This is a genomic window from Lactiplantibacillus sp. DA1 (genome assembly GCF_032681335.1).
In the GTDB taxonomy this organism is placed as follows: Bacteria; Bacillota; Bacilli; order Lactobacillales; family Lactobacillaceae; genus Lactiplantibacillus.
Window position 1 is genome coordinate 57,672 of sequence record NZ_JAWHTQ010000009.1, and the last position, 57,671, is coordinate 115,342.

The window sequence follows — 57,671 nt, forward strand, 5'->3', positions numbered from 1 at the left end:
CTAATGCTGAATCTAACCAAGCGTTTGTGGATCAGGTTCTAGCCGATACCGGCCGTATCGACGTCTTGATCAACAATGCTGGTTACGGATCGTTCGGTGCGTTAGAAGATGTAACTTCTGCTGAGGCTAAACGCCAATTTGAAGTTAATGTATTCGGTGCTCTTAATTTAATTCAACTCGTTTTACCTACTATGCGCAAACAACATTACGGTAAAATCATCAATAACTCATCAACAGGCGGTCAATTATACTCCCCGCTTGGCGGTTGGTACTACGCTTCAAAACATGCGTTAGAAGCCTTAAGTGATTCATTACGATTGGAGGTAAAATCTTTTGGAATTGATGTTATTATTATTGAGCCCGGTGGCACTGACACGAATTGGCAACAAATCACCAATGAACACTTACTAAAAGCGACACCAAAATCTTCTCCTTACCGTTCAATGGCAGAACGTGTGGCTAAAACTACCATTAAAGGCATGTCAACCGCCGATGAATTGGGGCAATTAATGTTAAAAGTTAGCACCATTAAACGACCAAAGTCACGCTATCAAGCTAAATTTATTGATAAACTAATGGTAGTTGCCGCTCGTAAACTCTCCTACCGCATAATGGATCAAATCATTGGGATTTCACAACGAATCCTCACAAATTAAAATCAGGTGAAATTACTCCGTTTAACCGATTTTATATCAAGATATTTAGTCATCTATTTAGCTGTTAACAGTGCTTCACTTATGATACGGACTTCCCACATTAATCATAAACGCCCGATAAACCTGCTCCGACAGCACCAACCGCATTAATTGGTGGGGCAACGTAAAACGCCCAAACGAAATCTGAGTATCCGCACGCTTCAGCACTTCCGGTGATAACCCCAGCGAACCGCCAATCACGAAATCAATATCGCTATGACCATACGTCGTTAACTTATCAATTTCTGCGGCAAATTCTTCACTCGAGCGTTCCTTACCCAAAATCGCTAGTGCGTACACGTAATCGCGATCCTTAATTTTTTCCAGGATCCGTTGACCCTCTTTGGCCTTCACATTTTCCATCTCCGCGTTACTTAATGACTCCGGTGCCTTTTCATCCGGCACCTCGATAATCTGAAATTTGGCGAATTTACTCATTCTTTTCGCATATTCCGCAATCCCTTGTTTGAAGTATTTCTCTTTTAACTTCCCGACACAGATAATTTTGATGTTCATAATTGACCGCCTTTACACAAGTTATTAACACAGTTATCCACAGGTGCATAACTCAATAATCAATATATTGTGTTGAACACCAGTTCGCCACAATATTTATTTAGCCTTATTTTGTCAAGCCCTTTCCGACTTATCCACAGTTTTACACAGCAACACTTGTTCGTGGATTCCGGTTACAAATCCTATTATATCAAGAACCGAAGCCTATTAAAATAACTTTTTAAAATTAAATCCACAGGCCGCCGCGGTGCCTGTGGATAACTTTTGAACAAGCTTCAACCCCGTGGTTCTGGGTGTTCATAAATTTCAACTAACGCGCTTAAAATTTATCACCAAAGTTGTCCACAATTTTGCCCACCTTCAAATCTTACAATAAATACTTTTCGATATTTCACTCAGTTTGTTCGGTTTTTTTCGTAACTACTGCCAACTTTCGCAAATTTCCGCCATTATTGAAAATTGATTCTTCGTTTTTTCATAATTTTGCCCATAAGCCTAAAAAATGTCCCTGACCGCTACTCGCAGTCAGGGACGCTTATGAAATTCTCATTTATTAGTTGCTTTGCTTAGTTAACGTTTTGGTAGTTTCGGTTAACTTCATGTTGGCCGTCTTCAGCTTGCCATCATGATAATACTTAACGGTGACCGTATCATTAACTGAATGGGCATATAAGGCACTCCGCAACGTTGCCAGGCTAGTTACCTTCTTGCCACCCAGTTCCGTAATGACATCGTACTTCGTCAATCCAGCAGCCTTGGCTGGTGACCCTGAGTACGTCTTCATGATGACGACACCCTTCATAACACTCGTTGGTAACTTCAGAACGGACTTCTGATCACTAGCGGAAATATTAGCTAGATCGTAAGTTGCCACCCCTAAGGCTGGTCGAACCACTTCACCCTTTTGAACCAGTTCATTGATAATCTTCACAACTTCATTACTTGGAATCGCAAAGCCCATCCCTTCAACACTCGTCCCAGAGTTATCTGATGCTAACTTCATGGAGTTGATCCCAATCACTTGGCCAGCAATGTTAAATAGTGGTCCACCAGAGTTTCCAGAGTTAATTGCGGCATCTGTCTGAATAACTGTCGCATACCCAGTCGTTTGCCCCGACGTATTAGTCGTTGCAACCGTCCGCTTCTTCGCCGAAATAATCCCTTGCGTCAAAGTCGTTGCGTAATTAGATCCCATTGGTGACCCAATGGCTAAGGCCGTTTCACCAACTTTGATACTATCTGAATTCCCAAAGCTGGCTGTCTTCGTTACCTTAGAAGAATTAATCTTCAGAACGGCCAGGTCGGTAACAGAGTCGGTTCCGACGATTTTAGCTGATAATTTTGTTCCGTCACTCATAATCACTCGAATCGCGTTTGAGCCGCTAACCACGTGATTATTGGTCACAATATAAGCTGCGTCGCCACTCTTCTTATAGATGAGCCCAGAACCTTCACTATATTCTTCTAACTTGCTTGAACTCGAGTCCGAACTCGAAGAACTATCGCTGCCAGACGAATCATCGCCGCCCAAAATACCGCTCCAACTACTTGAAGAGCTCTTCTTTTGGAGATTAATGACAGACACCACGGCCGCCTTGTTATTTTCAAACACCTTGGTCGCCTGTGAACTGACATTGACCTTAACGTTCGTCGTTGACGTTGACCCCGATTTATTAGAACCGGTTGGCACACTGGTCGATGACGTAGCGATGTTATTATCCTGAAAATAGTTAATTCCACCGTAAGCGACACCACCACCGATTAGTCCGGCTACCAGTGCGGTTACTGCAACCTTGATTAATGATTTATTAGCCATAATTGCGCGTCGAAACGCGATCCCTCCCTACTAATGCTGATTTTAAGTTTATTTTAGCGAAAAAGTGTGATTTTTTTATGACTGAAGCATTGCGAAACATTAAAGCTAGCCTATAACGTGATTAACTTAGTCGCTTGTTCAGGCTCCGTATCATATAGTTGAAAATCATGTTCCACACCAAAATCATGTTCAGTCATCATAGATGCCACCGTCAAGTGTGCCAAGGACTTCAGATTATTATCCTGGCTACGATGCCCCAGATAAATCCGCTTAGTATGGCGGCCGATAACATCCATCAACGCGTTGGCACCATCCTCATTGGACAGGTGGCCTTCATCACCAATGATCCGCTGCTTAAGTGGCCATGGATAACGGCCCATCCGCAACATCTCTAAGTCATGATTACATTCAAATAAGTAGCCGTCAGCATCGCGAATCACCCCTTCAACGTGCTCCGAAACGTAGCCCGTATCTGTGATAATCACGAACGACTTGCCCGCATGATGTAGTTCATAAAACTGCGGTTCCGCCGCATCGTGCGATACACTAAACGATTCCACATCAAGATCGCCTAAGCCCAAGGTCGTATCTGGATCAAAAACGTGGCACAGCTCGGCCGGCACATTTCCAATTTTATGGGCCATCGCATCCCAGGTTCCCTGATTAGCATAAACATCTAAGCCATATTTCCGCGCCAAGATCCCCGCAGAATGACAATGATCAGTATGTTCATGACTAATAAACAAACTATCGACTTCATTAATGTCACGGCCAATCGATGTCATCAGGTTAGCAATTTTTTTACCACTTAGCCCTGCATCGACCAATACCTTGTGCTCTGGCGTTTCAATATACGTGACATTACCTGTACTTCCCGATGCCAGTATGCTTACTTTCATATCATCCGTTGCTAATTTTAATACCATTATTTAGGCTCTTCCCATCTCTGAAATCCATTACTATCTTTACATGATACACGCTTTTAGCAGGGTTGAAAAGTAAGCAACCCACAACATCAAGTATCCCCTCGCTTCAACGACTAATGATCATCGAGGACCAGCCGTGTTAAAACGCCATCGCACACAACAAGTGCTGACTAGATTTTTTAGTCAGCACAAAATTAAAGACCTAGCGCCAACCTGACTGACAGGCCATCGCACAATTAATCATCAACCGATCCAACGCAAGATACTAAAAAGTGGACCCCATCACAAGTCCTGATGGAGCCCACACACTACCAAACAACCATTAGCGTTAATAACCGACTAATCGAACGTATTCCATACCATGCCGACCGTCGTATCCAAACTACCCGTTGTGGTTGCATTACTATTCTTCATTGAAGCACTCGTAAAGGCATTGATACGGTGCAAACTAATGTTAGAACTATTCTTGCCACGAACGGCAAAAATCCAAGTTGGCACATAAACACTACTATCTTTCAGCTTCAATAACCGTGAATAGCCAAGTTTGGCCCACACGACCCGCGAGCTACTCGATACTTGATTGTATTGATACAAGGCCACCAATGCTTTTTTTTCACTGATAGTTACCGCTTTTTCACGTAACGTTTTAACATTAGCAACGTATGTTTGCGTATAACTCGTTAACTGCTTATCCTTATTGACAAATAAGTGCACTTGTCCGGCACCAGTAAGAATTTCGCCATCCGCAACTTTTTGAACAAAGACATAGTCCCCGCTTGTCGACAAATCGGCATCATATACATACTCGGTACCATGAATCACGTTAGTTCGTTGACTCATAAATGTCGTTAGATCCGCTTTCGGACTCTGGGTATCAATCGTTGTCGTCGCTCGCAACGTACTGACTAACTTACCACTACTTTGAACCCGCGCTGACTGTTCAGTTAACTGACTTAATTGTTGTTTCAAACCACTTTCATTGCTCCCGGCAATGTAGTAACCCGTACCTTCATGAGTATCTGGATTCTTAAAACTAATATTATCGGCCCGCATTTCACGAATTACCGTCGTTGCCGTGTCACCGGTCGTTTTCGTTGATTTAGAACTCGTCTGGACGAACATAAAGCCCAAGAAGATATCCAAAACAACAAATGCTAGTAAGAAAATCCACTCAATTCTCCGAAAATTCATGCGGCCACCTCCTAAGATCCACTTAACATCGACGTATACGTCCGCCAAGTTCCGTTATAGTAGACATAATACGTTGGCGTCAGGTCAATCACGAGTTTGGACGACTTATTTTGCGACCATTCGTAGCCCAGTTCGATACTGCCAATCTTATCATCCTTATAACCAGCAGCCTTCAAACGTTTTAGCACACTCGTCGAACTTGGTAAGGTCACCGCCTGTTTTTGGCCAGTGGTTGGGACTGGTACTTGTAAGCTGTATAACGAGAAGTAGTACCGGTCTAACCCATTCGAAGTTAACTGGATACGCACATCACCGTTTTCTGTTTGATTAAAGATAGGAAATCCTTCAACGTAGCTTCGATAAATCACACTGTTACTAGTTGCATCAAAGCCGTAGTACCGAATATTATCCATGGGTACGCCGAGACTCGTCAGTTGATTAAAACTCTTCTTTAACTGACTCGTTAGCGATAGATTTCGCGTCGTGCCTGAATCACTATAATCTTCGAAATAAACTGTTCCCAGCTTAGAGTCGACCGTCATCCGTTTATAACTCCCAGTCGTATACTCTTGCTTCCCACTCCGATTATGCACCGATACCGTTGAGTTCCCATCCGCATCTAACAATCGATTGGCAATTTCACTGGCCGCCGCCTTACTCATGAGGTAGCTATAGTGTTGCATGGTCACCTGCTTAGGATAATCAATATAAGTCGTATTATCCTCGTAAGTCATCTTAACAGCAATTTGTTTAACTTTATCCGCTGCCAAAACGCGTTTTAGTGAAGTTAGTGACTTTTTCTTTAACCTGACACTATAAATCTCATGGTGGTTATCATTTAAAAAGTACATGTGATTAGTATCATTGACTGGAATCACAATGCGACTAAACTCGGAAGAACGGAAACTATTGAGCTGTTGCTTAAAAATGGTGTTAAACAGGCTGACTGTAATACTATCAGGAAAGTTTAAAACATAACTATCTTCCCCATTCAACAGCGCCTGATAACTCTTAGCCGACGTAATTCGCACCTTAGAGATACTACGGGCATCCCACTTACGCAACTGTTCACTAAATTGACTGACTAAGCTAACATTCTTATTGATCAACAGGGACTGATTGCCCTGGCTATTCGTATAAATCAACTGGGTCGGCAAATAAATGTCATCAATCGTCCGGGTCGTTAACGAGGAATTTGATGACGTGGTACTAACCTTACTTTCATGTTCATACCGCGATGGGTTTAACCAAATATACATCGACAGTACCACACTCAATAGAATCAGTATGGTCAACAATATGGGTAAGATAAAGCGTCTAAGCTTGTGAGTCGTCATCCCAAAGGTCCTCCTCCTCATAAGGTTCATATGGCAAGGAAATATAGAACGTGGACCCCTTACCTTCAACACTATCAACCCAAATTCGACCGCCTAGCATCTGGACAACTTCTTTTGAAATCGCCAGACCAAGTCCGGTACCGCCTTGGGCCCGTGAACGCGCCTTATCGACCCGGAAAAAGCGGTCAAAAACATGCGCTAAATCAGCTCGTGGAATTCCTAAACCTTGGTCACTAATACTGATAATGACCTGATTATGCGTTTCTAATAGTCGACAAGTGACCACCCCACCATCTGGGGAATACTTAATCGCATTATTCATAATATTATCGAGCACTTGCGTAAACTTGTCAGTGTCAATTTCAACCCATAAGTCGCGCTTAGTAAACTCGCGCTTAATCGTATAGTACTTAGCCGGATTATCATCTTTTTTCAGAATCATGTCGAACCGATCCAGCACATAATTAAACATTTCGTTAATATTCACTAGCTCCATATCAACGCGGGTCGTTCCTGAATCCATCCGAGATAAACTTAACAGCTCATTAATCATCCGAATCATCCGGTCAGTTTCTTCCTGAGTGACCTTTAAAAAGCCTGGTGCCACTTCTGGATCTTTCCAAGCACCATCGCTCAATGCTTCAATGTAACTCCGCAAACTCGTTAACGGTGTCCGTAATTCGTGCGACACGTTAGAAACGAATTGCTTACGGTCATTATCAATCTTCTGTTGTTCCGTAACATCATGTAACACACAGACTAAACCACTAATAAATCCAGATTCACGTTGAATAAGTGAAAAGTAAGCATTTAAGATCAAGTCACGTTCATTAGATGAGAAATCGAGCATCAATTCATCCTGATTCTCGATTAAGTCACGTAATGAATAGTCATCACGGATCTTCAAAATATCCAGAATCGAATTACCAATGGCTTTTTCCGCCGTCACATCCATAAAATCCGACGCCGTTTCATTAATAATCGTAATATTGCCGCGCCGATCGGTGGCAATCACACCGTCACTCATATGTGAGAGCACACTGTCTAACCGCCGCCGTTCTGCTTCCGTCGACTCTTGCGATTCTTCAACGCGAATGGACAAGTTATTAATCGCCTTAGCCAGTTGACCCAACTCATCATCACTATAGACCCGGACTTGACCAGCATAGTCGCCGCGTGCAATCCGCTGTGTTTGTTGCTTCATTTCCTCAATCGGACGCGTTATTGCCCGGGCAATAATAATGGCAATTCCCAAGCCCAAGACCATGGCGACCAGTGACGCAATCACAAAAATCCCCATAATATTGTTGATGGTACTATATACCGACTTCATATTCGCCCGTACATACAGTACCCCAACTAACTGACTGCTATTACCAGTTGAGTTGGAACTGTACAATGGCACAATTGAGATATAATAACGACCATTATTTTGCGTATCATAGGTACTCTTCGTGTAAGTTCGATTATTATAAATCGCATTTTTAACATTCCGGTCCGTTGTCTTTTGACCAACCACAGATTGATCATTAACGTCACTAGTCCCCCGAATGGTTCCCTTACTATCGACTACTCGGATTTCATCAATATTGGTATTGTTATAATTTGATAAAATCGTTTTGATCTGGCCATTGGCTTTACGGGTACTACTTACAGTCAGTTGCTCAGCCAACGAATTATCAATATAAGTTGGAATTTGAACGGTTTGCTTAAAATCTTGGATGTTCTTCGATTCCAACTGCTTAACAAAAATCGCGCCAACAATTTCCAACGTAATCAATAATAACAACGCAAATACTAGTGCAATTTTAAAATTAATCGTTTTAAAAAAATTTTTCCGTTTAAATCTCAACACGGTCTAGCAACCTCTACTCATTTTCAGGATTGCGGAGGTAGTAACCCACGCCCCGCCGCGTCACCAACCACTTTGGATGACTCGGATTATCTTCAACTTTTTCACGTAAACGACGCACCGTGACATCAACGGTCCGAACATCACCAAAGTAGTCGTAGCCCCAGACCGTCTGTAGTAAATGTTCCCGCGTCATTACCTGCCCAATGTGTTGTGCCAAGTAGTGTAATAGCTCAAATTCCCGGTGCGTTAATTCAATATTGTTCCCACGCTTTGAGACCATATAGGCTTCTGGATGAATTACTAAATCGCCGATCTCAATATCAGAGTTCTCTTCAACTTCTGCTGGTTGAGCACTTGGAGTCCCTTGACGACGCAAGTTTGCTTTGACTCGTGCAACAAGTTCCCGGTTAGAAAACGGCTTCGTGACATAATCATCAGCACCGAGTTCCAAGCCCAAAACTTTATCTAATTCAGAGTCCTTGGCCGTAACCATGATAATCGGCATGTCATAGTTCTTCCGAACTTGCCGCGCAACTTCCAGGCCATCCATTTTCGGTAGCATTAAATCTAATAAAATCAAATCAGGGTGAACTTCGTCAACTTTTTGTAAGGCTTCCTCACCATCAGCCGCCACGTGAACTTCATAACCCTCTTTGGTCAAATTAAATTTCATAATATCGGAGATTGGTTTTTCATCATCAACTACTAAGATTTTTTTCATAACGATTCTTCCTCCTTAGGGGAAAACAGGTTTACATTTCAATTTTAAGGTGATACGCGATAAATTACGAGAAAAGCAGTTATTTTCTCGTGTCAGGTGGGTTGATATTAAATTCAACACTGGTTTTAGTATATCACAAATGTAGTTGGCTTTCTTTGATTGCTAATCCGCGTGGCCGTAGTATTTCCCGGGAAATCATTTGTCCGTTTTAGCAATCGCTTTCATCAACAAATCACTAAAAAAGAACACTTTTTTTGAAAAAACTTGCGAAATAGTATTGTCAGAACCTAAAATTCATGATATTATATTTTTTGTTGAGTTATGGGCAGTTAGCTCAGCTGGCAGAGCAACGGACTCTTAATCCGTGGGTCCAGGGTTCGATCCCCTGACTGCCCATCATATAACCACACTAATCAGTTTTCACGCCGTGTTAATCCACCGTGAAAACTGATTTTTTCATATTCTCAATTTAATAATTCAAAGGCGCGCTGCAAGAAGGAATGGCTTCTTGCAGCGCGCCTTTGTCGTCAATCTTCATAAAGCAACAAGACGGCCTTATCCCCCAAAACAGTATCCTGAGAAATTAACGACAACTCTCGTCCCTACCCATGATTGATCAATCAGCCTGGTCAATATGAAAGTAGCCTTCAGGGGCTGCACTTGGCTGTGCCTGATGCCAATGCTGACTACTACTTCCATACTTAGTCGGTTGCGGGTCTGGTCCCATAGCAACAAAGCGGCGGCCCACCGCATCCATGAAAATAACAACACGCTGATATTCACGTGCTGGGGCAACTAATGTACAATTCTCATGCTTAATACCGTAAACATCTACAAAATCCATCTTGACCACTTGGCTTTCTTATTGTCTGACAGACCGTCACCTAAATAAAAACCGAACCAGTCGGCAACAACGGTTCGGCATAAAATCAACTATTGAGGTTTAACATTCGTAGCTTGTGGCCCACGATCACCTTGTTCTTCATCATAGGTTACTTTTTGACCTTCATCTAAAGTCTTGAATCCATCAGTCTGAATCGCTGAGAAATGAACAAAGACATCCGTACCGTCTTCACCCGTAATAAAACCAAAACCTTTATCCGCATTGAACCATTTTACTGTACCATTTTTCATTAATATAATTCCTCTCAGAACTGACTGTAGTAACGACAACGTTAACCTTAGGAACGTGTCATTAATTAAAACCGTCCCACTTGCTAAGTGTTCTAAGTATAACATATTCTCGTATTTTAATCGCTAATAACGCTATGCATAACACATGACTTTCTACTACCATTCCGGCATACTGATAGGAAAAGGGAGTGCTAAATATGCAGCATACGACACGACAGGCAGCCCTAAATATGATTCAGACTGCCCCCGTTTTCACGTTGGCAACTGTTGATGCGGATGGCTATCCGACCATGGTCGCATTAAGTCCTTTACCTATAAGACGTAGCCTTGAAACGCTGTATTTCTACACCAGTCGGCAGACATCCACGACACAGAATATCCAAAATTGGCGTCAAGCCAGTTTATTTTATTATCAATTATCCGACTATGCTTCCATCATGCTACGTGGCACATTAACGTTGGTCGGTAATAACGTCTTTGATCAAGATTGGCGTGCCGAACTAACCGAATTTCAGCAACAGCTAAATTATAAGGACCCCGTCATCCTCCGCTTTCAAACGAGTTCTATCAAAATACGTCAAATGATGACAATCGACCACCTTGAGCTTGTGGATCATCCGACCAATGACCACCTAACCTAGACTCACCATCATAATTAAATCTTCAGCAAGAGAGTGGGACAAAAGGTGATCTGCTTGCGAACATTAACGTAAATTCGGCGATTATTCCTGGGATTGGACTAGTCACCAAATTTGGGTTAAGCGGAACAAGCAACCTTTTGGCGCACGTTTCGACAATATTGACAGAAAAATTGTGTTCGGTTTCTTGAGAAAAAGTCCTTTCTTAAGAGATTGAACACTTTTAGTTTTGTCCAAATCTTGGTCTGCCTACATGCCAATCAAACAGTCACAACGTTATCATCGACCACACATCGATAAACAGCATTCTCTATAAAACATTTCATACAGTAACGCTAATCATTGTGAATAACCGCAAGCATTTGCCTTTAGTTCATTCACTTTTAAAAGCAACCTACCGTTTAATCCCATAGTTAACAGGCTCCGGCAACAATATTTGCGAGCTTATCAAAAAGAGACTAGGCTATATATGTAAGTAGTATATTTAATATTTATCACTTTTATTGCAATTTTTAATGACCGAACTAAGGAGTGTGAACTAATGAAACTTATTAGATTGCGAATTGAAAATGACACGATGGCGATTGCCTATCATCCGGTATCGGGACAAGCAGCAACCGCCAACTACCTTATTGCCTATAATCCCAACCAAGCAATTAGTGAAAACCTGGAAAACATTAAGATCCGCCTAGCTGGTCTCCAGTTTGATGCTGCTATTCTTGAAAATGGATTGTCTTACCCATTTTCCGACACCATCGTAGGGGTCAACTATGACCGAATCGACGTGGGTTTGGCTTTGACTAACCTACTCAACATCCCAGTCGTTAGCCAAGCAGCTGTTGACCAACTCGGGTTGACCGCAGCGATTAAAGCGAAAAGTGCTTATTTGAAGTGGCATCTTGATTATTATGGCCAATATCATGGTGTGCGCAATAACGGTCAAGAGGCAATGCTGACTATTGGTAATGGTTACTTGGGATTGCGCGGCGCATTTCTAGAAAGCCACGCCGACAAAGACAATTACCCTGGAACCTACGTTGCCGGTGTCTTTGATCAGGAGACGACCACACTTCACAATCACCAAGTTACTAACGAAGATTTAGTCAATTTGCCAAATGCTCAATTCATTACATTCGGTATTGATCAGCAACCACCATTTCAGCTTAATGAACACGATCTTCAAGACGTCTATCGCAGCCTTGATTTACGAACTGGCATGTTAACGACTACCAAGCTAATTCAGTTAGCCTCCGGACACCAGTTAAGAATTCGTTCGCAAAAAGTCGCTAATATGCATGATTGGCATCGTTACAGTATTCGTTACCAAGTCACACCACTTAACTTTACGGGTAGCTTACAGATTTATACTGAGATCGACGGCAGTGTCGTTAATGGGAACGTCAGTCGGTATAATGTCTTCGATCAGCACCATTTAAACACCATGGGGATCGAAACAGCTGCTAACACCGTCTATCTTTCTGGCCAAACTAAATCTTCCCGGATCAATTACACGATTGGGGCCAAACTAACTAGTCCTGATGTTCCAGTAATCAAGAATTTCAATAGTACGCAACAGCCACAAGGTGTCCAGCAAACCGTTTCGTTAGCAGTTGAAGCTGGTAAAACTTACACATTTGATAAAGATGTGGTCATCGCGACTAGCAATGCCCACGATGATCCGCAATTAACACATGTCCAAGCTGAGCTCAGCCAGTCCAGTTTCGACAACACGGCTAGTGTCAGCAAGGACTACTGGGAACATACCTGGCGCACCACGGATATTAAAGTTCGCGGCGATATTACGAGCCAACGATTGCTCCGTGTCAATCTCTATCATAGCTTTGTTTCAGCAGCTGCTCTCGAAAGCGGTCAATTGGACGCCTCGGTGGGGGCCCGCGGGTTACATGGTGAAGCCTACCGGGGCCACGTTTTTTGGGATGAAATGTTTATTCTACCCTTCTACACCATGCACCGTCCGGAGTTAGCCAAGCAACTTTTGCTTTATCGTTACCGGCGACTACCCGCAGCTAGAAAAAACGCCCAAGCAGAAGGCTATGCCGGCGCCATGTATCCGTGGCAATCAGCTTCAAAAGGGGATGAACAGGCCCAATTTACGCACTTAAACCCAATAACCAAAACGTGGGATCCCGATAATAGTCGACTGCAACGGCACGTTTCTTTAGACATTGCTTATAATGTCTGGTTCTACTACCACGTGACGCAAGACCGTGATTTTCTCAACAAATACGGAATGGAAATGTTGCTTTCAATTGCTGCCTTCTGGATCAGTAAGGCAACCTATGACCAACAGACTGGTCGCTACAACATCAGTGGCGTTATGGGACCAGATGAATTTCATGAAAATTATCCCAATAGTACTAAAGCTGGCTTGAAAAATAATGCATACACCAATATCATGGTTGCTTGGCTCTTCGATATTATTACAACCTTCAAAGCACAAATGCCACAAGCCGTGTTTCAGAAAGCGGCCCAAGCAGCCCACTTTGATGCCGATACTAGTCACAAAATGACCACTATTGGTCATAAGCTGACACTTGAAATCAATCGCCGGGGAATTATTGCCCAGTTTGAAGGTTACTTCAACTTACCGACCCTCGATTTTCAAGCTTACCGGCAGAAATACGGCGACATTTCCCGAATGGATCGCATCTTAAAGGCCGAAGATAAAACGCCAGATGCCTATCAGGTGGCCAAACAAGCCGATGCTTTGATGGCTTTTTATAATTTTGATGTTCCCACCGTCCAAGCCATTATTGAAAAAATGGGTTATCAACTTCCGAGTGAGTATTTGACGCACAACATTCAATATTATTTGGCCCGGACAACTCACGGTTCGACCCTATCACGAATTGTCTATGCAGTTTTAAACCAACTAGACGACAATGATGATGATGCCTGGAAGCTCTTTTCAGAGGCGCTAGCATCAGACTACTATGATATTCAAGGTGGCACGACCGCCGAAGGTATTCATTTAGGCGTCATGGGAGCCACACTCAATCTAGTGACCCGCAACTTTGGTGGCGTTAGTCCACTAGGGACCCATTTGCAAGTGAACCCCCAATTACCGGATCATTGGCAAACATTGAAATTCAAACAACTCTTTCGCGGTGTTCACTATGTCTTTGTGATTGACCATCACCGGGTGACCGTCACGGCAGATCAACCAAGTACTGTTCAAATTGGCAATCAACAATATCAACTGCAGGCTAAAAAGCCTCGTACTATCACTTATACCGATTAACTAGGAGGTCCTTACGATGGTTAAATTTGCAACAATCAAAGGCTTTATTTTTGATCTTGACGGCGTTATTACAGATACCGCTATTTTTCACAGTCAGGCTTGGCACCAAATTGCAGATAAAGTCGGTGTCACTTGGGATGAGCAACTCGCTGATGCGCTCAAAGGGATTAGTCGGATGGACTCGCTCAATTTGATTCTTGCCCACGGGCACCGTGAACATGACTTTACGGATGCACAAAAACAAGCTTTAGCGACGGAGAAAAATACGAACTATCTAAAGTTAGTCAATCAAATGTCACCGGCAAATATCTTACCGGGTATCAAAGATTTCTTAGCCGAACTACAGGCAGCTGGCTACGCACTATCACTCGCTTCTGCTTCCAAGAACGCACCACTGGTACTTAGCAAGCTCGGTCTTAATACCTACTTCACAAAAACGGTTGATCCAGCCACCTTAGCCCACGGGAAGCCTGATCCTGAGATTTTTCGGCGAGGTGCTGAAATTTTAGACTTAGCACCGGCCGCATGTATTGGCGTCGAAGATGCTGCCGCCGGCGTTCAATCCATTAATGGTGCGGGTGAAACATCGATCGGCATTGGCGAGCCAACCGTACTCGCAGCCGCTGACATCAACTTTACGGATACGACACAGCTCACACTTGCCAACATTAAAGCCCAACTAACCGGTGTTACTAGTAACTAATTCTCATACTATGCTAGCGAGAGTGAGACAAAGGGAGACTGTTTGCAAACAACCTTTTGGCGCACGTTTCGACAATATTGATAGAAAAATTGTGCTCAGTTGCTTGAGATTTTTCCTTAAGCAACTGAGCACATTTAGTTTTGGTCTGAACTCTTATTATCTAGACAACCACCAAAGTATCAACGTCTGGTTGAGCCACTCAATGCAACAGTGACTCGGCTTTCAAGCTCCATGTGTACCAATAATTAGTTCTAAATTAAGTCATAGTGCTTCAAGCCTTGCGCAATACCGTTATGCATATTATCAGCCGTGACGTAAGCTGCGAGTTGTTTGACCCGGGGATGCCCATTCCCCATAGCAATTGGCGTCTTGACCATCTGAAACATTTCAATGTCATTCAGTTGATCACCAAAAGCATAGGTCGGAACAGTCGTTAACTGCGCCTTCGTTAAAATATCCTGAATTCCAACAGCCTTAGTCACGCCCCACTGCATGGTATCCAATGCCCGGGGATTATTACGGACAAAGTGCAAGTGGCCGCGATAACGGCGCCGATATTGAGCTGCATCTAACGGATCGAATGTCAGTAAGAAGTTAACGTGTTGATGCTGATAAAATTGTGGCTTAACATTGGCTAGTTGTTTTAGCTCCTGATAATTACTAGTCGTCAATGCATCACGGTGACTCAACGCAAAACCGGCGTTATTATAATAGGCCAGTGCATGGTGGTGACGATTAGCAAAGTGCGTAATATCCGTTAAAACAGCCTTATCAAGCTCATGAGCGCTCAAAAACTGGCCCTGGTAAGCAACATAACTTCCGTTAGCACTGACGATTGAATCAATGCCGGTCGCTTGCATAATATCACGGACTTCAAACACATTACGCCCCGTTGCAATCACCGGCAAAACGTGGTTCACCTTTAAACGTTGTATCGCTTCAATACTACTAGATGCAACCGTCTTGTCATTTTGCATCAACGTTCCATCTAAATCAAAAAAGACAACCGCTTGGTACAACTAATTACCCCCTATAATTAGAATTTACCGTGGGACTGCATCGTCCCGTCAGCTTCTCACACTACTTAGTGTTCATTTCTATTATAGGCGTCGTTTTCACTTACCGCAGAAATTCTGCTCACACTTGCGAGCATCAAAAAGTGGGCGACCTCATCAAGGAAGGGCGCCCACTCGCTACTCACGTCTTCAGAAGGATTGACGGAGTACCTCTTAGCACTGTACCAATAGCGGGGTGCTATTAAAAAGTACTTTCATAATATACCGCATGCATATCAGCGCAACCATCAAGTTCCTGTAAAATTCAGGTAAAGTTTTCAATAAGCCACAGTTGCTCACCACTGAAAGTCTGCCCCACCAGACACTGTTGGATCGCTTGTGCCAACCTGAGAGGTACTCCACTTAACTTCAAATCATGTACCGTCACCATCCGTGACTCAGGTGTGATATTAACGACTACCAGAACGGTCTGCGCAGCTCGCCAGTATAGATAACCGATCCCATAATCTGCCACATAGAACGGCACAAAGTTAGCCTGATTTAGCCAAACATGCCGCTGCCGCCACAGCGACCACTTCGCCACAAACTGAATCTGTGCTTGATCAGCAGTTGCCCACGGATAAAAAGCCCGATTATCAGGATCCTTACCACCTAACATTATCGCTTCATCGCCATAATATAAGCATGGCACACCGGGCAAAGTCAGTAACAACTGTACCGCCAGCCGTAACCGCTGTTGATTTTCTTCCAACATGGTTAAGATCCGGGGGGTGTCATGGCTACCAATATTATTGAAGTTAAATTGAAAGGTTGATGCCGGGTAATTTTCCTTCAATGTCATTAGCTCACGCCACCACTCTGCTGGCGTCAAAGTTCCATTCAAGATGTGGATGATCAACCGCCGTAGCGGATAATTCATCACTGCTTGTAAGCCACCACCTTCTAAGTAATGCCGCCGCATGCCATAAGCCAGTTTGTGTGATGCATCCTCCCAGACTTCTCCAATCAAAACCTTATCTGGATAACGATCAAGTGTCCGTCGAATGCCAGCAATAAAATCATCAGGAAGTTCATCCGCAACATCTAGTCGCCAACCATCCACACCGCGCTGGGTCCAATAATCAATTACCGAATCGGGTTTGCCAAAGATAAAGTCGCGATAAGTGGGTGCTTCTTTATCCACTGTTGGTAAATCATGAATGCCCCACCAGCTGTCATAATCATTGGGATAATGAATAAAGGTAAACCACGGATAATACGGACTGGTAGTCGATTGAGCCGCGCCTAGCGTTTTATAGTGCCCTGCTTGATTAAAATACTTGGAGTCAACACCGACGTGATTAAAGACCCCATCCAGAATCAAGTGCATGCCTGCTTGATGTAGGGCGGTCACCAAGTTATCAAAATCAGCCAGTGTTCCTACGACCGGGTCAATTTTCAAATAGTCGCCTGTATCGTAACGATGATTACTGCTAGCTTCAAAAATAGGGGTCAAATACACAATTGTCACACCCAGTCGTTGTAGATACGGGATTTTTGCCATAATGCCGCGCAAATTGCCCCCATAAAAATCCCAACGTGATATCGCATGCTGAGCATCACGAACATACAATGGTCGGTCTTCCAGCTGACCGTAAATAAAACTGTTCGCTTTGGGCGCATTAACATGACCATCCGCATTTCCATTATTAAACCGATCAACAAAGATTTGATAGGCTATCCCGTCACGGTACCATTGCGGCAGTGTCTCAATTGATTTTAAAATCGTCAATTGATACATCTGAACGTGTTCACGCATTACATACTGGGTTCCTGGACCACCGTAACCACCATCAACACAACCATAATATACCGTTGCGGTCATCGTTTGAATACGAAAATAATAAAAGTACAGACCGACTTGAGTGGGGACAAAGGTCACCGTATATGTCGTTGGACTAACCGATCGCAGCGGTAGCGACTGTTCCTCATCCCATTGACCATCATGGGCCACACACAGCTCAATCTGTTTGACTGGCGTAACAGTCTGGACACCCACCGTGAATTGTACGGGCGTTTGCCGTGTCACCGCCCCAAAAGGGGTCTTATATGTCGGTAAAAATGAGTTATACGTTACCTGCATTCATTCCCCCTCCTTTCACTAATTCAACCGATCATGCGGCACCTGCCAAATATCGTCAGCGTAACGTGCCACTGCTAAATCAGCGGCAAAATGCCCGGATGCAGCGATATTAGCTAACGCCCGTTGTTGCCAAGTTGGCTGGTCTTGAAAATCCTGACTGATTTGTTGCTGTTGCTTGACGTACGCCTGATAATCGGCCAGTACAAAGAACTCATCATTATAGCGAATCAATGAATCATAGATTTCACGACCGACCGTCGGAATTCCAGGGATCGTACCATCAATTAAACTATCTAAGATGCGTTTCAACTCCGGATTATCATTATAAAACGCCGCGGCACGATAATTACCACGCTGATAATAATCGTAAACTTCATGTACTCTGAGCCCAAACGGATACTCGTTTTCAGCACCCGCGGCCTGAATAATATCAATGTTTGCACCATCATACGTTGCGAGTGATAACGCTCCGTTGGCCATTAACTTCATATTGCTCGTTCCAGAAGCTTCTTTCGAGGCCGTTGAAATCTGCTCACTAACATCAGCCGCTGGAATAATTAACTCTGCAATTGAGACACCATAATTAGGAATAAACACCACTTTTAGGCGATCTCCAATCACTGGATCTTGATTGACCATGTCGGCCACCACGTTGATCAACTTAATAATTGCCTTTGCGTAGTGGTAACTGGGCGCGGCTTTCGCACCAAAAATATGGACGCGTGGTACTATTGGCTGATCTGGATGATTTTTAATGACAAGGTATTCCCGTAAAATTTCAAAAACATGTAGTAATTGGCGCTTATAAGCATGTAGCCGTTTGATCTGGACATCATAGATGGCATCCGTACGCAACTTAATTCCCATCGTTCGCTGCACATACGCAGCCAAGGCCCGCTTATTGGTCAACTTGACTTGCGCCAATTGGTGTAGAAAGTGGTCATCCTGCTGATATGGAAGTAACGTCTGCAATAAGTCTGGTTGTCGTCGCCAACTCGACCCGATCGTCTGATCAATGAGTTGGGACAAAGGCTGGTTTGCTAGTTGCACCCAGCGACGCGTCGCGATACCATTCGTCTTATTATTAAAACGTTCCGGATAAACTTGATACAAACCGCGTAACACATCTGTTTTCAACAATTCGGTGTGTAAGGGTGCGACACCATTTACACTGTGACTGCCAATCACCGCTAAGTGAGCCATTCGAACTTGTCCATTACCTAGGGGCGCCGTCAGATCTACCAGCGCTTTACCAAAGATCGGCGTTTGCTGGACCCGATAACGTCGGTCGATTTCGACAATAATTTGATAGATTCGGGGTAACAGGCCTTGAAACATCTCAATCGGCCAAGTCTCCAGCGCTTCTTGTAAAATAGTGTGGTTCGTATAACTCATCACCTGAGTCGTTAGCGTCCAGGCAACATCCCACGCACAATGGTGTTCATCCATTAATAGACGCATCATTTCAGGAATCACTAGTGTCGGATGAGTGTCATTAATATGAATGGCAATCTTTTTGCCTAAGGAACGCATGCCATGATGCGTAGCACAAAAATCACGGACAATGCTTTGAACACCAGCGGATGAAAAGAAATATTCTTGGCGTAGCCGCAATTGTTGACCGGCCGAGTTAGAATCATCTGGGTAAAGGACCTTGCTAATCTCGCTGATGCGATCGCGTTGTGCCTGTGAATAGTACGTCTGGGTGACACTAGGTGGTAATTCAGCTGACCACAAGCGTAGTGTATTCGTAATATCGTTATGATAGCCCACGATACCAACATCGTAAGGAACTGCTAATACATCATCCGTATTTTCATATTGGGCCTGTAGACTACCATCAGGTTGAGGTTGTAACCAAACATTACCCCCAAAACGCACTAAACAACTCTTATTATCTCGGCGGGTCTCCCAGACATTCCCGTGATGTAGCCAATCATCTGGTAATTCCACTTGGTACCCATCCATAAAGACTTGTTTAAATAACCCGTAGCGATACCGGATTCCATTACCATTACCCGCAATTTTCAAACTAGCCATCGCGTCCATGTAACAGGCTGCTAATCGACCTAGTCCACCGTTACCAAGGGCTGGATCAGGCTCAGCCCGACTAATCGTCTCAAAATCTAAGCCTAACTCCTTCAACCCTTTTCTGACAATCGATAACAAATTGAGATTCAACAAATTAGAAGCAAGTAAGCGTCCTGGCAAAAATTCGATTGAAAAATAATACACCTGTTTTTGATGATGCTCCCGATACAGTTTCGCTGTTCGAGTCCAACTTTGGCTGTTATACCGTCGTACCAGTTGTCCTAGCGCAATAAATTGGCCAATCGTCGTCGTATCATCCAAAGACGTCGAATATAACGTTTCAATCTCACTTAAAAAATCCTTCTTAAACTGTGCCGTTGTTAATTTCAAGCTCACACCCCCACCAAACCTAACGCGCTAATTGTTGATAAATCATTCGATACTGTTGTGCCGAGTGCTCCCATCCAAAATCACAAGTCATCGCTTGATGTTGTAATTGCCGCCAAATACGTGGTTGGCGTCTGTAAAGTGTCACCGCGAGTGTCATTATTTTACGGAGTACTTCTGGTCGATAATCATCAAAACTAAACCCAGTCCCCTGGCCCGTAAACTGGTTATACGGTATGACCGTATCCCTTAACCCACCGACCGCATGAACAATTGGCAGTGTCCCGTAGTGCATTGCCATCATCTGAGATAGCCCGCACGGCTCAAAGGCAGATGGCATTAAGAATAAGTCACTTCCCGCATAAATTTGTTGTGCCAGTTGCGTATCAAATTGAATTGCCGCGACAACCTTGTTAGGATAAGCGGTTTGATACATCTGAAAAGCGGCTTCCAAGGCTGGTTCACCCGTTCCAAGTACAATTAATTGAACATCCTGCCGTTTCAGAAAAGGATCTAGTGCACTTAACAATAGATCCATCCCTTTTTGCCTAGTCAGCCGTGATACGACCGCGAACACGGGCACATTCTTAACCGGTAGCCCGAGTCGGCGCTGCAGGACGTGTTTATCTTGCCGTTTCGGTTTCAGATCCTGGACAGTGTAATTGACTGCTAAGGCTGGATCAATTGCTGGATTATATAGCTGTGTGTCAATGCCGTTCAGAATACCACTCAATTTGTGTTGATTTGCGCGTAAGACACCATCTAAGTGCTCTCCAAAAGCCGGTGTTTGAATCTCTTTAGCATAAGTCGGCGAAACTGTGTTAATGGCATCTGCAAAATTAAGACCACCTTTTAACCAGTTCACCCGATCATAAAAAGCTATACCCGCTTCCGTATACGTTTCAGTGCCAATATGGAATAAAGAATCAAGGATGACTGGATCATAGATGCCTTGAAACTGAATATTATGGATAGTCAGTAACGTTTTAATGTCACGATAAGCTTCAATCCAATAATACTTTTCGGCTAACAATACCGGGATAAAGGCCGTATGCCAGTCATTCAGTTGTAAAATATCTGGAATATAATTCAAGCGTTCCATCATTTCGCAAATGGCCATCTGAAAAAAGGCGAAGCGTTCACCGTCATCCCAATAACCGTATAACCTATCCCGACCAAAATAATCCAAGTTATCAACCAAGTAATACTGAACGTGTCCGATTGTTACTGTCTTAATCCCACAGTACATCGACCGGGATCCCACTTGGACAGTGAAATGGGTCACCGTTGTTAATTGTTGCTGATATTCGGTGGGCATATGCCGTGAATAGTAAGGAATGACCACCCGCACGTCAATACCTTCTGCTTGCAATGCGCGGGGTAAAGCCATACTGACATCCCCTAACCCCCCTGTTTTATAAAAAGGGGCTGCTTCCGCCGCTGCAAATAAGACCTTAGTCATGTACAGCCACCTCCGCTTGTTGAAAGACACGCTGGCTCTTTCCAATCACTAATGGCGCTGTTGGTGTCCCTTTAAGCACTAAGTTCGGTCCAATGACTGCATCCTTATCAATAATGACATTCTCCAGCTTACACCCCGCCCCAATGCGCGCACCTTGCATAATAATCGCATTCTTGATCTGAGTATCACGATTAATCAAGACATCCCGAAAAATCACGGAATGCTCAAGATGGCCTTCAATGTAACCACCAGTCCCACACAAACTGTCCCGACATTGTGAACCAGTCGCAAAGAAGGTAGGAATTTCATTCTTGACCTTGGTGTAAATACGCCGCGAACTATAGAATAGTGCCCGAAAATTCGCTTCGTCCAAAATGGCCATATTAGCGGCAAAGTAACTTTGAATATCGTGAATATTAGCCTGAAAACCAGTATATTCAAATGCATTCGCATTATGTTGAATAACTGCCTGGCGCATGAGCTCTTCTAACCTAATCATATCGCCACGCTGATTAGCTGACTGTAGCAATTCAATTAAGTCAATCGTACTCATCAGATAGATTGCCATGCTCTTAGCGACTCGCTTGATTCGGGGACCGATTTTAGCCTTATTAAGTGGTACAACCGCGGTTGCATCGCCTTTAGCCGTTAGTTGTAAAATCGTATTTTCAGGCGTTAAAGTGGCCGGGTCGACTCGCTTATACACCGCGGTGACCGGACTGTTACGTTCTTCGTGATAACGGAGTAACGCTTTCAAATCAATGTTACCAACGTTACGCGTACTCATCACCACTGAATACTCACTTTGACTACACTTTAAAAACTGAATCGAATCATCATAATAATGATGCAAGAGTGTGGCCTTCTTTTCGGGTGCTACTAGCTGCAAATCATTATAAGGTGATAGGAATAAACCGCCCCGAATAGTGTTTAAACTCCAATCACGACCACTGCGCAAATGATCCGCAACTGACCGTCCTGAACGAGGCACCGTGACCATTACATTTTGAATTCCTGCATTAATCACACTAGATAATTGAAAGTCCACTAGTCGATACCGACCGCCGAATGGCAACATTCCCACTGGCCGAATCGCAGTTAACGGCTGCAATGCTTCACTTGGTTCTAGTAAATTGATAATCGCACTAACGCGTTCACGCTTCATGGCTGCTCAACTCCCATCGTTTCGTGATAACCGACCACTGCAATCTTATCGGCCGTTCCAATAATTTGAGCATCATCACCAATCACGGCGTCCTCACCAATCAGCGCGTGATCAATCACGACATTCTTACCAACCGTGGCCCCCGGCATAATCATACTATCAACCACGCGACTTCCTATTCCAACCGACACTCGTTGCGATAAGATTGAATGATCAATTTCACCCGCAACGTAACAACTATCAACCACCATCGCATTATTGACCTGACTCGTTTCCGTTAAGAACATCGGTGGCAACACTTCCGCCTTTGAATAGATCCGCCAATAGCGATCACCAATATTTAGTCGATTATGTGGCGACAAAAACTCCATATTCGCCTGCCATAAACTCTTGATTGTTCCCACATCTCGCCAATAGCCTTTAAACGAATAGGCGTAGACGGATTCATTGTTCGCTAGATAAGATGGAATAACATTCTTGCCAAAATCTTCAAGTGACTTATCGGTAGCATAGCTTTTAACCAAGTACGCACGTAGGGTCGGCCAATTAAAAATATAGATTCCCATTGAAGCCTTATCACTCTTAGGGTGAACCGGCTTTTCTTCGAATTCAATGATTCGATTCGTAGCGTCAGTGTTCATCATGCCAAACCGCTTAGCTTCTTCATTAGTTACGTGAATCACGCCCACGGTCAACGAGGCTTTCTTCTCCTGATGGTATTTCAGCATCGCATCATAGTCCATCTTATAGATATGATCCCCTGACAACACTAGCAAATACTTGGGGTCCTGTTGATCGATATATTCGATATTCTGATAGATGGCGTGCGCAGTTCCTTGAAAAAATTTTTCACCCTCACTGGATGAATAGGGTTGTAACACCGTGACGCCACCATTCAAACTATCAAATCCCCAGCTTGCACCACTGCCAATATGTGCATTGAGTTCCAGCGGCTGATATTGGGTAATCACGCCAACCGTGTTAACCCCTGAATTGGCACAATTACTGAGTGTAAAATCAATAATTCGGTAACGACCGCCAAACGGTACCGCGGGTTTGGCCGTATCCTTGGTTAGTTTACCTAACCGAGTTCCCTGACCACCCGCTAAAATAATGCCTAACATATCATCTTGCATTCTTAATGCCCCCTCATCACTTTGACTGGTCGAATTAATAATGCGCCCATTGCGGGTAAGGTCACCGTAAAGCTCGCTGGTTGTCCACGATAAGGCTCATCAATAGCCGTAAATTCCGTTTCTAACTTAGTCCACGTTCCACCGAAAGCTTGAGCTTCCGTATTAAGCAACAGTTCATATTGACCCTGATAAGGGACGCCAATGCGATACTGTTGCCGTTCTACCGGCACAAAATTAAAAGCCGCCACGACAAAACTGTACTTACGCTTCGCTTGCCGAATAAAACTCATCGTCGAACTTTCCGGGTCATCAGTGTGGGTATAAATAATACCAGCAGGATCATGATCTTGCTCCCACAGCGGCCGATTGTGGCGATAAACCATGTTCAATTGAGTCGTAAACTGTTGCATTCGGTAGTTCAACGGATCATCCAAATCAATCCATTCCAGCGCACTCCAATCGCGCCATTCTAAGAATTGGCCCCATTCTGAGCCCATAAAATTCAATTGTTTCCCGGGAAAGGCCACCATGTAAGTCAGCATCGTTCGAAGGTTAGCAAATTGGTTGTACCGATCACCAGGCATTTTATGCATTAACGATTTTTTGCCATGAACAACTTCATCATGTGAAAATGGCAAGATGAAGCGTTCATCAAACATGTAGACAAAGGCAAACGTCAACAAATCAAAGTGAGCATGCCGGTATAGCGGGTCCATCATGAAAAAATCAAGTGTATCGTGCATCCAGCCCATATTCCACTTGTAATTAAAACCAAGCCCCCCATTAGTAACGGGCCCCGTAACTTGTGGATAGGCGGATGATTCCTCTGCAATCATTAGGACATCTGGATGCCGGGCTAAAATAGTAGTATTCATTTTTTTCAAAAAAGCGATACCTTCTAAGTTACGATTATCCCCATATTGATTAACTTGTCCTTCACGCCCCTCGTCATAATCGCAGTACAACATGTTAGAGACGGCATCCACTCGCAATCCATCTAAGTGACATTGTTCAAGCCAATACAGTGCGCTTGAAATCAGAAAGCTTTGGACCTGAGCTTTACCAAGATCAAAGTTCCACGCACCCCAGCGGCGGTTGTTCGCCCGCTCAGGATCAGCATACTCAAATGTGGGCGTCCCGTCATACTGATATAGCGCGTCATAATTGCGAATAAAGTGTCCTGGTACCCAGTCAACTAATACGCCAATATTAGCTTGATGGCATTGATCAACGAAGTTTAAAAAATCTTCCCGATTACCAAAACGACTAGTGGGCGCAAAATAGCCCATTTGTTGATACCCCCAGGAGGCGTCTAATAGATGTTCCATCACAGGCATTAACTCAATATGGGTATATCCTAATTGCTGGACATATGGAATTAATACCGTGGCCAGCTCTGAGTAAGTCTCATACTGGCCATCTGAATGCCGCTGCCATGAACCTAAATGTACTTCATAAATACTAATGGGGCGATTGGCTGCGTGTGATTTTTTACGACGTGCTAACCATAAACTATCGTGCCAACGCATCGCCACGGGTTGAACAACCCGGCTAGCATCACCCGGCTTACGTTCAAACTGCTGTGCAAATGGATCAATTTTCAACTGAACTTGCCCGGTCGCTGTTGTGACCTGAAATTTATATGGATCGCCAACGTGGACCGCCGCCACTTGTCCTTGCCAAATTCCCGTCGTTCCCATTAGTTTTAACGCTCCAGGTTGCCAGTCATTAAAATCACCGACAACGGCAACTGCTTTGGCATGGGGCGCCCATACGCGAAACGTTGCCCGACCATTTGTCGCCAAGTGACAACCTAGATAATCCTGACTATTGAAGCCAACACCTGTATTGAATAAGTAACTTGCATCATTGCTATCAGCAGATTGTTTAACCAAAGCATCACACCCCCTATGTGATTAATTGAACAGTTATATAAAATTAATCTTATTATAAGAAGATAATCGTGTTTTTGACTATCCTTGATAAGTTGGCCTTACTTAATCGGCCAATTCACAAAAATGCCTATAACATATAGGTTGCCATGCTTAACATCACTAAGCGCTGCAAACTGATTCATCACGACTATTTACGGCTAAAGCCCGCGGTAACTCACTTTGTCATCATAAAACGACTTGTCAAAAAAAAGACCCGAAAAAACAAGCTTTTTCGGGTCAGTTAATTTATTCAATTACATTTCTATCAAATTATTTATATTTACGCCATCACTTATTTCCAATAGGCGTAACGATACAGCGTATCCCGTAGCAGGGTGAAGTGGATACCACCAACTTGTTTGCTGATCAAATGCGCTGCTGCCGTTTGATAAATTGGTGTCACCCCTTGTTCTTTAGCAACTAATTGTGCTGCCTGTTGCATCGTTTGATACCGCGCTTTAGTCGTTTGACTTCCTGCTGTAATCGTTGCAATCAACTTTTCATACTGAGCATCATGAAACTTACCAAAGTTGACGGAATTAGTTAAGGACGCCTTATTTAGAAAATCAACTGGATCTTGGAAGTCACTTGACCATGATAAGGTGGCAAAGTCAAAATTACCTTTACTTAACGTTGAAATCTCATTCGTTAACGGCACTGATTTAACGTTTACAGTTACCCCGTTAAGATTCTTCTCAATCGCTGCCTGAATATATTCAGCCACTGACTTATTAATATCATTATCATTGGTCAATAACTGCAACGTCCGCTTTTGTGTTCCTAAACTAGCCTGGGCTTTTCTCCAATACTGTTTGGCCTTAGCAGGGCTATACGGGTACAAGTTACCTGTATCCGTATTAAAGTCTTTGCCAGTCGTTGGATTAGTCGTATTACCAGTTGGGACTAAAGATGTCGCCGCAGTTGAACCATCTTTCAACACGTTCTTGACCAAGGACTGTCGATTGAGTGAATAGCTGACCGCTCGCCGCAAGTCAGCATTCTTGAGAGCCGACCGTTTCTGGTTCCATAACATGAAGTAAAGTTGATTCAGCTTTGTTATTTTTAATTGATTTTTTAAGCTACCCTGTTGCGCACTAGCGACCTGCGTTCCGGTAATTTGGGTCACTTGAACCGCATTACTCTCAAACAGGTTCTCGGCGGTACTGTTATTCTTAACAGTCTGCACCTTAACTTGCTTGATATGCACTTGCTTATGACCATAATAGTATGGATTCTTCACATACTTCCAGGTATCATTTGTCCCATTCCACCCTTTTAGAACGTACGGGCCATTCGACAAGGTCTTATTCGCCGTGGTGCCATACTTGTTACCATACTTCGTCGTAAACTGTTTATTCAGCGGATAAATTTCTGTTGCCAGTCGATAATTAAAGTATGGCACCCGCTGTGCCAACGTGATTTTTAACTTATACTTACCAAGCGCCTTGACGCCTAAAGTTTTGACCGCTTTTTTTCCGGCTGTAATCGCCGTTGCATTTTTAATTTCTGCTACGTGGCCCACTTCTTGTGACTTAGTCTTAGGATCGACTTGTCGCTGTAATGAATAGACAAAATCTGCGGCCGTCACTTTACGACCATTGGCCCACTTGGCATTGTGTCGCAATTCAAACGTGTACGTTTTACCACCATTCGTTGGCTTAACCACCTTTTTAGCAATCGCTGGGATAATCTTTCCCTGCTGATTAGTCGTGTACAAGCCTTCCATGAATTGTGCAATTGCTGCTTGACTGACAATATCATCAGCCTTATCAGGATCGGCCGTCGCAATCGCCTGCGTAGCCGTTACGTTCAACGTTTTCTGCCTGCTTTTCGTTTGACTACCGCACCCTGCCAATCCTAAACCTAATAAGGCAATACTAATACCACTGACCCATATTTTGATTTTCATTATGATGACTCCCAATCTTAGCAATGATCATGATTAACAACAACAATAACCATATTGATGCTGACAACACATCAATGGTAAGCCGCCATTATCCGTAGTGAGCCGCATTTTATCGACATTCACGGTTAACTTATCATTCTGCGATCCTAAGTCCATCATCATAATTCCTCCTTTAAAATTAAAAACTGATTAAGATAAGATTAATTCTCAGGTTTACATCTGTCAACTAAAATCTTTAATTATCAGTTGATAAACAATATTTTAGTTGATTCAGTGCCGATCAGCATTTCAATTATTTTGGCTCGCTTCTAGGCAACGTCAATCCTAAACGTACAACCCTAAACGTACACTTCTAATGTTTTATAAAAAAAGGCGTGATAAAGTCGTTACCGACTTTATCACGCCAATCTTAGTTATTCTTATGAGTATTACTGGCGAATCTGACCATCACCATCAATGATATATTTATAAGAAGTTAATTCTGCCAGTCCCATCGGACCACGAGCATGTAGTTTCTGTGTTGAAATGCCGATTTCAGCACCAAAGCCAAACTCAAAGCCATCCGTAAACCGCGTCGAGGCATTAATATAAACACATGCGGCATTTACCCGTTGTTGGAAGACCTTACCGGCGCGATAATTGTCTGTGACAATTGCTTCCGAATGTTGTGTATTATAACGGTTAATGTGCGCAATTGCATCCGCTTCTGAAGCAACCACTTTGACAGCAATAATTAGGTCGTTATACTCCGTTCCCCAGTCTTCATCCGTGGTTGGAACCACATCAGCAACAATTGCTTGTGTGGCCGCATCACCCCGAACCTCGACGCCTTGATCACGAAGCGTTTGGATCATCGACGGTAAATAGTCGGCCGCAACATCTTGATGAATCAACAGTTTTTCAGTGGCGTTGCAGACAGACGGGCGTTGTACTTTTCCGTTAATCACTATATCCGTTGCCATTTTTAACTGAGCATCCTTATCCACATATACGTGACAATTTCCCGCACCCGTTTCAATAACCGGGACCGTTGCCTTAGCTAAGACCGTCTGAATGAGTCGCGCACTACCGCGTGGAATGAGGACATCCACGTAATCTGTTAGCTGCATGAACTTTTCAGCTGTTGCGTGCGTCGTATCGGTAATTAACTGAATCGCGTTTTCGTCAATTTCGTGCGCACGTAATGTCGACCGTAGAACTTTGACTAATGCTTGATTAGAATGAATTGCTTCCTTACCACCACGTAAAATCACGGCATTCCCGGTTTTGAAACATAACGCAGAAGCGTCAACCGTCACATTGGGCCGTGCTTCAAAAATCATGCCAATGACGCCCAATGGAACCCGTTCCTTAGCAATCATTAACCCTGCTTCATTACGCCAAGCCCGATCAACGTTACCAATCGGATCCTCTAAAGTCGCAACTTGCGTTAATCCGGTCGCCATATCCTGAATCCGTTCAGACGTCAACCTTAACCGATCAATAAATTTCGTAGGTACTTGTGGATTTTCTAAATCTTGTGCATTAGCTGCCAAGATTTCATCTTGATGTGCAATTAATGCCGTTGCCATCGCGGCTAACACCTGATTTTTTTGAGTTGTAGCCAACAGTCCTAATGTATAACTTGCCGACTGTGCACGTTCTCCTAACTGTTCTAAATCAGTCATACTAATTAACCTCCTTGCTTAACCAAATAACGTCCCAACTGGTTCGCCTGCTAAAATCTGGAAAATAATCGTGGGATCAGCACCATTGGCCAAGATCATCTGTCCATGGGCATCAATCATTCGTTCGGCAGCTTTCAACTTAGTGACCATACCACCGGTTCCAAAACGACTCCCACTGCCACCAGCTAATTCATAGGTGCGCTGATCAACCTTACCAACATGTGCCAATAATTGGGCTTGCGCATCGGCATTGGGATTACCATCGTAAAAGCCATCAATATCTGATAACATAATCAGCAAGTCGGCACCGATATTAGTTGCAACAATGGCTGATAATTGGTCATTATCTCCAAATTTAGTTTCATGATCCAATTCATCAACCGCCACTGTATCATTTTCATTAACAATTGGCACCACATTTTGCTTCAATAAAGCTTCAAACGTATTCAAAACGTTATGGTGACTCTTAGGGTAGACAAAGATATCACGCGTTAACAATAACTGCCCAATTTTCTGTTCATAAATCGCAAAGCGCTCTTTATAAATCGAAATCAATTCAGTTTGACCAATCGCTGCAATCGCCTGTTGCTCAGGAATGGCTTTCGGACGTTGCTTTAGCCCCATATAATTTAAGCCTACCCCGATTGCACCAGAAGAAACTAGGACAACTTCACGACCACGATGCCGCATTGCACTAATGACAAAGGCTAACTGGTCAATTGCCCGTAAGTTAATTGATCCATCTGGATAAACTAGCGTACTCGTGCCAACTTTGATTACAACCCGTTTAGCCCTTAGTTTTCGCATCACTTTCACTACTGCCACCAACTTCTCAAGTTATTTTGTTTCACGTGAAACATTCGTTTTAATATCTGTTTTCATATAATCAACTGCGTGCCGCAAGTTTACGTGTACGACCCCAACATTAATAGCCAAAACCAACAATAAAATGACAAAAGCTAGTAAGAATAGCACTTTATAAGACCAGTTATCAATGATCACTCCACCAAATAGAGGCCCCAATGAACGTCCCAACGCACAGAATGCTTGAACCAACCCTTGGTAACGTCCCTTAGCCCTAACTGGTGACAGCTGACTTACTAGCGTTGGCATCGCTGGTGACCACGTTGCTTCACCAATTGTCAGTAATACCATTGCGAAGATAAAGTGCGGATAATCATGAGCGATGACCAGTGATAGGAAAGAGAGACCAACAAATAACATGCCGAAGAAGAATTGATAATATAAGTTCTTAATACGATCACCAAGTAAGCTCAAAATACTTTGAATGAGTACTAATAAGCCGGCATTAATCGTCCATAAAAAGCTGTAATTACGCAACGGCATGCCGAGATTGGTCATATAGACAGATAAATTACTAACCCACTGCTCATATAATAGCCAAATAATAAACAAACTGACGAAGAACGTCCAAACAATATGAAAATTTGCTCGGGGCAAGCGAATATTCTGGCCTTGCCGTGGATCAACACCCGTGACATTTGATGAATCAACGTTATATTCGAACAATGCAATAATCAAGAAAATCACGAAGAGTCCAGTTGTCATTGAAAACAACAATGCCATCCCCATACTGTAAACAATCCCCACTAACATAGTCCCAAAGACAACGCCTAGATTGGCGGCTAGATACATCAGTGTAAATGTTCGGCGTACTTTATTGCGGGGAACACTAGCTGCTAGCGCATTGAACATCGTATTCAGCCAACCACTAGCAAAACCCGTTACTACTAATAATAATGGATACCACGGCCAGCCATGGAAAAAAATCAGGGCAAAGTTCGCTAAACCATTTAAGGTAATCCCCATTAGTAATAAATGATAAGGGTTACCACGATCGAACACGCGACCACCGATGGTACTAGCTAAAACATTCGCTACCGAATTAAACATCAGGACGATCCCAGTTTCCGTTAATGACTTTCCCAACACATTGTGCATGTAAATCGTCGTCAACGGCCAAATAAAGCTCATACCGATGTTATTCATAAATTGCCCAGCAATTAGCCAAGGCGTTTTAATCAGTTGTTTTTGTGCCACGCAATCACCACCATTATTAAATCATGCTACTTTTCATCATAGCAAAGTTTATTTAAAATAACAGGGACATTTATGCTTTGATAGCGTAATTAATGTTGATTCCTAATTAGCGGACACGCTATCATCTGTTATCAACTGGCTTCTAAATGCTTGAGTTACTGGCCTTACTTAAGACTATGCGCATTACTGTCGCTACCCCAACCAGTTGATTGCTCCAAAATAACTAAAAACGATCGAATTTCCGATATAAACATCAAGAAATTCGATCGTTTTTAGTTGCCATGCTAATATTTAAGTGTTTCAAACAGCAGATTCAGACTAACGTCATGGCCTCTCACAGGCTTTCGGACTGGAGGGGCTGGGTGACAATGCTCAGTAGCCAAATTATTCTTAGCTGGAAGTGCATTTCTTCCGGCTTAGAATAAGACTCGTATTTGAGATGACGCGGGTTGTGCGTTATCTCAAATCGACGTCGGCTACGTTCCAGCAATTGGCACCCAGCCCCGAGGTCGGCATAGGGCGCACGTATACTGACGAATAGTAATCCAACTAATTGGCACGTTTTAATCATAATTCATACTAAATAATAACTAGCATAATTCATGATTTAATAAACTAGTCTATGCTTGGGGGTCCTGCGCATATGAAACCGACGAGAACTTATTAAACGGTTTAACAAATAATAACTTAACGGTTCCCCGCGCCCCAGCACGGTTCTTTTCGATAATCACTTCAACTTCACCAACATCCTCGGAAGCATCTGCATCCCGTGGGTCGCCACCGTTAAAGTCACCACCGCCACCGCCAAAATTACCACCATCATCATCGTCGCCGCCTTCGCGGTCATAATAATCTTCCCGGTATAAGAAGGCTACGATATCAGCATCTTGTTCGATTGATCCCGATTCACGAATATCAGAAAGTACTGGTCGCTTGTCTTGTCGTTGCTCAACACCACGAGAAAGCTGCGATAATGCAATTACCGGAACGCCTAATTCCTTAGCCAATTTCTTCATTTGCCGTGAAATTTCAGAAACTTCCTGTTGTCGACTTTCAGTATTGCTGCCTTCGATCAATTGTAGGTAATCGACAACGATCAGTCCAAGATTACCTTGTTCCTTCGCTAACCGGCGGCTCTTCGCTCGAATCTCTGACATCTTAATCCCAGGAGTATCGTCAATAAAGATACTAGCCTTAGATAAGCTACCCATGGCAACTACTAAATGTTCCCACTCTTCCTCATTCAACTGCCCCGTCCGCAAATGCCCGGCATCAATACTACCCTCTGCACATAGCATCCGGTTAACCAACGATTCGGCTCCCATTTCCAAACTAAAAATAGCAACCGTCGTATCAGTCTTCGTAGCCACATTTTGAGCAATATTCAATACAAAAGCCGTCTTCCCAACTGCGGGCCGCGCCGCAAGAATTATCAGATTATCTGGCTGTAATCCAGCCGTCATCTTATCTAATTCGGCAAACCCCGTTGGTAAACCGGTAATGTCATCATCATTTTGATACAAACGATCAATTTCTTCAATCGACGCATTTAACACGTCCGAAATCGACTTAAACCCACTTTGATTACGCTGTTCGGACACATTCATAATGTCACGTTCGGCGTCATCCAATAACGTCGTAACGTCGTCATTTTCCGTGTACGCTTTTTGGGTGATCTCAGTAGCCGTCTTAATTAACCGGCGCACCGTCGCTTTTTGGGCCACGATTTTTGCATAATACCCAGCATTAGCTGCAGTCGGAACCGAACCGGCTAACTCCGCAATGTAGCTCATTCCACCGACGTCATCCAATTGATTTTGGGCCGTTAGCAGATCACTAACCGTTACCGCATCAATGGCTTCATCACGGTCATTCAAAGTTACCATGCTGGCAAAAATGATCTGATGTGCACGTCGATAAAAATCTTGCGCTTCGACAAACTCCATCGCTTCCACGAGGGCATCACTATTTAAGAAAATGGCCCCCAAGACCGCCTTTTCAGCTTCAATATTTTGTGGTGGGGTTTGATCCAGCACATCGTTGTTCATTTATGATCCGTCCTTTTACTTTTCGACAACGTGTACGCGAATTTTCGCCGTTACTTCTGGGTGTAACTTAACGGGCACGTTTGTGTAGCCTAATACCCGAATTGGCTCTGGCAATTCGATTTTACGTTTATCTAACTTAACTTGATACTGGTCAGCTAGTGCCGTCGCAATTTGTTTGCTAGGAATTGAACCAAATAACCGGCCATCAGTTCCCGCCTTAGCCTGGAGTTCAACCACTGTTTCATCAGCTTCAAGGGCCGTTTTAACTTGCTTAGCTTCAGCTAATTCTTCGGCAGCACGGGCAGCTTCTGACTTTTGTTCAGCTTTCAACGTATTGATTGCTGCTTTAGTTGCTTCTTTGGCTAACCCTTTTTTAATTAAAAAGTTTTGTGCGTAACCATCAGGAACGTTTTTAATTTGACCACGTTTTCCCTTACCACGAACATCATTCAAAAAAATAACTTGCATTTTACTCACTCCTAATTAGATTCTGAGGTTGGATCGTCAGCGCCTGTCAACAAATCAATTAATGACTGTTTAACCTCGTCAACTGACTGACCCTCAATTTGCGTGGCAGCGTTCGATAAATGACCACCACCACCCAATTTTTCCATATAAACTTGGACGTTAATTTCTCCAAGTGACCGGGCAGAGATACCGACCCGACCATCTTCACGTCGCGTAATCACAAATGACGCATCCACACCGGACATTGACAACAATGAGTCGGCTGCTTGCGCCGCAGTGACCGGATCATAGACCTGATCATTCTCACCGACACATAGTGCCATATCCTGATTGACAAACTCAACCGTTTCAATCAAATGATTGCGTTGTAAGTAGCTATCAACATTTTCCTTCATAAACTGCTGAACGAGCAACGAATCCGCACCAGCAGAACGTAAATAACTAGCTGCATCAAATGTCCGCGATCCTGATCGCAGTGAAAATGATTTCGTATCAATAACAATCCCAGTCAGCATGGCCGTAGCTTCAATTTTATTAATTGGTTCCGCATCATGTGATTGATATTCAAACATTTCAGTAATTAGCTCACACGTCGATGACGCATACGGTTCAATATAAACCAAAACTGGATTTTCTGGAAATTCTTCGCCCCGACGATGATGATCAATAATCATGACTCGATTCTCAAGTCGTTCATAGAGCGCTTGGGACATCGAAATACTTGGCTTAGAATGGTCAGCCATAATCAGTAAACTTTGGTCAGTCGCCTTTTCAAGGGCTGCTTCTGGCGAAATAATCGCCGATTCAATATTTTCATCGGACTTCAACTGATCAAGCAACCGTTGGATATCAGAATGCACATTTTGCTCATCTAAGACAATCCAGCATTGCTTACCGTTCATTTCAGCAATTCGCCGAATCCCTAGACAGGCCCCAACAGCATCCATGTCAGGTTGCCGGTGACCTTGAACAAAGATTTGATCAGATTGATTCATTAATTCCTGAAGTGTCTGACTGATCATCCGTGCCCGAACCCGTGTCCGTTTCTCCATCGGGTTCGTCTTGCCACCATAAAATCGAGCTGGACCATCTTCAGCTTTAACAACAACTTGGTCACCACCCCGCCCTAAGGCAAGATCCATGTTACTTTGCGCTAGATCGGCTAAATTGTTCATATTACGCTCGCCGTAAGCAATCCCGATACTCAATGTTAGTGGGAAATTTTGCTTAGAAGTCGACTCGCGAATGCGATCTAAAATGCGAAATTTATTTTCTTCGACCCGCCGTAAACTACTAGCATATCCAAGTAGGAAGAAATGATCATCATCCAAACGTTTTAAATACATCCCAAACATCTGCGTCCACTTGGATAATTCATTCGTCACATAATTATTCAAGTTGGAGATATCGGTATCAGTCATTGATTGAGTGATTTCGTCATAGTTATCCAAGAAGATTTGACCAATCACAAGCTTTTCATCTTCAAATTGGTCAGTTAGCTCGGCATACTTAGTAACATCCATCATATAGACCGTATTAGTGCTTTGCTGGACGCGTAAATCAAATTGGTAGTCTTGCCATCTAATCGTAGTTGGCTCGTCCATATGCGCATTTAACGTAGCTGCTAATGCAGGATCAATATCCTCCAGGCGGTAGCCCAATACGTCCTTATCCCCGAAATAACGTTGGAGGTATGGATTGACCCACTCAATTGTCTGATCGTCATTAAAAATCATGACGCCAATCGGCATCTGAATCAGTGCTTCTTGTTCACCACGCTTAATTCGGTAGGACAAGTCCGAAATATATTCATTGGCACTCGAACTTAGCTCAATCAGCGTATTATAAGACATCACCCCAGCCATCACAATCAGAATGAGGATAATGGTCCCAAAAATCCAGTTCATTAAATAGCCAGTCACTAACATGATTAGCGATAAGCCCATGATGACTAACGCTAACAACCGTAACTGTTGATTTTGTAAGAAAAATGGAATTTTTTCGCGCGAAAAGATCTTTTTCATATTAAAAATCCCTCAAGCCTTCTCAGTAATGACTATATTTTATCACAAACCACCGTCCGCTTCAGCGTTTCATCTCAAACCCCGTAAACGCTTAACTAGACGGTACTCTCATCTATCGAGAGTAAATAAAAACCACAGAGCCGAAGTCTGTGGTTTTTGAATGACTATAATTAGTCTTCAGATACAAAGGCTAATAAGCCCATGATCCGTGCACGCTTGATGGCGATAGTTAAAGAACGTTGGTTCTTAGCACTAGTCCCCGTTACACGACGTGGCAAAATCTTCCCACGTTCTGAAATGAAACGACGTAATAAGTCAGTATCTTTATAATCGATGTAGTCGATATGGTTAGCGGCGATGAAGTCGACTTTACGACGACGACGGCCACCTCTTCTTTGTTGTGCCATTGATATTTCCCTCCTCGTTATCTGTCTAATTAGTTAGACTAGAATGGTAAATCATCATCCGAGATATCAATTTGATCGCCATTATTTGCGAATGGATCCGCCTGGTTATTGTTGTTAGCACTGCTTGATGGTGCCGCACTACTAGCATTACCAGTATTACCATTACCAAATGGGTTATTGTTATTCGCTGATGATTGTTGAGGAGCCGCATTTTGGCCTTGATTACTATACCCATTATTATTGTTGTTGTAATTCGAATTACCATTGTTGTAATTGTTATTACCACTACCACCATTAGCAGACTGATGACGTTCAGACTCTGCCCGTGATTCTAATAATGAGAAGTTTTCAACGACAACTTCTGTAACGTAAACTCGTACCCCTTGTTGATTTTCGTAGTTTCGGGTTTGAATCCGACCATCGATACCAACAAGTGAACCTTTATGAGTAAAGTTAGCAAAGTTTTCAGCAGCTTTACGCCAAATGACACAGCTGATGAAGTCTGCTTCACGTTCCCCATTTTGATTCGTGAATTGACGGTTTACGGCAATAGTGAACGTCGCGACGGCGGCACCACCATTCGTGTAACGTAATTCCGGATCTCTTGTTAGTCGGCCAACAAGAATTGTACGGTTAATCATGCAGAAGCGCTCCTCTCTTGAAATTAATTTTGTCTATTAGTCTTCGCGTTTAACGATCATGTGACGTAAAATGTCATCATTGATCTTTGAAAGACGGTCGAATTCGTTTAAAGCAGCGTCATCAGTAGCTGTTAAGTTAACGATATGGTAAGTACCTTCGTTAAAGCCACCGATTTCGTATGCGAAACGACGCTTTGACCAATCTTTTGAATCAATTACTTGTGCACCGTTATCAGTTAAGATTTTGTCGAAACGATCAACTAAAGCTGTCTTGGCAGCATCGTCGATGTCGGGACGTACGATGTAAGTAATTTCATATTTCTTTGATTCACTCATGAAATTTGCACCTCCTTATGGACTTCAGGCCCTTCTTTTTGAAGAGCAAGGAAAGTAATCTAGCTAATGTTAGATACTCACGAATTTAAAGTATAGCATCTAAATCAGTTTGTTGCAAGGGTTTAAGCGGCCGACTATCACAAAAAGATCTGGAATCCGTTACATCAATCAATTACGCTGATTGAGCCGTATTTCATTTTATTTCCCGGGAAATATTTCTTTTTTCTGAAATACTTACTTTTATTTACATGTAAGTTAGTCACTTGAACACGCTCATTGTTAATTAGTATCAGCACGAAAAATTGTTACATCGAACGATTGAACTGGATTCTAACTATAACTTCATCAATACCAGTTGACAGCGACCCGTAAAAAGGCTCGGTAGACAAAAATTGTCTACCGAGCCTTTCGAACAACTTATTCGTTTAAATCATTGGAATCAGTCGTTGTTTCATCAGTTGAAGTTGTTGTTTCTGTAGTCGTGCCATCCGTATTGACTGTTTCATCAGCAGTTGGCGTCGCGCTAGCAGCATCCGTTGTAGGCGTATCGTCAGTTACTGGTTCTGGATCAACCTTAGCCATAGTTGCAACCTGTCCATCCGCACCTAAGCGCATGAGACGAACACCTAGCGTCGCTCGACCAGTCTGTGAGACGGTCGCAATATTAAAGCGAATCATAACCCCTTGGTTCGTCATCACCATAATATCTTCTTGCCCGTTAACCGTCGTCAAGCCAGCTAAATGACCATTTTTTTCAGTCACATTAGCCGTCTTAATACCTTTACCACCACGACCCTTGATTGGGTAATCAGCTGCTGGTGTTTGTTTACCATAGCCTTTTTCCGTAATGATAAAGACGTTACTGTCCGGCTTCAGAATATCGAAACCAATGACAAAGTCGTCATCACGTAAACGAATTCCCCGAACTCCAGAAGCTGTCCGCCCCATCGAGCGAACTGTGGTTTCATCGAAACTAACTGCATAACCATCATGGGTCCCAATTATCACGTTCTGGTGGCCATCCGTAATGGTTACCCCAATCAATTCATCATCATCCTTCAGCGTAATGGCCTTCAAACCATTACTGCGGATATTAGCGAATTCTTGGACCGGCGTCCGTTTGACAACCCCGTTGACCGTTGTGAAGAACAGGTAGTTATCAGAAGCGCTGGCGTCACCCGTGACATTAACGACCGCTTGAATTTTCTCGCCAGAATTGACTCCTAGTAAGTTAATTACTGGAATTCCTTTGGCAGTTCGACCATATTCAGGAATTTCGTAGGCCTTCATCCGGTAGACTTTCCCCGCATTAGTGAAGAAGAGTAAGACATCATGAGTTGACGTTGTCAGTAAATGCTCAATAAAGTCGTCATCATGAACATCCATCCCTTGAATACCACGGCCACCACGATGTTGCGACTTAAATTCTGTCGTTGGCAATCGTTTGATGTAACCATTATGCGTCAAGGTAACGGCAACTTCTTCTTCCTCAATCAAATCTTCATCTTCGATACTGAGGACTTCGCCGACCATCAATTCAGTGCGTCGCTTATCACCAAATTTACGTTGAATTTCCATTAATTCTTCATAGATAATCTGGTTAATACGATCCCGACTAGCCAAAATTGCTTTATAGTCCGTAATTGCCTTCAGTAAATCTTGATATTCACTCTCAATCTTTTCCCGTTCCAAACCAGTTAACCGAACTAGTCGCATATCAAGAATAGCCTGAGCCTGCTTATCAGATAAGCCATAGTTATCCATTAATTGATTTTTGGCAATTTCACTCGTTTGTGATTGACGAATAATCGCAATAATTTCATCAATGTGATCTAGTGCAATCCGTAATCCTTCAAGAATATGGGCCCGCGCTTGGGCCTTCTTCAAGTCAAATTCAGTCCGCCGCCGAATTACGTTTTCTTGATGTTCCAAGTAATAAATTAAAATTTGTTTCAAACTCAAAACTTTAGGAGCACCCTTAACAATGGCCAACATATTAAAGCCAAAGTTAGTCTGCATCAACGTCATCTTGTACAGATTATTCAAAATGACCGAAGCACTAGCATCGCGGCGCACATCAATGACGATCCGCATCCCTTCACGGTCACTTTCATCATTGATATCAGTAATACCTTCGATTTCCTTATCACGTGCCAAGCCCGCGATTCGTTCAATCAATTTAGCTTTATTGACCATGTATGGTAATTCAGTCACGATAATCCGTTGCTTACCGTTCTTTTGATCCTGAATATCAACCTTAGCGCGAACAATAATGTTCCCACGACCAGTCTGATAAGCCTTCCGAATTCCCGACTTACCCATCACAATCCCACCAGTTGGAAAATCTGGTCCCGGTAAGACTTCCATTAAGTCAGCAACCGTTGCATCTGGATTATCCATCAACAAATGAATTGCCGAAATAACTTCTGCCAAGTTATGCGGTGGAATATTAGTCGTCATCCCAACGGCAATCCCAGTCGCCCCGTTAACTAATAAGTTAGGAAAGCGTGCTGGTAAGACTGCTGGTTCCCGTTCCGTATCATCATAGTTCGGTTGCCAATCAACGGTATCCTTGTTAATATCGCGCAACATTTCAACCGCAATCTTGCTCATTCGAGCTTCGGTATACCGCATTGCAGCAGCCCCATCACCATCGACAGAGCCAAAGTTCCCATGACCGTCGACTAACATATACCGATAACTAAAGTCTTGGGCCATCCGTACCATTGATTCATAAATCGCCGAGTCACCATGGGGATGATATTTCCCCATAACATCCCCAACGATCCGCGCCGATTTCTTATACGGCTTATCAGGGGTAACCCCTAATTCACTCATACCGTAAAGGATCCGCCGGTGTACTGGTTTTAAACCATCGCGCACATCCGGTAACGCCCGGGCCACAATCACACTCATGGCGTAACTTAAAAATGACGTCCGCATGGTTTTGGATAGGTTCACATCCGAGATACGATTGTTCGATAAATCTGAATCAGCCAAAATATTCGTCCTCCTTCATCCGTTTTGCCGCTATTAAAGCTTTACTAAAACTTCTTGGTGTCTTCCGTACGGCACAGCTTTCAACATCGCCGACCGTACTAATCACGCATCATTACCAAACTAAGTCTGATTAACGCCGCAGCGTACCAGTGCTTAGTTCATAACGACTAAGCTGACACACTAAACATCCAGATCCTGGACGAACTTGGCATTATCTTCAATAAATTCTCGCCGTGGTTTAACTTGGTCTCCCATCAACATCGAGAAGACCCCATCGGCATCCGCAGCGTCTTCATCACGAACCCGTAATAGCCGCCGCTTTTCTGGATCCATGGTCGTTTCCCACAATTGTTCCGCGTCCATTTCACCAAGACCTTTATACCGTTGAACAACGGGCTTAGGCGATGGTGCCAATTGCCCCATCACTTCACTCAATTCTTCATCAGAATCAATATACTTTACAAATTTACCTTGGCGTACTTGGTACAGTGGTGGCTGTGCAATATAAACAAAGCCGGCATCAACCAACGGCCGCATATACCGGTAGAATAGCGTCAATAATAAGGTCCGAATATGTGCTCCATCAACATCGGCATCGGTCATAATAATCAATTTATGATAGTTCGCCTTGCTTAAATCAAAGTCACCACCAAAACCGGTACCCATCGCCGTGAACAAGGAACGGATTTCTTCGTTAGCCAAAATCTTATCAATGCTGGCCTTTTCCACGTTCAAAATTTTCCCCCGAATTGGCAGAATTGCCTGCGTTAATCGGGAACGTCCCTGCTTAGCTGACCCACCGGCAGAATCCCCTTCGACAATGAACAACTCACTAATTTCAGGGTCTTTACTACTGTTGTCCGCCAGCTTACCTGGTAAATTACTAATTTCCAAGCCACTCTTTTTCCGCGTAACTTCCCGCGCACGCTTAGCAGCGACCCGGGCCTTGGAAGCAAGTAACCCTTTGTCGACCACTTTACGAGCAACACTTGGGTTTTCCATCAAATACTTGCTAAAGTGTTCTGAGAATAGCCGGTCGACTGCGGCCCGGGCATCAGAGTTTCCAAGTTTAGTCTTGGTTTGACCTTCAAATTGAGGATCCGGATGTTTAACACTGACAACGGCCGTCATCCCTTCACGAACATCTTCACCAGATAGGTTCGCATCGCTTTCCTTCAACAAGTTATTCTTACGAGCATAGTCGTTGATGACCCGCGTCAAAGCACGTTTGAAGCCTTCTTCATGCGTTCCACCTTCGTACGTATGAATATTATTGGTGAAGGTCATCAAATTACTGTGGTAGTCGTCAGTATATTGCAACGCAACTTCTACCGTAATCCCATTCTGTTCTCCTTCCACATAAATTGGTTCTGGAAATAGAACAGTTTTGTTTTTATCTAGATATTCAACATAGTGACGAATCCCACCTTCATAAAGAAAGTCATCTTCAGTGGGTTCATCAGGACGATTATCCCGAATCGTGATCCGTAACCCCTTATTTAAGAAAGCGAGTTCGCGGATCCGGGTCGTCAAAATACTAATGTCATAGGTGGTCGTTTCCCGGAAAATATCAGGATCCGGAACAAAATGAACCGCCGTCCCATGAGCATCATCAGGCGCATCACCAATGATCTTCATCGGTGTCTTTACCTTTCCACGTTCAAAGTCCATGTAATAAACATGACCATTCCGAGTTACTTTGACGTCCAGGGTCGATGATAAGGCGTTAACAACGGAAGCCCCGACCCCGTGAAGACCACCAGAGACTTTGTAACCGCCGCCACCGAATTTACCACCGGCATGTAAAATCGTATAAACCGTTTCAAGCGCTGGTTTACCCGTTTTTTCTTGAATATCAACAGGAATCCCACGACCGTTATCAGTCACCGTAATACTATTATCTTTTTCAACGGTCACGTGGATCACGTTGGCGAACCCTGCTAAGGCCTCATCGATCCCATTATCAACAATTTCCCAAACTAAGTGGTGGAGTCCTTGACTACTCGTCGTACCGATATACATTCCGGGACGTTTCCGGACAGCTTCTAAACCTTCCAAAACTTGAATTTGGCTAGCATCATATTCACGGGCCTGTTCAAGTTTGGTTTCTTTTTCGTTTTCGGTCAATGCGGTTCCTCCTCGTGTAAAGTGCCATGGCTAACTTCAAATACTTTTGGCGCGTTAATTAATTTGCGGGCCACCCCGTCAAGACTTGGCGTGGTTAAAAAGGTCTGCACTTTATCTTGAATCGCTGTCAGCAAGTGGGTCTGCCGGGCAGCGTCTAATTCTGATAAGACATCGTCTAATAACAAGACTGGGTATTCCCCTGTCTCTGCTTTCATCAGGTCAATTTCAGCGAGCTTAACAGATAGTGCCGTCGTTCGCTGTTGTCCTTGCGAGCCAAACGTCTGGACATTTTTCCCATTAACCCCAAATTGAAGGTCATCCCGGTGGGGCCCCAATAAAGTCGTCCCTTGAAAAATCTCTTTGGCTTGTTGTTGTTGATATAAGGCTTGTAAAGTTTCGTAAATATGCGTTACCGAGGTTTGATCGGCAGTAGGAACTTGCGTGACATAGTGAAACGTTAATTGCTCCTGTTGTTGCGTAATTTCGCTGTGAACGGCCTGTGCCCACTTTTCAAGTTGCTGCAATAATTGCAACCGCTTATGAATGATCTCCGCGCCAAACGTGGCTAATTGATCCGATAAGACGCCTAAATAAACTTTGTCCTTGGCTTGCTGACGATTTAATTGCCGTAAATATTGATTACGCTGTTTTAAGATCGTTCGGTACTGACTCAAGTTGTACAAGTACTTAGGACTCATCTGACCAAATTCCATATCCATAAAGCGTCGTCGAATTGCGGGCGCTCCTTTGACAATTGACAAATCTTCTGGTGCAAATACAATCACGTTGAGATTACCTACATACTGAGATAATTTAGCTTGCTCTAAATGATTGACCTTAGCACGTTTGCCGCGACGACCCAATTCGAGTTCCAGTGGAACCGCACCGGTACTTTTATGTAACCGGCCCTGCAAGGTCGCCGTTGTCGCTTGCCATCGAATGAGTTCTTTGTCATTAGCCGTTCGGTGGCTACGCGTTAACGCCAGCACGTAGATGGCTTCTAACAGGTTCGTCTTTCCCTGGGCATTTTCTCCCAGTAAGACGTTGACCCCGCGACTGAAATTAATAGTCAAATCCGCGTAGTTCCGAAAATCATGCAAGACTAAGTTTTCTAAGTACATCTTAATCAGTCGTTTCTTGATTTGAGCGAATAAAAAATGACCCGTTGTCTTCAACTTCAATCGTATCGTCCGGATAAAGTTTACGACCCCGTCGATCATCTGGTTCACCATTAACTAAAACGGTATTTTCTTTTAGAAACCATTTCGCTTGACCACCCGATCCAATGATGGCCGTCTCTTTTAAAAGTTGCCCCAACGTTATATATGGGGTTCTGATATCTATTGGCTGTTTCACAATGTCACCTGCCTATCTGATTACAAGCTATTAAACGACTGTCTGGAGTGCAACACACACTCCTAACAGGTTATATTATACTTGTTTTTTAATGAAAATTCAATTTATAACCGTACTCAGAGCCTTTTTAAGCCGATTTAAGCCTTTTTAATATCGGGATACTAGCCTGGGGGTAAATTTGCTGAAATTCCCTAATTTGGCGGATTTTAATAAAATATCTTATTTTTTTACTCAGAAATCAGCTGAAAAATCCGACTCATAAGCCAATTTTTTCTCCACAACACTCAAGTTAGCCGATCCGTAGCCATCAATGACTAGCATTTATCAAAAACTGGCAATCGCGATAGTTGCCGACTATTCTGAATATATAATATTAATAACTTCAAAAGTTACACCTTGTTTTAGCTTTATACATCGGCTTTCCAGAGCTAATTATCAGTAACAAAAAGCGTGACGTTCCAAGTGAACGTCACGCTTTTTGCTTAAAAATGTATATTTATTCAGCTAGTTAAAAAGTTCGAACTGGAGTTATTAACTGAATAAAGTTTTCGCCTTCTTCAGTTGGCACTAATGTGAATGGTCGCAAGGCCATCGTAAAGGAAATCTTGATCATCGCTTGACCAAACGAACGAAGGGCTTCTTTCATATAATCCGGATTAAACGAAATTTCTAATTCGTCACCGGCTAAATCAGTTGGTTGCAGTTGTTCCGTGACTTCACCAACATCTGGTGAATTACCAAAAATGGTAATGGTTTTATCTGTTGGATTGACAGAAAAGCGAACAACATTATTGCGACTTTCATGTGATAGTAAGGAAGCCCGTTCAATGGCGGCTGATAATGCGGGCGCTGAAATTTCAACGGTCGTATTAGACTCTTTAGGAATTAAGCGTGAGGTATCTGGATAATTTCCTTCAAGCAAACGGGAATAAAACGATGTGTTTCCTAATACAAATAAGACTTGATTTTCAGATAGTCGCATTTGAACATCCGGATTATTATCACCAATCATCCGCGACAATTCCGTTAAGCTTTTACCGGGAATAATCACATCGTAATCAGCATTATTGGCTTCAGGTAATTTAATCCGGCGCTGGCTTAGCCGATGTGAATCGGTTGCAACAGCCAGAAACTCCCCGTTTGCCAAAATAAAATGGACCCCCGTTAGGATTGGGCGACTTTCTTGATTAGAAACAGCAATAACGGTTTGCCCGATCAATTCTTTAAGAACATCACCAGCTAAAGTGATGGTATTAGTAGTGTCAATTTCAGGTAAGTGCGGATAATTTTCAGGATCCAAGCCGTTAATTGTAAAGGAAGCTGCCCCCGAAGTAATTTGCGTTTGAAAACCGTCAACAACATTGACCGTCATCGTATCTTCTGGCAACTTTTTAACAATTTCACTAAAGAAACGAGCTGGCAACACAATTGAGCCAGCATCTTCAACAACTAACGTATTGTTGTCATCACTAGCTGGAATGGTTGTTTCGATAGAAATATCAGCATCACTACCCGTTAAGGTAATCGCATCGGTGTTAACGTCTAACTTTAACCCGGTTAGAATCGGGATGGTTGTCTTTGAAGAAATTGCACGTTGGACGTTGTTTAATTCTTTGATGAATGCAGATCGGTTGATCGTGAACTTCATAAGTAAATCCCTCTCTTTTTCTAGTGACGGGCACTAGATATATATTAATAATAAAAGTTCGTAGTAATAGTAGAGCGGTGGGTACTGTGGAAAACAAGGCGAACCCCAAGTGCTAGTGAGTTTTCCACATGTGTATAAGTTGTGGAAAACTTTTTGAGTTATTCTTTTTTATCCACACTACGCTTTTAGCTGACCAGTGAGATCACCCACGGCTTTTTGTAATTCAGAGTCCGTTTTAAGGGCCTTAGTAATTTTGTCGTGAGCGTGAATCACAGTCGTATGATCTTTGCCGCCAAATTCATTACCAATGCGTGGCAGTGAACTTTCAGTTAGTTCCCGTGATAAGTACATGGCGATTTGGCGTGGGATCACGATTTGTTTGTTGCGTTTCTTTCCCTTGAGGTCAGCCATGGTTACGTGGAAATATTTAGCGACCTTTTCCTGAATGACGGGAATAGAAACTTCTGATAGTTTACTGCTAAGGTGTAGACTCTTCAACGCATCAGCTACTAAACTAGTTGTAATTGGTGAATTGTTCAAACGGGAATACGCCTGAACACGCGCCAGAGCACCTTCGAGTTCACGGACATTCGAGTCGATTTGTCCGGCAATATAACTCAACGTGTCATCGGGAATTTCAATTCCTTCAAGATCTGCTTTATTGCGCAAAATCGCAATACGCGTCTCTAGGTCTGGTGGCGTGATATCTACGGACAGTCCCCATTTGAAGCGCGATACTAAACGATCTTGTAGCTGTGGGATCTCGTTAGGTAAGCGATCTGACGTGAGGACAATTTGCTTGTCATCTTCATATAAAGCATTAAAAGTATGAAAGAACTCTTCTTGGGTGGCTTCTTTATTAGCAAAAAATTGAATATCATCAACCAGTAGTAAGTCAACATTTCGATATTCTTCGCGAAAGGCCTCTTGTTTCTTGGTCTGAATGGCATTGATTAGTTCATTCGTAAAAGATTCGCTAGTCACATATTTGATGTTACTAGTTGGATCGGTTTCTAACAATTTGTTACCGATAGCGTGCATTAGGTGGGTTTTTCCCAGACCAACGCCCCCATAGAAAAACAACGGATTATACATCGTGCCAGGTTCTTCTGACACAACTAACGCTGCGGCGTGGGCCATTTGATTACCTTTGCCAATCACGAAAGTGTCAAACGTATATTTCGGGTTGAGTTTCGTTTCCCGCATAAATGTGGGGGTAGTTGCGGTTGATGGTTGATTACCCGCAACGTTACCGGTAGTCGCTTGCGAGTTGTTATCTCTCGTAAGCTGCTGACGTTCTTCTTCCGTTATCATTACCGGCCGGATCTGCTCGTTAGTCGCTTGCATCGCAATGTCCGTGAACTTTGCGGCCAAGTTTTTCTCCCAATAATCACGATGAAGTTGTGTGGGGACTTCAATCGTCATTTGGGCTTTATCGAGTTGGAGCGGCTTTGCCGGTTCGACAAACGTTTGAAACGTGATCTTTGAAAGATCTTGTTCCATAGAGAACTTAATGAGATTCCATAAGTCATTACGTTCCAGCACGTGGATACCCCTTTTCTTAAAAAACGTAATTCTATTTTAGCATGAACATATTGAGTTTTCCACAAGTGGACAAGTTAAAATTAGGATAATTCACAGGCTGGGATTTTATTATGCACAGCTTGTCGAAAAAATGGAAGGTTTTAGAAAAAGTGTGAGTTATCCACAAAATCAAGTTTAAAACTAAAGCCTTATTGATAGCTTTTCGAAGGGTTATACACACGCTAAAATCGACTTGTGGATAACTAAATAACAGCCCGTTAATTTGTCAATAATCCTGTGATTAAATTGCGAATAACGGAAAGTTAGCTAGTGAGAATCCACAAAGAAATTCGCAATTAAATAATTTTTAGTCGCCTAAATACTGTCGAGAAATTTAATTTACTGGTTTTCAAACAAATAAAAATATGCTATAGTAGTCAGGAAATGCGTTTAGATGTAAACTGCGTTTTGAAAATAACGACTTAATCGAATTGATTCATGTCATTATGGAGAAGGAGGTGTCATGATGAAGAGAACTTACCAACCAAAGAAGCGCCATCGTCAACGTGTACATGGTTTCCGCAAACGGATGAGCACCAGCAATGGCCGTAAAGTGTTAGCCCGTCGACGCCAACGAGGCAGAAAAGTATTGTCTGCATAGGCCACTGATAATCAGTGGCTTTTTCTTTACAGTCCTAGACCGGGTGTTTAGGGCTGTAAAGTTGTGTAGCAATTCGCTCAAGAGCTTGAGCGCACACATGGAGATGGATTATGCGAAAATCATATCGGGTAAAAAAAGAAACTGAGTTCCAACAAGTTTTTGAGACCCGCAACTCGTATGCCAATCGTCAATTTGTCATTTACGTTTTGGAAAAACCGGGGCAACCCCATTTTCGCGTGGGTATCTCAGTCGGTAAGAAGATTGGGAATGCCGTTGCGCGCAATTGGGTCAAACGCCGGATTCGGCAATCAATCACCGAGTTAAAACCGCAGCTCAAGCAAGATGCGGACTTTCTCGTCATTGCCCGACCAACCGTTGCTGGTAAGTCGCAAGCCGAAACCAAAGCTTATCTAAGCCATGCGCTAAAGCTAGCGCACCTGCTGGACAATGATTAAAGTGAGGACATTCGTTTGAAAAAGTACAGAAAAATACTGGCAATGCTGGCCGTACTAGCGATCGTACTAGTTTTGAGTGGGTGTAGTAATACCCCAATCACGGATAAGAGCACCGGATTTTGGGATGGCTTAATCATCTTGAACTTCTCACGGGCGATTATTTGGTTATCAAACTTGTTTGGTCATAGTTATGGCCTTGGGATCATCGTCTTTACGTTGATCATTCGGGTTATCATCTTGCCATTGATGATCTTCCAGACCCGTAATATGGTTGCAATGCAAGAAGTTCAACCGCAGATGAAGGCTTTGCAAAAGAAGTATTCATCACGCGATATGGAAACTCAGCAGAAGCTCCAAGCGGAAATGAAGAAACTGTATGCCAAACATGGTGTACATCCAATGGCCAGCATGTTGCCAATGCTAGTTCAGTTGCCAATCTTGATTGCGTTGTACCAAGCAATCTGGCGGACACAAGTCTTGAAGTCTGGTTCGTTCTTATGGCTTCAATTAGGTAGCAAGGACCCCTACTACGTTTTGCCAATTCTAGCGGCGTTATTTACGTTTGCTAGTTCCTGGTTAGCGATGAAGTCGCAACCAGAACAAAATGGGATGACGACTTCGATGACGTACTTAATGCCCGTAATTATTTTAATTACTGCTATTAATGTTCCATCGGCCTTATCCTTGTACTGGGTGATTTCCAACGCGTTCCAGGTTGGACAGACCTTGCTATTGCAAAACCCATTCAAGATTAATCGCGAACGGGAAGCAAAGAAGCAAGCAGAACGTGATCGTAAGCGGACACTTGAAAAAGCTAGAAAGCGCGCGATTCGTAATCATAAACGTTAAATACAAGTAGACCTGCCATGTGTGGTGGGTCTTTTTTTGTGGTTAGCTATGCCTACAGTGAACTTTACCAAACGGTCAAAACGATTGGGCGCCATTAAGTACTGCCATCTGGTTGTAGGGGTTCATTAAGTGTTTATACTCGGATGTTCGCATGGTGAATGGTAATGCTATAATGAAAGCAGGATTTTTAACGAGGAGGATTCAAGCATGACAGTATTTGAAGGTAATACCGTCGCGGCCGCGATTGCGGCTGGTCTAAAACAATTGCACCGGACACGTGATCAAGTTGAAGTTGAAGTTATCGCTAAAGCCAAAAAAGGGTTTTTAGGACTGGGTAAGCAACCCGCCCAAGTACGGTTAACGGTGGTGTCACCTGCTGAAACGCCTGGAACAGTGACGTCGGCTTCCACGGTGACTATGCCGAAACAGGCAATGCCCGTTGAATCGACGACATCAACAGCGTCCGGGGCAACTGCTCGAGTAGCAACACCAATGCCGGCCAGCCAGGCCACTACTGACTCAGCCAAACCAGCGACTAGCACTGCTACCCACACTAAAACAGTGACCAAGCCAGCCTCGGTCGCGGATACTATGGGCCCCGTTGTGGCTGGTGATGAAGTACAACCAGTAGCTACCGATAAGACTAAAGTTGCCTCGGCTAATGACGGTCAGTCACCTCGGACACCAGCTGAGATTGCTGCTCGCCAAGCGGCTAACGAAACTGCGGTGCGCGCTTTGTGCGACTACTTGCTTACAGTGGTTAAGGCACTGGGGGTCACGGCTGATCTTGATGTTGATTTTGGTAACCGCTATGCCACTTTAAATTTTGATACGGCTAAGCAGGGCTTGTTGATTGGAAAACATGGTCGAACGATTAATGCATTGCAAGATTTAGCGCAAGTTTATATGAATCATCACGGTGCGTCGCACGTCAATGTGGTGCTGGATGTCGATGATTATCGTGAGCGTCGGGCTGCAACGCTCAAGCGATTAGCGGAGAGTACGGCTAGAGAAGTAATTGCAACGGGCAAACAAGTTTTTTTGGATCCAATGCCATCATTTGAACGTAAATTAATTCACGCTGAACTAGCGAATAATCGGCATGTTACGACATTCTCGGAAGGCCGTGATCCGCACCGTGCCGTGGTTGTGGCGATTCGTAAATAGTTTATTCAAAGTAACGCAAACAGGCGTTTGACAAACTACGGGTGAGCTATTATAGTAGGTGTTAATCATTCTTATCTTTTAGATAAAGTAGTCAAAGTGCTTTATCCACGCTTTAAGGTGGCGTGGACTAGGCGCTTTTTTTCTGCATTTTAGGACATATTATTAACTAATTGTAAGTAAATTTGGTATGGTATTAGGCGATGAAACGCTGACAAGAAAGGACATGATGGTATGCCAACGACCACAGAATTTGATACGATCGCGGCAATTTCAACGCCGCCTGGTGAAGGTGGTATTTCAATTATTCGGATTAGTGGGGACCAGACGTTTAACGTAGTGACCCAGATTTTTAAAGGCAAGGATCTCAGTCGGGCGCAATCACACACGATTAACTATGGTCATATTGTTGACCCTGATACGCATCAGGAAGTCGATGAAGTCATGGCAACTGTGATGCGAGCACCTAAAACGTATACTCGTGAAGACGTCGTTGAAATCAACTGTCACGGGGGACTCGTGGCGACTAATGAAATTTTACAATTGATATTGAGCCACGGTGCGCGAATGGCAGAACCTGGTGAATTTACTAAGCGGGCCTTCTTGAATGGCCGGTTGGACTTGTCACAAGCGGAAGCCGTCATGGACTTGATTCGTGCTAAGACGGATAAATCGATGAAGGTCGCGTTAAACCAATTAGATGGTGATTTATCTAAGTTGATACGGCATTTGCGGCAAGATATTTTGGACGTGTTAGCCCAAGTTGAGGTCAATATTGACTATCCTGAGTATGACGCGGTTGAAACAATGACGACCAAAATGCTGAAAGAGAAGGCTACGGCCGTTGCTCAAAGTATTGGCCAACTGTTAGCAACGGCCAAGCAGGGTAAAGTCTTGCGTGAAGGTCTAGCCACGGCTATTATTGGCCGCCCTAATGTGGGTAAATCTAGTCTGCTCAACCATCTTTTGCATGAAGATAAAGCAATCGTGACCGATGTTGCCGGGACGACCCGTGATGTGATTGAAGAATACGTTAATGTGCGTGGGGTACCATTGAAACTTGTTGATACGGCAGGAATTCGAGACACTGAAGATAAGGTCGAAAAGATTGGGGTCGAGCGGAGTCGCAAAGCAATCGGCGCTGCCGACTTGGTCTTATTAGTATTGGATAATAGTCAACCATTGACAACTGAAGACCGAGAATTATTGCAAGAAACGGCAAATTCCAAGCGGATTGTTATCTTGAATAAAACTGATTTACCAGCCCAACTCGATCAAACTGAATTGGCACAAATGGTCGACTTGACCGATGTTTTAAGTATGTCAGTTCTAGAACAAAGCGGGGTTACACAACTTGAACAACGGATTGCCAAGATGTTCTTCAATGAAGGTATCGAAAGTAGCCAAAATAACGTGATGGTAACTAATGCACGGCACATTGGGTTGTTAAATCAGGCTAAACAAGCGTTGCAAGATGTTCAGACGGGACTTGCGGCCGGCATGCCGGTCGACTTAGTTCAAATTGATATGACTCGTTGCTGGGAGTTTCTCGGCCAAATTACCGGGGATAGTTATGAAGATGAATTATTAGACCAGCTATTTAGTCAGTTCTGTCTGGGTAAGTAGTGGTAGGAGGAAACGTAATGACAGAAGTAAAGCAATATCCAGGCCGCGACTATGATGTAATTGTCGTTGGTGCTGGCCATGCGGGTTCTGAAGCAGCTTTAGCCGCTGCTCGGATGGGTAACCGGACGCTTTTAATGACGATTAACCTGGATATGGTGGCGTTTATGCCATGTAATCCATCTGTTGGTGGTCCGGCCAAAGGAATCGTGGTTCGTGAAATTGATGCCTTAGGTGGTGAAATGGGCCGTAATATTGATAAGACGTATGTTCAGATGCGGATGCTTAATACGGGAAAAGGACCAGCCGTTCGAGCTTTGCGAGCACAAGCGGATAAGCATGCTTACCATGCTGAAATGAAACATACGATTGAACGAGAACCGAATCTAACTTTACGGCAAGGAATTGTCGATGGTTTAATTGTTGAAGATGGGGTTTGCAAAGGTGTCATTACAAATACGGGTGCGCGTTATAGTGCTAAAAGTGTTGTTTTAACGACTGGGACAGCTGCTCGGGGAAAGATTATCATTGGTGAACTAATGTATTCTTCCGGTCCTAATAATTCGCAGCCAGCAATGAAGCTATCTGGTGATTTGGAACGGCTTGGGTTTAACCTTGAACGTTTTAAGACTGGGACGCCGCCACGAGTTGATGGTAATACGATCGATTATAGTGTTACAGAAGAACAGCCTGGCGATCCAGAGCCGCACCATTTTAGCTTTGAAACGAAGGATGCTGACTATATTGATTTAAAGCATCAGTTGTCTTGCTGGTTAACATACACGAATGAAACAACGCATAAGATTATTCGAGAAAACCTTGATCGGGCGCCGATGTTTACAGGAGTGATCGAAGGGGTCGGTCCACGATATTGCCCATCAATTGAAGATAAAATTGTCCGGTTTGCGGATAAGAAGCGACACCAGCTGTTCTTAGAACCAGAAGGCCGCAATACTGATGAATGGTACGTTCAGGGGCTCTCAACCTCGATGCCAGAGGAAGTTCAACAGCGAATTCTTCATTCAATTAAAGGACTAGAAGATGCTGAAATGATGCGGCCAGGGTACGCCATTGAATATGACGTGGTTGCGCCTTACCAATTAAAGGCAACGTTGGAAACCAAGCTGGTGAAGAATCTCTATACTGCTGGTCAAACGAACGGAACTTCTGGGTATGAAGAAGCTGCAGGTCAAGGTTTAATTGCCGGTATTAATGCTGGTTTGCGGGCACTTGATCGTGGCCAATTTACCTTAAAACGAAGCGATGCCTATATTGGTGTTATGATCGATGACTTAGTTACAAAGGGAACTAATGAGCCATACCGATTACTAACGAGTCGGGCTGAGTACCGGTTGATTTTACGGCATGATAATGCTGACTTGCGGTTGACTGATAAGGGGCGTGAGTTGGGGTTGATTGATGATGAGCGTTATGTGGCATTTGAAGCTAAACGACAAGCAATCAAAAGCGAACTTGACCGTTTGGGCAAAATTAGAATCAAACCTAACGATGAAGTCAACGCCTTCTTACGAGCACACGATTCTGGCGAACTTAAAGATGGGGTGCTAGCAGCAGATTTCTTGAAGCGGCCAGAAGTACAATATGCTGATTTAATGAAATTTATTCCCGCAGCACCTGAACCGCTAGAACGGCATATTATTGAGCAAGTTGAAATTCAGATTAAGTATGCCGGTTATATTCAGAAGGCGGAAGAACGCGTTGACCGTTTGAAAAAGATGGAAGCTAAAAAGATTCCGGATCGGATCGATTATGATGCAATCGATGGGTTAGCAACCGAGGCGCATCAGAAGCTGAAGAAGATTCAACCAACGACAATTGCGCAAGCCTCGAGAATCAGTGGTGTCAATCCCGCTGATATTGCGATTTTGAGTGTTTACATTCAACAAGGCCGGATTGCAAAGGTTCAGTAAGGGGTAGTGCAGGACAAAGCTAATTTGAATACAATTGTCGTGTTCAACTGATGTTGACCAATGATTTGAATGTAAAAGTTAATATTTTGAAACTAAAGCACAATCCCAGCCGGTGATTGTGCTTTTTTTGTTATCTTATTTTTTAATTAGTACATGTTTCATTAAAAAAGCAACAACACTTTAATTAATGATAGCTAAATTAGATTAAGGTATTATACTTCAAACCTAGTAAACATTGTTTACAGTGTTTACAAAATAAAGGGGGAGTTATTGTTGGTAAGAGTTAGTAAGTTAGTCAGTGGTATTTTAATGGCAAGTAGTTTATTGGTGAGTTCGGGAGTAATTGCTCAAGCAGATACACCCGATGGTTCCAACACAGATAGTACGGCCAATACGACTGGTACGACTGATGTTCAGGCCATGTTTAAAGAAAATAGTAGTCCGGTATCGCCGGTTAATCCGGATGATCCCAATAAGCCTGATGATAGCGGTGATAGTGGCAACGGTGCTCAAGCTGGTGGTGGATTATCATTGATTTACGTTTCTAATAAATTAGATTTTGGAAGCCATGAGATTGATGTCTTAAATCCAGAAACGTACACTGCCGCAGAAACTGATTCGGATGTATCAGGTTTATGGAACAAAAAAGCAGTCACAGAAGTATCTGATGTTCGAGGAAGCAATGCTGGTTGGACACTGGCCGTTGCCGGGAGTAGTTTGACTGGTGCAGACGGTTCTGTAATGCAAGGGGCAACGCTTCAACTACCAAAAGGTACGGTAACTAATTCTGGTGCAACAAATAATGGCGCGCAGTCGACAGAAGCTCTTAATGTATTGGATGGTAATTCGGCAACGGTATTATCGGCAGCTCAAGATCACGGTGCTGGCGTGACTGTTGATCAAATTGATCCAAGTAGTATTAAATTGACGGTGCCAGCGAACTCGGCGAAAGCGCAGGGATACAAAACAACTTTAAACTGGAGTTTAAGTGATACGCCAGCAAGTTAGTTAAATATAACCAAACGGGGAAGTTAAAGTCGGAGGCGATGGGTAACGGTTATTATGGATAAAGTAACCGTTTCAGTGGTCGTGGGCGATAGCTTCCTTTTTTGCTAAATAGTGATTTTAAAAGCGGCACAATAATATGGGGTGTGTTGAGATTGAAAGTGATTATCCAATTCATAAAATTAATGAGTTTGAGTTTTGGAATTAGTATTTTTGTTGGGCAGACAGTATTGGCCAGTCATCGACAACCGGTTCACAACAATGATGTAGGCTTTAGTGTTGCTGCTAAGCTTCCTAAAAATCAGCTTCATAAACAGAATTCTTTTTTCGATTTAAAAATGGCAAGAGGCCAAGAACAGACATTGCGGACGGTTATCTATAATGTAACCAATAGGGATATTAAGGTTCAAACGGCTGTTCATACCGCGTATACGAATACTAATGGAGTGATTGAATATATTAATCCGACCAAGTCGTATGATCGGTCGTTAAAATATCGCATCAGCGATCTAGCAACCATTCAAGGTGAGCAGGTAGTAACGGTTCCAGCCAAAGAATCCAAAACGGTCGCAATTAAGGTGAAGTTACCTAAGCAATTAGTGAATGGCGTTTTACTAGGTGGTTGGTATTTTAAACGGGTTGATGGCAAAGTAACAGGAGTAACGGATAAAAGTATCAATGTAACGAATGAATATTCGTATGTGATTGGGTTGAAGTTGACTTCAGGAAAATTACCAGAACCTGATCTACGTCTAGGGCCGGTTAAGGCTGGCTTGAGTAATTATCACCGGAGCATTATCGTTGCGTTACGTAACCCTGTTGCAAGGATCATTCCTAATTTAAAAATTCGGACGGTAATTATTAATAAACGCCGCCAAAAAGTCGTTATTAGGCATACGAAAACAGGGGTTATGATGGCACCAAATACGGTTTTTAAAGCACCACTACAATTAAAATCACAGCGATTACAGCCGGGTGATTATCAATTGAAAATGACAGTTAGTAATCGGCGCCACCATTGGCAGTTTAAAAGAGACTTTCATATTAGTATGAAGGCGGCCGAGAAATACAATCATGCGTCAATTGATAATAAGGGGGTTAGTATGTGGCTCTTAATTGGAATTGGTGCGCTTGCAATGTTAACGCTGGGGTTAGGAGCCGGTGTGATTGTCTGGATATGGCAACGGCGGTCAAAGGATTAGGACAATAATGGGGGTAGGATGGTGCGACAGTTTAGTTTGGAAGTAGCAACCATTTTAATCAGTTTAATAATGTTAACAGTAACGGGATTTGCAGCCGTTGGGGGACGGTCAACGATTACTGTTAGTTTCTATGCCGGTCATCGGACACAGCAACAGATGGATAGTCGTAATATTAAGATTCCTAATGGAACCAAGTCATATCATGTGGTTACAGTAAAAACATCGGAAAAACTAAAAGGTCATTATCAATTACCACAGACTGGTGAACAAATCTTAGGTTGGCTTTATGCAAGTTTTGGCAGTTTGATTTTGATCTTATTGATAGTCATTTGGCGGTTTAGTAAAGAACGATATCACTAGATAAGGAGGGTCAGTAGTGAGGGCGAGAAGGTTACTTACTGGCATGCTGATCGTGGGTGGGTTGTTATTGGTCTTTTGTCCAATGGCTGTTAATAGCCAAGCCCAAGTTGTTGATGAGCCTACCAATACAATGCAGGACATTACAACTAATTTCGAAAAACGAACAATTGGTCAAGTGCCATGGCCCATTACACACATTGCAGCTAATTATGTGCGTAATGGTCATGTGACGCATAAAACAAGTCGGGTGAAAATCACCTTAGGTAAAGGTATGGTAACGTCACCAAGTGATAAGTGGCTGTATAACTTATGGGATCTAGTTTTGGATCGTCAAGGCAAAGAGTATGGGGCAACTTTTTTGATTTATGATGTCAAAAGTCGAGTTTGGCGGCCTAACCGGACGGATGTAATCAAGACACATGGTATTAAGGCTGGGCAGTTGGTTTGGATTGGCAATAAAAGCAGTACTAATGCCAGCCGCACTCCTCTTCGAACACTGCCGATTTATATGGTAACAAAGCAATATTGTCAAATAGTCAGTCAGATTAAACTAAGGCCACATATTACTGGATTTGAGCCTGATAAGCATATCATCACTGGGACAGGAACCCAAGTTGGTGATGTAATCACGGCTAAATTTGGTAACCGGGTCAAAAAAGCACGGGTAGATAATGAAGGGCATTGGCGGATTAATTGGGACAAAGACTTTAACGGCAGTGGTCGATTGATGATAACGGAAACAAATGCATATGATGACATTCCTGGGCATACTGATACGGTGATTAATAATGGCATTCCGCGAACAAACACGATTAAACTCAATTTGTTTTTGACTAATGGTCACACATTTGCGGCCGCTAAGGGACGTAAAGTACTGGTTACTGGGATGATTTTAGGGACTGACCAAGCTGACTTCGCTCGCGATGTGATCTTAAAAGATAGTGCGCTAACCATTCATTTTGCACATGCTGATGGGACGGCTATCGCAAGTTTTAAGGCCAATGGGTCCGTAGATGACCCAGATAAAGCAGGTTATTTTCACTTGAAGTTACCCACTGATTCACTCAAACAAGGAGCTAATGATGTGAAGGTGTGGGTCTCAAATCAATATGGACAACGATCTAATATTGACTCATTAACAGTTAATGTGAATACAGG

General features: G+C 43.3%; 47 protein-coding genes and 1 tRNA gene (2 of these 48 cut by a window edge). 15 read left to right on the forward strand and 33 right to left on the reverse strand.

Annotated features, from left to right (window positions below; all coding sequences use genetic code 11):
* Positions 1-656, forward strand: the 3' portion of a protein-coding gene (locus tag RXV91_RS13780) for an oxidoreductase (RefSeq protein ID WP_316440339.1). It extends 169 nt beyond the left edge of the window; only the last 656 of its 825 coding nucleotides appear in the window; the start codon falls outside the window, past its left edge; the stop codon is at positions 654-656.
* A gap of 75 nt (positions 657-731) precedes the next feature.
* Here the strand turns inward: RXV91_RS13780 and rlmH are convergent, their stop codons facing one another.
* The 7 genes from rlmH to yycF form a co-directional block, all read right to left on the reverse strand.
* On the reverse strand, positions 732-1,211 hold the full coding sequence (gene rlmH / locus RXV91_RS13785; RefSeq protein ID WP_316440340.1) for a 23S rRNA (pseudouridine(1915)-N(3))-methyltransferase RlmH: 480 nt from the start codon (positions 1,209-1,211) through the stop codon (positions 732-734).
* 553 nt (positions 1,212-1,764) lie between these two features.
* Entirely contained in the window at positions 1,765-3,027 is a 1,263-nt protein-coding gene (locus RXV91_RS13790) for a trypsin-like peptidase domain-containing protein (RefSeq protein WP_316440341.1), read from the reverse strand.
* A gap of 110 nt (positions 3,028-3,137) precedes the next feature.
* Complete coding sequence (locus tag RXV91_RS13795; protein ID WP_021730362.1) at positions 3,138-3,953, reverse strand: MBL fold metallo-hydrolase; 816 nt, start codon at positions 3,951-3,953, stop codon at positions 3,138-3,140.
* A 339-nt stretch (positions 3,954-4,292) separates the two neighbouring features.
* Positions 4,293-5,144: a two-component system regulatory protein YycI gene (locus RXV91_RS13800; RefSeq protein ID WP_021730360.1), complete on the reverse strand. Its 852-nt coding sequence runs from the start codon at positions 5,142-5,144 to the stop codon at positions 4,293-4,295.
* A gap of 11 nt (positions 5,145-5,155) precedes the next feature.
* The gene (locus RXV91_RS13805) at positions 5,156-6,481 is read right to left on the reverse strand and encodes a YycH family regulatory protein (RefSeq protein ID WP_021730359.1); all 1,326 of its coding nucleotides are present in this window, start codon (positions 6,479-6,481) and stop codon (positions 5,156-5,158) included.
* Positions 6,462-8,336: a cell wall metabolism sensor histidine kinase WalK gene (gene walK, locus RXV91_RS13810; protein WP_316440342.1), complete on the reverse strand. Its 1,875-nt coding sequence runs from the start codon at positions 8,334-8,336 to the stop codon at positions 6,462-6,464. The genes RXV91_RS13805 and walK overlap by 20 nt, the downstream gene beginning before the upstream one ends.
* A gap of 13 nt (positions 8,337-8,349) precedes the next feature.
* Positions 8,350-9,057: a response regulator YycF gene (gene yycF, locus RXV91_RS13815; RefSeq protein ID WP_316440343.1), complete on the reverse strand. Its 708-nt coding sequence runs from the start codon at positions 9,055-9,057 to the stop codon at positions 8,350-8,352.
* A gap of 323 nt (positions 9,058-9,380) precedes the next feature.
* Here yycF and RXV91_RS13820 point away from each other — a divergent pair.
* A tRNA-Lys gene (locus tag RXV91_RS13820) sits at positions 9,381-9,453 on the forward strand.
* Positions 9,454-9,673: 220 nt separating this feature from the next.
* On the opposite strand, the gene RXV91_RS13825 is transcribed toward RXV91_RS13820, so the two are convergent.
* Complete coding sequence (locus tag RXV91_RS13825; protein ID WP_021730356.1) at positions 9,674-9,901, reverse strand: hypothetical protein; 228 nt, start codon at positions 9,899-9,901, stop codon at positions 9,674-9,676.
* An 89-nt stretch (positions 9,902-9,990) separates the two neighbouring features.
* Positions 9,991-10,191, reverse strand: coding sequence for a cold-shock protein (locus RXV91_RS13830; protein WP_021730355.1), 201 nt, complete (start codon positions 10,189-10,191; stop codon positions 9,991-9,993).
* A 197-nt stretch (positions 10,192-10,388) separates the two neighbouring features.
* Between RXV91_RS13830 and RXV91_RS13835 the strand changes: the two genes are divergently transcribed.
* The 3 genes from RXV91_RS13835 (at position 10,389) to pgmB (ending at position 14,794) form a co-directional block, all read left to right on the forward strand.
* Positions 10,389-10,832: a pyridoxamine 5'-phosphate oxidase family protein gene (locus tag RXV91_RS13835; protein ID WP_316440344.1), complete on the forward strand. Its 444-nt coding sequence runs from the start codon at positions 10,389-10,391 to the stop codon at positions 10,830-10,832.
* A 538-nt stretch (positions 10,833-11,370) separates the two neighbouring features.
* A complete protein-coding gene (locus RXV91_RS13840; protein ID WP_316440345.1) occupies positions 11,371-14,091 on the forward strand; it encodes a glycosyl hydrolase family 65 protein in 2,721 nt (906 codons plus the stop codon).
* Between the two features lie 16 nt (positions 14,092-14,107).
* A complete protein-coding gene (gene pgmB / locus RXV91_RS13845) occupies positions 14,108-14,794 on the forward strand; it encodes a beta-phosphoglucomutase (protein WP_316440346.1) in 687 nt (228 codons plus the stop codon).
* A gap of 251 nt (positions 14,795-15,045) precedes the next feature.
* Here pgmB and RXV91_RS13850 read toward each other — a convergent pair whose 3' ends face one another.
* From RXV91_RS13850 to dnaA, 24 genes are all read right to left on the reverse strand, one after another.
* Positions 15,046-15,813 (reverse strand): Cof-type HAD-IIB family hydrolase, encoded by a 768-nt coding sequence (locus RXV91_RS13850; RefSeq protein ID WP_316440347.1) that lies wholly within the window; start codon positions 15,811-15,813, stop codon positions 15,046-15,048.
* A 301-nt stretch (positions 15,814-16,114) separates the two neighbouring features.
* Positions 16,115-17,932 (reverse strand): glycoside hydrolase family 13 protein, encoded by a 1,818-nt coding sequence (locus tag RXV91_RS13855; protein ID WP_316440348.1) that lies wholly within the window; start codon positions 17,930-17,932, stop codon positions 16,115-16,117.
* An 18-nt stretch (positions 17,933-17,950) separates the two neighbouring features.
* Positions 17,951-20,353 (reverse strand): glycogen/starch/alpha-glucan phosphorylase, encoded by a 2,403-nt coding sequence (locus RXV91_RS13860; protein WP_316440349.1) that lies wholly within the window; start codon positions 20,351-20,353, stop codon positions 17,951-17,953.
* A gap of 19 nt (positions 20,354-20,372) precedes the next feature.
* Positions 20,373-21,812, reverse strand: coding sequence for a glycogen synthase GlgA (gene glgA / locus RXV91_RS13865; protein WP_316440350.1), 1,440 nt, complete (start codon positions 21,810-21,812; stop codon positions 20,373-20,375).
* Positions 21,805-22,977, reverse strand: coding sequence for a glucose-1-phosphate adenylyltransferase subunit GlgD (glgD, locus tag RXV91_RS13870; RefSeq protein ID WP_316440351.1), 1,173 nt, complete (start codon positions 22,975-22,977; stop codon positions 21,805-21,807). Before glgD ends, glgA begins: the two co-directional genes overlap by 8 nt.
* Positions 22,974-24,113 carry a glucose-1-phosphate adenylyltransferase gene (locus tag RXV91_RS13875; protein WP_316440352.1) on the reverse strand — a complete coding sequence of 380 codons (1,140 nt, stop codon included), beginning with the start codon at positions 24,111-24,113 and terminating at the stop codon, positions 22,974-22,976. Before RXV91_RS13875 ends, glgD begins: the two co-directional genes overlap by 4 nt.
* A 2-nt stretch (positions 24,114-24,115) precedes the next feature.
* Positions 24,116-26,008: a 1,4-alpha-glucan branching protein GlgB gene (gene glgB, locus RXV91_RS13880; protein ID WP_316440353.1), complete on the reverse strand. Its 1,893-nt coding sequence runs from the start codon at positions 26,006-26,008 to the stop codon at positions 24,116-24,118.
* Positions 26,009-26,339: 331 nt separating this feature from the next.
* On the reverse strand, positions 26,340-27,956 hold the full coding sequence (locus tag RXV91_RS13885; RefSeq protein WP_316440354.1) for a peptide ABC transporter substrate-binding protein: 1,617 nt from the start codon (positions 27,954-27,956) through the stop codon (positions 26,340-26,342).
* Positions 27,957-27,989: 33 nt separating this feature from the next.
* Entirely contained in the window at positions 27,990-28,118 is a 129-nt protein-coding gene (locus tag RXV91_RS13890; protein WP_316440355.1) for a hypothetical protein, read from the reverse strand.
* A 266-nt stretch (positions 28,119-28,384) separates the two neighbouring features.
* Positions 28,385-29,623 carry a glutamate-5-semialdehyde dehydrogenase gene (locus RXV91_RS13895; RefSeq protein ID WP_316440356.1) on the reverse strand — a complete coding sequence of 413 codons (1,239 nt, stop codon included), beginning with the start codon at positions 29,621-29,623 and terminating at the stop codon, positions 28,385-28,387.
* An 18-nt stretch (positions 29,624-29,641) separates the two neighbouring features.
* Entirely contained in the window at positions 29,642-30,439 is a 798-nt protein-coding gene (proB, locus tag RXV91_RS13900; RefSeq protein WP_316440400.1) for a glutamate 5-kinase, read from the reverse strand.
* A 21-nt stretch (positions 30,440-30,460) separates the two neighbouring features.
* The gene (locus tag RXV91_RS13905) at positions 30,461-31,684 is read right to left on the reverse strand and encodes an MFS transporter (protein ID WP_316440357.1); all 1,224 of its coding nucleotides are present in this window, start codon (positions 31,682-31,684) and stop codon (positions 30,461-30,463) included.
* 620 nt (positions 31,685-32,304) lie between these two features.
* Entirely contained in the window at positions 32,305-33,732 is a 1,428-nt protein-coding gene (gene dnaB, locus RXV91_RS13910; protein WP_021730339.1) for a replicative DNA helicase, read from the reverse strand.
* Between the two features lie 15 nt (positions 33,733-33,747).
* Complete coding sequence (gene rplI / locus RXV91_RS13915) at positions 33,748-34,200, reverse strand: 50S ribosomal protein L9 (protein ID WP_021730338.1); 453 nt, start codon at positions 34,198-34,200, stop codon at positions 33,748-33,750.
* An 11-nt stretch (positions 34,201-34,211) separates the two neighbouring features.
* Positions 34,212-36,224 carry a DHH family phosphoesterase gene (locus RXV91_RS13920; RefSeq protein WP_316440358.1) on the reverse strand — a complete coding sequence of 671 codons (2,013 nt, stop codon included), beginning with the start codon at positions 36,222-36,224 and terminating at the stop codon, positions 34,212-34,214.
* Positions 36,225-36,394: 170 nt separating this feature from the next.
* Positions 36,395-36,631, reverse strand: coding sequence for a 30S ribosomal protein S18 (gene rpsR / locus RXV91_RS13925; protein ID WP_021730336.1), 237 nt, complete (start codon positions 36,629-36,631; stop codon positions 36,395-36,397).
* Between the two features lie 38 nt (positions 36,632-36,669).
* Positions 36,670-37,272 carry a single-stranded DNA-binding protein gene (ssb, locus tag RXV91_RS13930; RefSeq protein ID WP_003641634.1) on the reverse strand — a complete coding sequence of 201 codons (603 nt, stop codon included), beginning with the start codon at positions 37,270-37,272 and terminating at the stop codon, positions 36,670-36,672.
* A gap of 36 nt (positions 37,273-37,308) precedes the next feature.
* A complete protein-coding gene (gene rpsF / locus RXV91_RS13935) occupies positions 37,309-37,608 on the reverse strand; it encodes a 30S ribosomal protein S6 (RefSeq protein ID WP_003637271.1) in 300 nt (99 codons plus the stop codon).
* A 417-nt stretch (positions 37,609-38,025) separates the two neighbouring features.
* Complete coding sequence (gene gyrA, locus RXV91_RS13940; protein WP_021730335.1) at positions 38,026-40,608, reverse strand: DNA gyrase subunit A; 2,583 nt, start codon at positions 40,606-40,608, stop codon at positions 38,026-38,028.
* A 180-nt stretch (positions 40,609-40,788) separates the two neighbouring features.
* Positions 40,789-42,735, reverse strand: a complete 1,947-nt coding sequence (gene gyrB, locus RXV91_RS13945) for a DNA topoisomerase (ATP-hydrolyzing) subunit B (RefSeq protein WP_021730334.1) — start codon at positions 42,733-42,735, stop codon at positions 40,789-40,791.
* Positions 42,732-43,856, reverse strand: coding sequence for a DNA replication/repair protein RecF (gene recF, locus RXV91_RS13950; protein ID WP_316440359.1), 1,125 nt, complete (start codon positions 43,854-43,856; stop codon positions 42,732-42,734). The genes gyrB and recF overlap by 4 nt, the downstream gene beginning before the upstream one ends.
* A gap of 1 nt (position 43,857) precedes the next feature.
* On the reverse strand, positions 43,858-44,091 hold the full coding sequence (gene yaaA, locus RXV91_RS13955) for a S4 domain-containing protein YaaA (RefSeq protein ID WP_033609242.1): 234 nt from the start codon (positions 44,089-44,091) through the stop codon (positions 43,858-43,860).
* A 508-nt stretch (positions 44,092-44,599) separates the two neighbouring features.
* Positions 44,600-45,739 carry a DNA polymerase III subunit beta gene (gene dnaN / locus RXV91_RS13960; RefSeq protein WP_021730331.1) on the reverse strand — a complete coding sequence of 380 codons (1,140 nt, stop codon included), beginning with the start codon at positions 45,737-45,739 and terminating at the stop codon, positions 44,600-44,602.
* 177 nt (positions 45,740-45,916) lie between these two features.
* Positions 45,917-47,284, reverse strand: coding sequence for a chromosomal replication initiator protein DnaA (gene dnaA / locus RXV91_RS13965; RefSeq protein ID WP_021730330.1), 1,368 nt, complete (start codon positions 47,282-47,284; stop codon positions 45,917-45,919).
* A gap of 505 nt (positions 47,285-47,789) precedes the next feature.
* Between dnaA and rpmH the strand changes: the two genes are divergently transcribed.
* The 10 genes from rpmH to RXV91_RS14015 form a co-directional block, all read left to right on the forward strand.
* On the forward strand, positions 47,790-47,924 hold the full coding sequence (gene rpmH, locus RXV91_RS13970) for a 50S ribosomal protein L34 (RefSeq protein WP_003640225.1): 135 nt from the start codon (positions 47,790-47,792) through the stop codon (positions 47,922-47,924).
* Between the two features lie 110 nt (positions 47,925-48,034).
* Positions 48,035-48,379 (forward strand): ribonuclease P protein component, encoded by a 345-nt coding sequence (gene rnpA, locus RXV91_RS13975; RefSeq protein WP_003640224.1) that lies wholly within the window; start codon positions 48,035-48,037, stop codon positions 48,377-48,379.
* Positions 48,380-48,394: 15 nt separating this feature from the next.
* Positions 48,395-49,228 carry a membrane protein insertase YidC gene (gene yidC, locus RXV91_RS13980; RefSeq protein ID WP_021730329.1) on the forward strand — a complete coding sequence of 278 codons (834 nt, stop codon included), beginning with the start codon at positions 48,395-48,397 and terminating at the stop codon, positions 49,226-49,228.
* Between the two features lie 207 nt (positions 49,229-49,435).
* On the forward strand, positions 49,436-50,395 hold the full coding sequence (gene jag, locus RXV91_RS13985; RefSeq protein ID WP_316440360.1) for an RNA-binding cell elongation regulator Jag/EloR: 960 nt from the start codon (positions 49,436-49,438) through the stop codon (positions 50,393-50,395).
* A 231-nt stretch (positions 50,396-50,626) separates the two neighbouring features.
* Positions 50,627-52,018 (forward strand): tRNA uridine-5-carboxymethylaminomethyl(34) synthesis GTPase MnmE, encoded by a 1,392-nt coding sequence (mnmE, locus tag RXV91_RS13990; RefSeq protein ID WP_316440361.1) that lies wholly within the window; start codon positions 50,627-50,629, stop codon positions 52,016-52,018.
* A gap of 17 nt (positions 52,019-52,035) precedes the next feature.
* Positions 52,036-53,946: a tRNA uridine-5-carboxymethylaminomethyl(34) synthesis enzyme MnmG gene (mnmG, locus tag RXV91_RS13995; protein ID WP_316440362.1), complete on the forward strand. Its 1,911-nt coding sequence runs from the start codon at positions 52,036-52,038 to the stop codon at positions 53,944-53,946.
* Between the two features lie 270 nt (positions 53,947-54,216).
* Positions 54,217-54,954 carry a WxL domain-containing protein gene (locus RXV91_RS14000; protein ID WP_316440363.1) on the forward strand — a complete coding sequence of 246 codons (738 nt, stop codon included), beginning with the start codon at positions 54,217-54,219 and terminating at the stop codon, positions 54,952-54,954.
* A gap of 182 nt (positions 54,955-55,136) precedes the next feature.
* Positions 55,137-56,153, forward strand: a complete 1,017-nt coding sequence (locus RXV91_RS14005) for a DUF916 and DUF3324 domain-containing protein (RefSeq protein WP_316440364.1) — start codon at positions 55,137-55,139, stop codon at positions 56,151-56,153.
* 69 nt (positions 56,154-56,222) lie between these two features.
* Entirely contained in the window at positions 56,223-56,513 is a 291-nt protein-coding gene (locus RXV91_RS14010; protein ID WP_316440365.1) for an LPXTG cell wall anchor domain-containing protein, read from the forward strand.
* Between the two features lie 82 nt (positions 56,514-56,595).
* Positions 56,596-57,671: the 5' portion of a cell surface protein gene (locus RXV91_RS14015; RefSeq protein ID WP_316440401.1), read on the forward strand. Its footprint extends 409 nt past the window's final position; 1,076 of the gene's 1,485 nt are visible here — the first part of the coding sequence; its start codon is at positions 56,596-56,598; its stop codon lies off the right edge, out of view.

Bases quoted from the DNA above. Each gene is read 5' to 3' on its own strand.
- rlmH (WP_316440340.1), bottom strand. From the start codon at position 1,211: ATGAACATCAAAATTATCTGTGTCGGGAAGTTAAAAGAGAAATACTTC.
- RXV91_RS13790 (WP_316440341.1), bottom strand. From the start codon at position 3,027: ATGGCTAATAAATCATTAATCAAGGTTGCAGTAACCGCACTGGTAGCC.
- RXV91_RS13795 (WP_021730362.1), bottom strand. From the start codon at position 3,953: ATGGTATTAAAATTAGCAACGGATGATATGAAAGTAAGCATACTGGCA.
- RXV91_RS13800 (WP_021730360.1), bottom strand. From the start codon at position 5,144: ATGAATTTTCGGAGAATTGAGTGGATTTTCTTACTAGCATTTGTTGTT.
- RXV91_RS13805 (WP_021730359.1), bottom strand. From the start codon at position 6,481: ATGACGACTCACAAGCTTAGACGCTTTATCTTACCCATATTGTTGACC.
- yycF (WP_316440343.1), bottom strand. From the start codon at position 9,057: ATGAAAAAAATCTTAGTAGTTGATGATGAAAAACCAATCTCCGATATT.
- RXV91_RS13825 (WP_021730356.1), bottom strand. From the start codon at position 9,901: ATGGATTTTGTAGATGTTTACGGTATTAAGCATGAGAATTGTACATTA.
- RXV91_RS13830 (WP_021730355.1), bottom strand. From the start codon at position 10,191: ATGAAAAATGGTACAGTAAAATGGTTCAATGCGGATAAAGGTTTTGGT.
- RXV91_RS13835 (WP_316440344.1), top strand. From the start codon at position 10,389: ATGCAGCATACGACACGACAGGCAGCCCTAAATATGATTCAGACTGCC.
- RXV91_RS13840 (WP_316440345.1), top strand. From the start codon at position 11,371: ATGAAACTTATTAGATTGCGAATTGAAAATGACACGATGGCGATTGCC.
- pgmB (WP_316440346.1), top strand. From the start codon at position 14,108: ATGGTTAAATTTGCAACAATCAAAGGCTTTATTTTTGATCTTGACGGC.
- RXV91_RS13855 (WP_316440348.1), bottom strand. From the start codon at position 17,932: ATGCAGGTAACGTATAACTCATTTTTACCGACATATAAGACCCCTTTT.
- glgA (WP_316440350.1), bottom strand. From the start codon at position 21,812: ATGACTAAGGTCTTATTTGCAGCGGCGGAAGCAGCCCCTTTTTATAAA.
- glgD (WP_316440351.1), bottom strand. From the start codon at position 22,977: ATGAAGCGTGAACGCGTTAGTGCGATTATCAATTTACTAGAACCAAGT.
- RXV91_RS13875 (WP_316440352.1), bottom strand. From the start codon at position 24,113: ATGCAAGATGATATGTTAGGCATTATTTTAGCGGGTGGTCAGGGAACT.
- RXV91_RS13885 (WP_316440354.1), bottom strand. From the start codon at position 27,956: ATGAAAATCAAAATATGGGTCAGTGGTATTAGTATTGCCTTATTAGGT.
- RXV91_RS13890 (WP_316440355.1), bottom strand. From the start codon at position 28,118: ATGATGATGGACTTAGGATCGCAGAATGATAAGTTAACCGTGAATGTC.
- RXV91_RS13895 (WP_316440356.1), bottom strand. From the start codon at position 29,623: ATGACTGATTTAGAACAGTTAGGAGAACGTGCACAGTCGGCAAGTTAT.
- dnaB (WP_021730339.1), bottom strand. From the start codon at position 33,732: ATGAACAACGATGTGCTGGATCAAACCCCACCACAAAATATTGAAGCT.
- rplI (WP_021730338.1), bottom strand. From the start codon at position 34,200: ATGCAAGTTATTTTTTTGAATGATGTTCGTGGTAAGGGAAAACGTGGT.
- RXV91_RS13920 (WP_316440358.1), bottom strand. From the start codon at position 36,224: ATGAAAAAGATCTTTTCGCGCGAAAAAATTCCATTTTTCTTACAAAAT.
- rpsR (WP_021730336.1), bottom strand. From the start codon at position 36,631: ATGGCACAACAAAGAAGAGGTGGCCGTCGTCGTCGTAAAGTCGACTTC.
- ssb (WP_003641634.1), bottom strand. From the start codon at position 37,272: ATGATTAACCGTACAATTCTTGTTGGCCGACTAACAAGAGATCCGGAA.
- rpsF (WP_003637271.1), bottom strand. From the start codon at position 37,608: ATGAGTGAATCAAAGAAATATGAAATTACTTACATCGTACGTCCCGAC.
- recF (WP_316440359.1), bottom strand. From the start codon at position 43,856: ATGTACTTAGAAAACTTAGTCTTGCATGATTTTCGGAACTACGCGGAT.
- dnaN (WP_021730331.1), bottom strand. From the start codon at position 45,739: ATGAAGTTCACGATCAACCGATCTGCATTCATCAAAGAATTAAACAAC.
- rpmH (WP_003640225.1), top strand. From the start codon at position 47,790: ATGAAGAGAACTTACCAACCAAAGAAGCGCCATCGTCAACGTGTACAT.
- rnpA (WP_003640224.1), top strand. From the start codon at position 48,035: ATGCGAAAATCATATCGGGTAAAAAAAGAAACTGAGTTCCAACAAGTT.
- jag (WP_316440360.1), top strand. From the start codon at position 49,436: ATGACAGTATTTGAAGGTAATACCGTCGCGGCCGCGATTGCGGCTGGT.
- mnmE (WP_316440361.1), top strand. From the start codon at position 50,627: ATGCCAACGACCACAGAATTTGATACGATCGCGGCAATTTCAACGCCG.
- mnmG (WP_316440362.1), top strand. From the start codon at position 52,036: ATGACAGAAGTAAAGCAATATCCAGGCCGCGACTATGATGTAATTGTC.
- RXV91_RS14005 (WP_316440364.1), top strand. From the start codon at position 55,137: ATGAGTTTGAGTTTTGGAATTAGTATTTTTGTTGGGCAGACAGTATTG.
- RXV91_RS14010 (WP_316440365.1), top strand. From the start codon at position 56,223: ATGTTAACAGTAACGGGATTTGCAGCCGTTGGGGGACGGTCAACGATT.